Source organism: Chryseobacterium sp. 2TAF14 (assembly GCF_052115105.1).
Taxonomy (GTDB): Bacteria; Bacteroidota; Bacteroidia; order Flavobacteriales; family Weeksellaceae; genus Chryseobacterium.
The window spans coordinates 1-45,194 of sequence record NZ_JBFRGA010000025.1; the positions used below are offsets into that span (position 1 = coordinate 1).

A 45,194-nucleotide genomic window follows, 5' to 3' on the forward strand; every position below is an offset into this window, starting at 1 on the left:
ATTGAACTGGGCATACACAAAATCTTGTGAAGCTTTGTCTGGTTTGTTGTTTAGTGTAGTTTTAATATCGGGCATATTGATGTAGCCCAATTTTCCTTCTGCCTGAAGTACGATATGTCTTAAGGCAACCACACTTACTGCAGCTCTTGCATCAACGCCAAAACCTGCAAGATGGAATCTGTCGCTTCTTTCATTTCCCATCAGTTGAACATTGGATTTTGGCAGTAAAGCTCCAAGTCCTGCCCCGTAACTCACAAAAACATCAATATTTTTTTTGTCTAAAACATTGTGATATTTCTGAGCTCCAATGTTTATATAATTAAGACCATCAGTGTGCTCGAACATTAAAAAGTCGTTTCCACTTAGATCTACTTTGCCATTATTTACCATTCCTGCATATTTCGGATCATCAATGTGACCTTTAAAATTTACAGTCTGGTTTTGATCCATCACATATTTCATATGATCCATTCCTATGGTAATTCCGAAATTATCTTTCGGGAAATAGGTAATTCTATAATTTACCTGCGGAATTGTAATGGTTCCGGGATTAAAGTATGTTCCAAAATCAAACGGTGTTTGTCTGTCATTGGCAACTACTTTATCCAGCTGAAAATCATAACCATCTCCTTTAAAATGAATATCAGATTTGGAATATTTCGCATGATTCCAACCCCAAAATATCATTACCGAACCTTTTTTAAAAGGATTTACCTCTTTTCTTTCTGTAGTATTCTGTCCAAAAAATAAATTAGACACCAGCAATGCTACAGCAATCAACTTCTTCAAAACTTCAACCTCTATTAATTACTTGCTGCAGCCGGAATAGGTTCTGCATAATTTGCCAATCCGTAATTTTGTGTTAAACACAATTCAGGATTTTTAATGTGCCATTCAAATTCATCTCTGAAATGACGGATTGCTGCTGCAACAGGCCAAGCTGCCGCATCACCTAACGGACAAATGGTATTTCCTTCGATTTTTCTCTGAATATCCCAAAGCAAATCGATATCTTCCATTTTACCTTCTCCTTTCTCGATTTTTTTCAAAATCTTGTACATCCATCCCGTTCCTTCACGGCAAGGAGTACATTGTCCGCAACTTTCGTGATTATAGAATCTCGCTAAAGTCATGGTATGTTCTACAACGCATTGGTCTTCATCCAAAACAATGAAACCTCCTGAACCCATCATTGTTCCGGTAGCAAAACCACCATCAGCAAGAGATTCATAATTCATGTATCTTGGTTCACCATTTACGGTTTTCAATAATAAGTTTGCGGGAACAATCGGAACTGAACTTCCACCAGGAATACAAGCTTTTAGCTTTTTCCCGTTTGGAATTCCACCGCAATACTCTTCAGAATAAATAAATTCTTCAACAGTAATGGTCATATCAATTTCGTAAACTCCCGGTTTGTTGATGTTTCCGCAAGCAGAAATTAATTTTGTACCTGTAGATCTTCCAACACCGATTTTTGCGTATTCAGCCCCTGTAATATCGATAATCGGAACGATTGCTGCGATAGATTCAACGTTATTTACAACCGTTGGTCTTTCCCAAAGACCTTTTACAGCAGGGAATGGTGGTTTTAGTCTTGGGTTTCCTCTTTTTCCTTCAAGAGATTCCAGCAAAGCAGTTTCTTCACCACAGATATATGCTCCACCACCTCTTTGAACGTAAATTTCGCAATCGAAACCTGTTCCTAAGATATTTTTTCCTAAAAATCCTGCAGCTTTAGCTTCTTCAATGGCTTCTTCTAAAATATCAGGAATCCATGAATATTCTCCACGGATGTAGATATAAGAAACATTTGAACCTAAACAGTAAGATGAAATCAGCATTCCTTCGATCAATAAATGAGGAAGAAATTCCATCAAGTATCTGTCTTTGAAAGTTCCCGGTTCAGATTCATCTGCATTTACCACCAAGTGTCTTGGAACACCTTCCGGTTTTGCCAGAAAGCTCCACTTCATTCCTGTTGGGAAACCTGCACCACCACGACCACGAAGTCCGGAAGTTTTTACTTCTTCAAGAATTTCATCCGGTGTCATTTTCAAGGCTTTCTCTGCAGCTCCGTAACCTCCCTGTTTGCGGTAGGTTTCGAAGTAGCGTATTCCTTCTACATGTGCGTCTTTAAGTAAAAGTTTTTTACTCATTTTTATTTGCTTATTGCAATCAGCTTTTGCACTTCGACAAGCTCAGTGTGACAGCCTCTTGCATTAATTAGTATTAAACGTTAAGTGAATAATTTAAAATCTAAAAATTTAGAATTTAAAATTTCTATTAGCCCAAATCAACCTGTCCTTCTCTGCAAAGATCAAGGATTTCGTCAACTTTTTCTATCGTTAAATTTTCGTGAAAGAACTTACCTAGCTGCATCATGGGTGCGTATCCGCAAGCTCCAAGACATTCAGCAGGTTTTAAAGTAAACATTCCATCTTCAGTGGTTTGCCCGTCTTTTATATTTAATTTAGTTCTGATATGATCCAGAATTTTTTCGCTTCCACGAACCATACAAGGTCCGGTTCTGCAAACTTCCAAAACATATTTACCCACCGGTTTCATATTAAACATGGTATAAAAAGTAGCAACTTCGTATACTTCGATAGGTTTAATACTCAATAATCCAGCAACATAATCCATCACAGGAACGTCTAACCATCCTCCAAATTCTTTCTGCGCTAAATGTAAAACAGGAAGAAGGGCAGACTTTTGTCTACCTTCCGGGTATCTTGCGATGATTTTGTGTACCTGTTCTAAACTTTCCGGTTTAAAAGCTATTGTTTCGCTCATATTTAAAGATTTTAGATTTTAGATTTTAGATTTTAGATGAAAATCCTAATTCTAAAAATCCTATCAATTTTGTTATTATTTTAATTTGACATCAATCAAATTATATTTTTAAAGATTTTAGATTAATTTAAAATTCATAATCTAAAATTTATAATTTCTTATGCGTCTAATTCCCCCGCAATTACGTTCATACTACACATCGTAACGATCGCATCAGAAATTACAGAACCTGTAATCATTTCAGGATACGCTTGGTAGTAGATGAAGCATGGTCTTCTGAAGTGAAGTCTGTAAGGGCTTCTTCCGCCATCACTCACCAAATAGAAACCTAATTCTCCGTTTCCGCCTTCTACAGCATGGTAAACTTCTCCTTTCGGTACATCGGTTTCTCCCATTACAATTTTGAAATGGTAAATCAAAGCTTCCATTTTTTTGTAAACGTCTGCTTTTTCAGGAAGATAAAATTCAGGAACATCTGCGTGGAAAGGTCCTTCAGGAAGGTTTTCGTATGCCTGTTTGATGATTTTAATTGATTCCCAAACTTCCTGCTGACGCACCATGAAACGGTCGTAAGTATCACCAGAAGTTCCTACAGGAATGATAAAATCAAAATCTTCGTATGAGCAATATGGCTCTGCAACTCTTACGTCATAATCAACTCCACAAGCACGTAAATTCGGACCTGTAAAACCATAGCTCAATGCTCTTTCTGCTGAAATTGCACCTGCACCAATGGTTCTGTCCATAAATATTCTGTTTCTCTCCAATAGATTACAGAATTCCTGGAATCTTGGTGGGAAAGTTTTAAGGAAATCTTTCAGCAACTCATGGAATTTTGGAGTGAAATCTCTTTCGAAACCTCCAATTCTTCCCATATTGGTAGTCATTCTAGCTCCACAGATTTGTTCATACATGTCATAAATACGCTCTCTTTCGATGAACATATAAGTAAGACCTGTAATTGCTCCTGCATCCATTCCGGTTACTCCGTTGCAGATCAGGTGATCTCCGATTCTTGCTAATTCCATTAAGATGACACGCATATAATCTACACGTTTCGGAACTTTTACACCAATCAGCTTTTCAACCGTCATGTGCCATCCGATATTGTTAATTGGTGCAGAACAGTAGTTCATACGGTCTGTAAGCGTGGTGATTTGAGCATAATTTCTTCTTTCAGAAATTTTTTCAAAAGCTCTGTGGATATAACCAACGGTTTGCTCGGCATGAAGAATTCTTTCACCGTCCATTGTAAGAACGTTCTGGAAGATTCCGTGTGTTGCAGGGTGAGTAGGTCCCAAATTCAGGGTGTACAATTGCCCGTCAATCTGTTCTTTACTGTCGTGTTGGTTAAGTATATTAGATAATGAGTTGTCTTTCATAATATATAATTGATAATTGATAGTCGATAATTGATCATTAATCAATCATCATTAATCATTTATATTTTTATCTACCAAACATGCTGTCGTTCTTATCTGTTCTTGTACCATCTTCAAGACGGTATTCTTTCAGCATCGGGTGATAACCAAGATCTTCCATATTCAGGATGGGTCTCAGATCAGGATGTCCTTTAAATTTAATTCCGAAGAAATCAAAAGTTTCTCTTTCCATCCAGTTGGCTCCTGCATAAAGATCCGTAAGAGAATCTACTTCAACATTTTCTCTTGACATAAAAGCTTTTATACGGATTCTGAAATTCGTCATCATATTTTGCAGGTGATAAATAACCCCGATTTCTTTATCAGGAAATTCCGGGTAATGGATTCCACAAACATCGGTAAGGAAATTAATTTCCAATGATGAATCTTTCAGATAATGAATTACTTTTTTGATGTCGTCTTTTTTAATCTCAACATTCAGCATCCCGTAAGATTCTGAGCTCGAAATTACAGATTCCGGAAATTCTCTTGTGATTGCTTCTAATACAAATTCGTTCGTCATTTCCGTTTTATTAATTGCTAATGTTGTAAGAATCTAAAAGCTTCTGGTATTCAGGCATATCTCTTCTTCTGATGCTTTCACTTTCTGCCAAAGCCTGAACCTGCATTACACCTTCAATAATCTGCTCCGGTCTTGGAGGACAACCAGGAACGTAAACGTCTACCGGAATAATTTTATCAATTCCCTGTAAAACCGAGTATGTATCAAAAATACCTCCGCTTGAAGCGCAAGCTCCAACAGCAACTACCCATTTCGGTTCTGCCATTTGAGTATAAACTTCTTTTAAAACAGGACCTAATTTTTTAGAAATAGTTCCACAAACCATCAACATATCTGCCTGTCTTGGTGAGAAAGAGTTTCTTTCCATACCAAATCTGGATGCATCATAAGTCGGGTTTAACGTAGCCATGAACTCGATACCGCAACAAGAAGTAGCAAATGGAAGAGGCCAAAGTGAAAACTTTCTCGCCATCCCGATTACACTGCTCAGTTTCGTTGCGAAAAATCCTTCTCCTTCAAATCCTTCCGGAGCGGGTGCATCTGTTCTTATTATTGGTTTTTGATCTGACATTTTTTTAATTTTAAGATTTTAATTTAGATTACTAATCACCGCAATTGTTAATACTTACTTCATTGAGTTAATCTAAATCTCTTATTTGAAAATATAATTACTTATTTATCCCAGTCTAATGCGCCTCGTTTCCAGACATAGAAAAATGCAAGGAAGAAAATGGCAACGAATGTAAGTACCGCAAAAAAGCCTTCAAGACCAAATTCTCTGAAGTTTACAGCGTAAGGATAAAAAAATACGATTTCGATATCGAATAATACAAACAATACCGCAGTTAAGAAGTACTTAATTGAGAATGGCGTTCTTGCGTTTCCTTCAACAGGCACACCACATTCCCAGCTTTGGTTTTTTACAGAATTTCCTTTTTTCTGCTTTGGTCCCAGGAAATGAGCTCCAAGCAAAGAAATGGCTACAAAACCCACTGCAACACCGGCTTGTATAAGGATCGGAATATAACTTTCAGGTAAATTCATTTTTACATTATTATCTCAAGTTGCAAATTTAGGCAATAAACAATAAAGCATGAAATTAATCATCTTAAAAGTCTGATGAAAATAGAGAAAAGTGATAATTTAGAATCAATAAAAATTAGCTTTTGATTATAATTTTTTTAGTATGTGTTTTCCCATTTTTTGTACTTAATGATAGTAAGTAGTTTCCAGAAACAATACCTGATATTTCTAATCTGACAATGTTGTTTTGATTTGAGAAATCTTTTATAAGCCTTCCTGAATTATCATATAGCCGAATTGAGATAATTTCACTACGCTTTATATTGGTTTGGACAATAATGTTGTTTTTTGCAGGATTTATTACACTTAAATAATCATTGTCAAAATTTTTTTCCTCAGTGCTGAGAATAGGTATACAGCTAGAGTTTGTGGAAGTTAAATTATAAGATGCAGCTGCGCCATAAATATTGTGATTATAGGTTCTTATGGCGTTTCCTAGTTGTTTATTAACCATGTCAACTTCATAAAGTGTCGAAATATATTGAAAAGATGAATTTATACTATTGCTCAAAATATAAGCCTTTGAATGCGTTCCATAATTTATGGAAAAACCGGCATATAAGCTGGGTAAGTTTATGTTCATGAAAGGGCAACTTTGTGCAGGATTGGCCATATTAATTTCAAGTATTCCAGTTGTAGTAAGGAGAAAAAGTCTGTTTTCATAGAAGAAAAGATCTCCTCCTGCAGTATGTGAATTAGGTATTGTTCCTAAATTAGAGAAAACACCTGTGTTGGTGTCATATCTGACCAATATATTACTCCCGGCCAAAGCGTATAAAAAATTCCCGGAATCAGCTGTAAGTGAGTTAGAACCATACGTTACTCCTTGATTTGTAGAAAAATCACCCAGATAAGTACAATTGGAAGTTGTAGTACTTTCTTTGTATAATAGACCAGCTTGTGATATGTAATATATATTGTTAGAGCTGTCAATAGCAATATCTGAATAAGAATTCATATTAGCAGATGGAACGCAGGCGTTTTGAGATACTTCAGTAGAATTACTAATATTAAATTTATATACTTGATTGGTTGAAGGAGAACCTGCGATGGTATTCACATAATATTCCTGACAGTAAATGTGTGTTGAATTAAATAATAAGCTAATAAGGGTTAATTTTAAAATTTCTTTCATACCAATGTGGCTCAAAAATTTCTGATTATTTATTCATAAAATTATGATTAAAATAAATTGGATTATATTATTTTTTCATTTTTTTTAACACAGTAAATGCCATAAATGAAATATAACCGAAAAGCACACTTGCATAAACAATGTTTACAAGTGTATTCATTCTGTCATCGGGTAATGCAAAAAAGATATTATACACTACAAAACCAGCAATAAGAACTGCGAAAATGATAAGGTGTGGTTTCATATTAGAATTTTAAAGAATAGGTTCTCCTTCTTTTATGATTTACGGGATTGTAATCCTGCCAAAGCAACTGCACGCTTTTGTTCTCTTCCAGTTCCGGATTGGTTTCCGCGAAATCGATTCCCATACTGTTGAAGCGTACAAAAATTTCTTTAAAAATAATAGCCGTCACACCACGTCTCTGATATTCCGGATGAATTCCGATCAGGTAAAAATTGGCACGGTCGTTTTTCTTTTGAGCCTGTAAGAAATGCCACCATCCGAAAGGGAAAAGTTTTCCTTTTGATTTTTGCAAAGCTTTGGAATAAGAAGGCATTGTAACGGCAAAAGAAATCAGTTCATTATGTTCGTCCACTACGCAAATTACGTAGTTTTTGGCAATCATCGGGAAGAATTTCTCTTTATACGTTTTAATTTGCTCTTCAGAGATAGGAGTGTAGGTTGAAAGATGTTTATAAGTTTCGTCAAGCAGCTTAAACATGGGTTTTACGTATGGTAAAATCTCTTCTTTGCTTTTGAAGTCTAAAACTCTTAAGTTGTATTTTTCTGCAATCAGTGAGCTGAATTTTTCTACTTTTGGAGGAAGTACTTTCGGGAAATTCATTTCAAATTCTACCCATTCTTTTTCTTTTTCAAGCCCGATATTTTCAATGTGTTTCGGATAATACTCATGGTTGTAAATTCCAATCATGGTCGCAATTTTTTCAAAACCGAAAGTCAGCATTCCTGCTTTATCGAGATTGGTAAAACCCATTGGTCCTTCAATGTTGTCGATCTGATGTTCTTTAGCGTAATTTACAGCTGTGTCAATTAAAGCTTTTGAAACTTCTTCGTCATCAATAAAATCAATCCATCCGAAACGAACTTTTTTTATCCCGAGTTCTTTTTCTTCTTTATGATTGATGATTACTGCAATTCTACCTACAATTTTGCCATCTTTTTTAGCTAAAAACTGCTTTGCTTCAGAATATTGCAGTGCAGGGTTTTCCTGAGGATTCCAAACATTAATTTCATCTTTTATAAATGAGGGTACATAATATGGATTGTTTTTGTATAAATTCATTGGGAATTTTACAAACTGCTTTAAATCTTCGGGAGTTTTTACTTCAAGAATGGAAACTTTCGACATAGTTTTCAGGTAAATTGAACCACAAATATAATTAATAAAACCTGAAACTTTGGCACAATTTTTACATCAGTTAGTAGAATTATTATATTTAAAATAAAGTAAAATGACGGGTTATTATCTTATTATAGGAATTGCGATGCTGGTAAGCTGGTTTGTTTCCTCAAGATTAAAATCTAAATTCGAATACTATTCAAACGTACATCTCAGAAACGGAATGTCTGGTAAAGAAGTTGCCGAAAAAATGCTGAGAGACAACAATATTCACGATGTACAGGTAATTTCGATTCCCGGTCAGTTGACAGATCATTATAATCCTGCAAATAAAACAGTCAATCTTTCGGAAGGAGTTTATATGCAGAGAAATGCAGCAGCAGCAGCTGTTGCGGCTCACGAATGCGGTCATGCTGTTCAGCACGCTGTAGGATATTCTATGTTGCAACTGAGATCAAAACTGGTTCCTGTTGTGAGCATCAGCTCAAATTTAATGCAGTTTGTTATTATGGGAGGTATTGTTGTTATGGCAATGAGCGGTAATAAATTAATACTTTTAATCGGCGTAATTATGTTTGCGCTCACCACCTTGTTTGCATTTATCACATTACCTGTAGAGTATGACGCAAGTAACAGAGCGATGAAATGGCTGAAAGATACAGGAACGGTAACTGCAGAAGAATTTGTCGGGGTAAAAGACAGTCTTACCTGGGCTGCACGAACTTATCTGGTGGCGGCGATCGGCTCTTTGGCTCAGTTATTATATTTTGCATCTCTATTAATGGGAGGCAGAAGGGATTAGATTTAATTTTTTGGATTAAAAAATATATTGCATTTCAGATCGTTTCTGAGATGCTTTTTTTATGCTTCAAAAATTCATTTAATTTTGATATTTTTGATTTGTATGAAAAATATAAACTGGAAGCTTGAGTCTGAACATCAGCAAGTACAACTTTTAGTAAGAGTTGTTGCGCTGTTTTGGTTTGCTACAAAGATCTGGAGTTTTAAAACATGGATTCCGGACCGGCTTTATCCTGTAGTTCCTGTTTTTGATTTCTTTAATTATATTCCGTTTATTTTTCATTATTTACTATTTGCAGCTTCACTGATTATGTTGCTGTTTTTTTCTTTCTATAAAAGAAATCGCAGGTTGATGATCTGCTTTTTAGTCATAGAAATATTAAGTTGTATGCTTGATGCGGTGAGATGGCAACCTTGGGAATATATGTATTTGTGCATTTTTCTTATTTATTTTGTTAATTTCCACAAGCAGAAAAATATAATTGCATTAATGCATCTATTTTTAATATCGATGTATTTGTTTAGCGGACTGCATAAACTCAACAGAGGTTTTTTCTCTTCTTTTTGGATGGACATGGTTCTTGTGCAATATCTTGGATTTTCTTTCAGTACAATTTTAAAATACAAACTTTTTTTCGCTGGGCTCATCATTCCTTTTCTTGAAATAGTATTTGCAGCATTACTGGCTTTCTCTAAAAACAAAAAAAGAATCAGTTATTTTTTAATGCTGATTCATTTAACTATTCTTATCATTATTGGTCCTTTCGGACTCGATTACAATTCTGTTGTCTGGTTTTGGAATATCGCTTTAATATGTATTCTTCTTATTGTTTACAACAAGCCGTTTAAAATTGATATCAAATCATTTTCAGTCAGAAATTTTTATTGGCTGATGTTGTGGTTTGTAATGCCGGTTTTAAGCTTTTTCGGCARATGGTATCAGTATTTTTCATTCAACCTGTATTCCGGGAAAGGAGAGAAAATGTATGTCTGTTTTTCATCAAAAGAAAAAATGCAGCATGAATTTGGCGAAATTACAGGTGATAAAGATTTACAATGCATTAATCTTCAAAAATGGGCAATGAAAGAAATTAAATCTGCGCCAATTCCCGAAAAGGAAATTCACTTAAAAATAAGAGATCAACTAAAAAAGAAATACGGAAAAAATAAGGTGAAAATAATGCTGTATAATCCTGAAAATAAAAATGTTACAGAGCTATAATTATTCGATGATTTTACATCTCACATGTTGAATATTATTTAAAGAATCGACAATATCATCTTGATGCTTGGTTTTTATCCTTGCTAAAATAACTGCTGTTTGTTGAGAATCAAAATTCAGAACCTTTGCATCAAATTTTGAGAGCAAGGTAAAAATAAGATTCTGCTGGTTGAACTGAAACTGGATCTCAATTTCGCTTTCCAGCTCTTTCGTAATGATATTGGCTTCTTCTAAAGTGTTTTTTGCCGATTCTTTATAAGCTTTTACCAATCCTGAAACACCCAGCTTTGTTCCGCCGTAATAACGCACGCTGATTACTAAAACATTGGTGATTTCGTTGGCCAAAAGCTGATTATAAATCGGTAAACCTGCGCTTCCGGAAGGCTCTCCGTCATCATTTGCACGATAATTTTCTCCATTTAAACCCATTCTGAAAGCATAGCAATGATGCGTCGCTTTCGGATGCTCGGTTTTTATTTTATCTAAAGCATTTTTAAGTTCCTTTTCATTATTAACCGGAAAAGCAAAACCGATAAACTTGCTGCCTTTCTCTTTAAGCAGAGTATTTTCGATTGGTTTTTCTATGGTTTTGTATTCGTGCAGCATTTCTTCGGCTTCTTAATTTTTATAAAATTCAATGCTATTGTCTCTAAAATCTTGAATTTCAACAGGCGTTTCACTGAATCTCGGAGCTTTTGTTCCGTTTTCCAAAACCAAATTTTTATTTTTAATAACAATCGTTTCGTCCCACAAACCTGCATCGATAAATTGTTGAAGAACCAGACTTCCGCCTTCCACGATGATCGACTGTATCTGAAGTTCGTGCAGTTTTTTCAGCATATTCTCAATGAAATTTTCCCTTGAAGTTTTGATGAATTTTATATTTCCTTCTTCTCCTTCTTTTACAGAATTGAAAACCAAAGTTTCCGCTTCTTTGTTGTAAATATTAAAATCTCCGGGAACTTTTAAATCAATATCAATCAAAATTCTGATCGGGTTTCTTCCTACAATTTCTCTGGTTGTAAGACTTGGGTTGTCTCTCAAGGCAGTCATGGTTCCAATCAAAATAGAATGCTCATTATTTCTTAGTTGATGTACAAATTGTTTTGTTAAAGAATTACTGATCTGCGTTGGCTTAAAATCTTTATCCATAAAACGGTCGCCGGATTCTGCCCATTTTAAAATAATAAAAGGTCTTTTCTTTTCGTGATATGTGAAAAATCTTTTATTTAAATCAACACATTCCTTTTCCAGAACTCCGGAAACAACTTCAATTCCTGCATCCTGAATGATTTTTTTACCTTTTCCGTTCACTTTGTCATGAGAATCCATCGCACCAATAACTACTTTTTTGAATCCCAATTCTACAATTTTCAAAGCACACGGCGGAGTTTTTCCGAAATGCGCGCAAGGTTCCAGAGAAACGTAGATCGTAGATTCAGAAATGAGATTTCTATCTTCAACGGAATTAATCGCATTGATTTCTGCATGATTTTCGCCGRCTATATGATGATAACCTTCACCGATTATTTTACCGTTGTGTACGATCACACTTCCAACGAGTGGATTTGGATAGGTGTTTCCGATGGCTTTCTGAGCGAGCTCAATGCATCTTCTGATGTAAAATTCTTCTTGCATAAGATAAAAAAAGCGAATACAAATTTCTTTGTTTCGCTCTATATTTTACTTTAATTTTAATTATTCTCCAGAAATAATCGAGTGAAGATTCTGCTTTAAAGTCTCAAGATGAGCTCTCTTGTCATCGATTGTATTGTAAGTTTCTCGTAAAAGAGGGTTTTCTCTTGACGGGTTTTTGAAGAATGAAAGGTTGTTTTCCAGTTTAACAATTTCCGCCTCAAGATCCGAGATCTGGCTCTTTATTTTTCTTGCTTTATCGGTCAATTGGTTTTCAGATAAGCCATCTTCTTTCAGCTCAAGTTCATTAATCTTATTCAGCTTAAGCTTTTCTCTCAGCGTTCTGTTAAACTCAGAATTGATCGACATCTTGTCTCTCGGAACTTTACCGATATTATTCCAGGAAGTTTTTATCGCTTCTATTTTTTCGATGCTGCCTTCGTCATTTGAAATCATTTTCAGCTCTTCAAGAATATCTTTTTTAAGCTTGTAGTTTTCTTTCCAGTTATCTGTAGAAGCACTGCTTTTTTCTCTGTAATTATTGAAGAATGTGTTGCATGCATCACGGAATTCGTCCCAGATTTTATTGGTCATGCTTTTCGGAACGTGCCCGATTTTTTTCCAGTCTTCCTGAAGTTTTTTAAACAAAGTCACTGCAATATCCCAGTCTTCAGAATGCATATTGTCTTTTGCAGTCTGTATAAGCTTCATTTTCTCGTCAAGATTTTGTTGCTGAGAACCTTTCAGAGATTTATAATAATTGTTTTTTGTAGTATTAAAGCCTCTTAAAGTAGATTTAAAATCATTCCAGTTGTTGTTGGATAATTTTCTTGGGACGCTTCCTGTTTTCAAAAATTCTGAACGCAATTCTTCAACTCTTTTGATCGAATTTTGCCAGTAATTATGATTCGGATTGTCTTTTGGCTCAGAAAGTTTCTTGATTTCTGCAATGATTTCATTTTTCTTCTCAAGATTGGCGTTCTGTTCTGTCTCAATAGCTGCAGAAAGTTCGGTTTTTCTTTCGTGAATTTTATTTGAAATCTCTTTAAATTCTTCCCATGTTTTCTCACGGAATTCTTCTGCGACAGGCTCTGCTTCTTCTTTCCAAAGCTTGTGAAGATATTGAAGCTCGTTTAAAGCTTTTTGTACAAGCGGCTCGTTTTCCAGCTCTTTTGCTCTCGCAATAATGTGCTGTCTTTTTTCGAGGTTGTGGCTGTATTCCTGCTCAAGAAATTCTTTATTTAAATCCAGCATCTGGTAAAACTGATTCAGATGGTGGAAGTAATTGTTATTTAAAATTTTAAACTCAGATTTTGCAACCTGACCTGCATTTGACCATTCTTCTTTGATCTCTCTGATCGATTTAAAAAGATTTACACCTGGCTCAGAATTGGTGTAAAGATTTTTAAGCCTTTCGATAATGCTTTGACGCTGATCCAGATTTTTTTTCTGCTCTTCTTCCTGGTTTTTCTGAAAATTATCATGTTTTTCTCTGAAAATATGAATCAAACCTGAAAGTTTAGATTGAGAAGGATGTTCGTAGCTGAAATTTTCGGCTGCATTTCCTGCATCGGTATATTCATGCTTTTTGTCTTCCACCTCATCATGGATCGTATGATTTGCTTTATCTTTTAATGCATTAAATTCTCGGAATCTTTCACCTGCATTATCAGAATTGATGATTTTTTCCATTTCTTTCAGCACATCGGCAAGAGACAGATCGGCAATAGAATCGTGATGAGAAGCATCATGATCTTCTTCGTGATGATTTTCTTCCGTATTCTGATTGTTTTCTACTGTTTCCTGATGTTCTGTAGACGTTTTGTGTTCTTCGTTTTCAGAAAGATTATTTTCTGTTGTCATAGCAAATCTTTTATGATAATGGCGTTAAATTCTTAAAGCGAGCTAATATAAGCCAATTAAGTTACTAATTTATGTTATTTTTTTTTAAACGACCAAATTTCCCAAGCTTTTTCTGCCTGTTGTTCCAGCATATAAAATCCGTTGACGGTTTTTGCCCCGTTTTGTGATGAATTTATGATAAATTTGCTATGCTCAGGATTGTAAATCAGATCGATCACCAAATGCTGATTGGTAAGGGCTTCAAAAGGAAAATCCAGGCAATCTTCCGTGTTGGGAAAAGTTCCTACCGGAGTGCATTGGATGATTATTTTATTTTTTGAAACTGTTTCAGGATCTAAGTTTTCAAAATTAATTTCAGATTTTCTCGAAATCGTCTGATACGGAATCTGATGTTTGTCTAAAACATACTGTACCGCCTTTGCAGCGCCGCCATTTCCTAAAACCAATGCCGATTCATGATGTGATTTTTTGTGTGCAACCAATGTTTTTTCAAAACCAAAAGCGTCTGTATTATAACCGGTTTTTTTTCCATTTTCAATTAAAACACAATTCACAGCGCCTATTTTTTGAGCTTCGTCACTCAGTTCATCAAGATAATTAATAACTTTCTCTTTATAAGGAATCGTTACGTTAAAGCCTAAAAGATTTGGTTTTAAAAAAAGTTCTTTCACTTCATCGATTTCCTGTAGATCAAAAATGTCGTAAGAAAAATCGCTGAGTTTCTTCTTTTTAAATTTATCTTCAAAATATTTTTTTGAAAAAGAGTAGGAGATGTTTTTCCCGATCAGTCCTAATTTGTTGCTGGAATCCATACATCAAAAGTAAAAAAAAGACCGATAAAAACCGGTCTTAATTTTTGAAAATATTTGTTGTCTTACTCTACAATGAATTTTGTAGTGTTGTTGTCTGTTTTCAGGATGTAAACTCCTTTAGCTAACCCGTGAAGATTAATTTTGTTTGAATTCTTGAAAGGATTTGTAATATTCTTGATCAATTTTCCTGAAAGGTCATAGATTTCAGCTTTAGAAACTTTGTTCAGGTTTTCACCTTTTACAAATAATTCGTGGTTTTTAACCGGATTCGGATAAACGCTGAATGCTTTTTCTTTTGAGTTTTCAACTGTTGATAAAGAACCTGCACAAGTCCATGTAAGATCATCGATTGCTACTCGGTTTGAAGAAACAGGGTTGATCAATTTAATTACTACGTTTCCTGAAACGTTAACATTAATTTGGGTAGTTGTAACTGTCTCACTGTATGGAATTGTTCCTACAGTTGTCCCGTTTATTTGTAAATTTAAAGCCGATGTTGAACCTCCGAATTTACGTTGTGTAGTTACGGTAAGTGTTTGAACACCTCCGGAAATAGAACTGCTTGTTAAATCACCATTCTGAATAGTAATTGCTTTTCCAGTAATGGTTTGATCGGTTCTTGCGTCAGTTGCAGTCCATGTAATTCCATTATTAGTCCATGTTCTTGTTGAATAGCTTGATGAAGATGCAGGAATGGTTTCAAAATCTTCAGTTCCACAAGTTCCTGTTCCGCCACCTGATCCAGCAAGTGTGGTTTCTGTAGCGGTGTTGCTTTGAGGAGAAGAATTTCCTGCTGCATCTTTAGCGATAACATTGAAATTATATAATGTTGAAGGATTTAAGGTTTGAACAGTTGTAGAAGTTCCTGTAACTGTGGTTTTAAAAACATTATTTGCATACACGTCATAAGCTGTAACGCCTACGTTGTCAGTAGCTGCAGTCCAGCTTAATGCAACTGTCGTTGAAGTTGGGTTGTTTGCCACTAAGTTTGTTGGAGCAGTAGGAGCTTGCGTATCTGTAGTTGGTGTTCCCCAAACTAAATTTACATAATTTGGATTGTCAATATAAGGATTTCTGTTTCCCTGATACGTGTACGAAGCGTTATTTCTTCCGATTTCTGCAGGAGAAACGGGGTCTAAATTATGCCATGCAATCAGCTGATTCAATTCCCATGTCTGCAAACCGGGATATGCAGATCCTCCCAACATATCTCCTGAGTTAAAGCCTGATAATTGAGATTCATATCGTGTTACAAAATAAAAAATCATCCTTGCGACATCACCTTTGAACTCATCGATTGGTTCAAAAACTGTCCCTGAATAATCTGCTGAAACAGAATTTCCTAGTTTTGAGCCGTTTAAAGAAGTAAAAGAAGCGGTTCCTACTTTACCGAAAGGGAAATTTGATCTCATTCCGTTTACTTTACCATCCGTTGCTCTGATGAAATGGATGTCATTTTTCATTGGCGAAGCTTCGTTAAACAAGCTTTGAGGTACAATATGTTCTCTGTTATAACAATCTCCCTCATTACTGTAATTTCCACATTGATTGGTGTTGTAAGTGAAATTGTAAGGATCTGCAGCAGTAGGTCTTTCAGAATAAATATCTAAAATAGTACCGTCGTTTTCATAATAATAATCTCTGTCGGTCGTTTGATAACCAGTCCAAAGACCATTGTAGCCGTGGTCTTGGTGACCGTTTGAAATAATATTTTTTAATTGGGTTTTCAAAGCCGCACCAGTGCCGGTTGCACTGTTGTAATATCCCGCAGGAGCTTGAGCTAAAGCACTGATACTGATCAGAGTTAGCAAAAATGAATGTAAAATTCGTCTCATTTTTTCTAAATTGGACGGCAAATTTACGAATAAATAAAAATATAAAATATTAATTTTTAGTAATATAGTCTTTGCTGATTTTAGAAAAGAACCACGAAATAGCAATTCCAAAGACTGAAGCGATGGCGGCAACGATTAAATAATTTTCACTAACAATTTTTACAGGGAAAGGTAAATCTTCCACAGCCTTAAATAATTCAGTATAAATTTGGAAAAAACATAAAGCAGTTCCTAAAATAAGCCCTGAAATGATTCCGAGAATAACGATGAGGATTCCCGTATAAAAATAGGTCATTCTGAGATGAGTTAAAGGAAAACCTAAAGAAATAAGAGATTTTGCCTGTTGTTTTTTGTCAAGCTGCAAAATAATGATTGCTCCCGCAAGATTGAATGTGGTGATGAAAATAACCAAAGCGAAAATTAGATAAATAAACAGTTTTTCGGTATTGATCATTTTCCAGAAAGCTGCGTTTTCTTCTTCTTTTGTTTTGATTTCAATGTCTTTTCCTAAAGTTTTCAGCAGGTTTTGCTTTACAGAATCAATGTTTTCCGGATTTTTAAGCTTAATAACGATTTGATAAGCCGAGTTTTTAGGGAGGTTTAATAATTCTTCTGCCAATTCTACAGGAGCGATAATGTAATTGTTGAGCTGCTCGTTTCCGGGAAAAACTCCACAAACGACAATTTCTTTTTTATTATAAATATCTTCTTCCTTATTGATGATTCCCGTTCCGGGTTTAGGCATGAAAAGTGTTGAGAAATCTGTGTTTGAATCTACCGGGATTCCCAATCTGTTCTGAAGCGAATGCTCAATAATCACTTCATTGCTGTATTCAAATGCAGGGTAACTTCCGAAAAAAATAGTTTTGTCAACTGGGTTTACTTTAATATAAGCAGAATCAACTCCCCGAAGATAGGCGATATCACCTTTGCCGTTAAAATTGATGTACGTTTTTTCTTCTATTATTCTTGAGAAGCTTGAAATTTCTTTGTTGCTTTTTAAAACAGAATTTATTTTGTCTAAATTTTTCAGCGTTTTTCCCGATGTGCTTTTTATGGTTAAATCGGCATGAAGATTAGAAATTAAAGCCTTATTAAAATCTTCAAGCCCGGAAAAAACAGAAATGATGACAAACATTGCAGCCACAGCAACACTCATCGCCACGGCAGCAAGCCACGTAATGAAGGTTACGGCAGTGCTTCCTTTTTTAGATAAAAGGTAACGCGATGCAATGTAAAATGCAATGTTTTTCAATATTTCTTATAAAACAGGATTGTCGCCTTCGCCTCTCAGCTCTCTTTCGATTTTCTCTACATCATCGAGCGTGGTATCAAGATAAAAGCTCAATTGTGGAATAATACGCACTTGCTTTGCCATTTTCTGACCAATGAAGTTTCTGTATTGCGCCTTGTTTTCTTCAATTTCTTTCATAATTGAAGAGCGGTGTTCCTGAGGGAAAATACTTAAATAGATTTTAGCGATTCCCAAATCCGGAGTTACTTTCACATCAGAAACCGAAACAAGAATACTTTGCTTGCTTTCCGACGCCTGTTTGCGGAAAAGTTCTGCGAAATCTTCCTGTATAATCTGTGCTACTTTTCTTTGTCTGTTGCTTTCCATAATTTATGCAAATTTAGTACTTTTGTTTGAATTGCTAATTTGAAAATTGATTAGCAGCCAAAAAAATATATTTTACATTTATGAAATTAGAACATATCGGTATTGCAGTGAAATCTTTGGGAGTTTCTGATGAACTTTTTACCAAGCTTTTAGGAAAAGAATCTTATAAAAAAGAGACTGTAGAAAGAGAAGGTGTAGTAACCTCATTTTACGAAACAGGTGAGAGTAAAATTGAACTTTTGGAAGCCAGTAATCCTGAAAGCACAATTTCAAAATTTATTGATAAAAAAGGGGAGGGAATTCATCATTTGGCATTTGGCGTAGAAAATATTCTGAATGAAGTAGAAAGATTAAAAAAAGAAGGATTTCAGTTTATCTCTGAAGAGCCTAAAGAAGGTGCTGATAATAAATTAGTTGTCTTCCTGCATCCGAAATCTACCAATGGCGTTTTGGTAGAACTTTGCCAAGAAAAGCCATAAAAAATTTTGTAGTGAAAGAAATTTTACTATTTTTGCAAACACAAAATTTAACCAAGTTTTGAGGTCCTATAGCTCAGTTGGTTAGAGCACCTGACTCATAATCAGGTGGTCCCTGGTTCGAGCCCAGGTGGGACCACGCAAAGCACTCTTTTTGAGTGCTTTTTTATTTTCTATAATATTTAATTTTAAAGTATAATTATAAATAACAATATCGATTATAGTTAATACTTTTAATTCCATAACTTTATTGTTTCAAAAATCATAACAATGTCTATAACAAACGAACAGGAATTGATCGGAATGCAAAAAGTAAGCGAAGCTGTGGCTTTTACTTTAAAGGAAATGATGAATTATGCCGATGTGGGAATGACGACCAAAGATCTTGATGAGTACGGAGCAAAGATTCTCTCAGATTTTGGTGCGAAGTCGGCGCCTTTTCTTACCTATGGATTTCCGGGTTTTACATGCATCAGTGTAAATAACGAGTTTTGTCACGGGATTCCTAGTTCCGAAAGAGTTTTGAAAGAAGGAGATTTAATTAATATTGATGTCTCTGCAGAGTTCAATGGATTTTGGGCAGATAACGGAGGTTCTTTTGTTATAGGAAAAGACACTAATCAACATCAGAAATTGGTAAATGCATCTAAAGAAATTTTAGAAAAAACAATTTACAATATAAAAGGTGGTGTAAAAATCGCAGACATCGGATTCTTAATGGAAACTGAAGCTAAAAAAAGAGGCTTTAAGGTCATTAAAAATCTTAATTAAATAAATCTTTTTAAATAACAATAAAACCTTTCATTTTTATGGAAGGTTTTTCCTAAATAATTCATACTGAATCTATTTTAATTATATTTTTAAATGGGATGTGTTAAAAGTGAATTATTTTGAATAAAATTAAATTATTGGCGTAAACTTTGATGCTTTTCAAACTTTAAATTATCATTTTAAAAACCAAATCACCAAATCTTATAACATATGAAATTTAAAGTACATTATTTGTTAATGGCATCGGCGATGTTTTTAGCAAGCTGTTCTGATGACATCGAACAGCCTACCGAAGAACCCGGAAACGAGGCAATTTATCCGCCCGTAGAAACCAATCCTGCAAATACAAACTATCCTCCTGCTTTTGCCGGACAAACAAGAGTAAATGGCGTTAAAACACAAACACCTTACAGCAGTACGGTTTTAAGCTCGTCATTAACGGCTCCGTGGGGAATTACAGCTTTGCCGGACGGAAGATTGCTGATCACCCAAAAAGGCGGAACGATGCGGATTGCAACTAATACAGGAGCTTTAAGCAGCCCGATAACGGGAATTCCTGCCGTAAATTCTGCCGGACAAGGAGGTTTGCTGGGACTTTGTATAGACCCTCAATTCTCTACAAACAGAATGATTTACTGGGTTTTCTCTGAAAATGTTGCAGGCGGAACGCAGACTTCCGTTGCAAAAGGAAAGCTTTCACTTTCTGAGACATCCATTGAAAATGCTGTGGTTATTTACAGGGCAAATCCGTCTTCTTCTGCAGGAAATCTGCATTATGGAGGAAGAATTTTATTTGATTCTACCGGAAATCTGATGGTAAGTGTAGGAGAACGTTCTGATCTTTCTACAAGACCATTTGCACAGTTGGTTACGGCTGCGATCGGTAAAATTTTAAGAATAACAAAAGACGGAGCTCCGGCTCCCGGAAATCCTACTTTTAGTCAGGCAGGAGCTTTGCCGGAATTGTATAGCATCGGTCACAGAAATCCGCAGGGACTTGCAATTCACCCTGTAACAGGAGAATTATGGCAAAGCGAGCACGGTCCTCGCGGCGGCGACGAAATTAATCGTGTTTTGCCGGCAAAAAATTACGGTTGGCCTACAATCACTTACGGAATAGAGTATAGCGGAGCGGTTATCGGCAGCGGAATTCAGCAGCAAAACGGAATGGAACAGCCTGTTTATTACTGGGATCCTGTGATATCACCAAGCGGAATGACGTTTTATAAAGGAAATAATATTCCGGAATGGCAAAATAGCCTGTTTATAGGCTCTCTTAGCGGAATGCATATCGTAAGGCTCGTTATTAAAGATAACAAAGTAATGGGAGAAGAGCGTTTGCTGGTCAATGAAGGGCAACGTTTCAGAGATATTACGCAGGGAATGGATAATGCATTGTATGCGGTAACCGATGCAGGAAGGCTTTATAAAATTCAAAGACAATAGATTTAATTTTTTTTAGTACATAAAACATCAGCAGAAATGTTGGTGTTTCTTTTTTTATAATTTTTGATCGATTACGAAGTCTTTAATTTATTTTTTTAGGATTTTAATAATTAAAATGGCAAAACGTTTCTTAAATTAATGCGTAACTTTAGTAAAAATAAACTTATGCAGATAGAAACACGTACCTTGAAAGTAGATGATTATGAAGAGCTGGTAGATACCATGCGAAGGGCATATCCATTAATGTCAGAATATGTCTGGTCTAAAAAAAGTATTGCCAAGCTGAATAAAATTTTTGAAGCCGGGCAAATCTGCATCACTGTAGACGGAAAAATTGCAGCTGTTGCTTTGTCTATTATTGTTAATTATGATGAGTTTGATGATGATCATACGTATAGCGATATCACAGGGAATTATTCCTTTAATACTCATATTTCAACAGGAAATGTCTTATACGGAATTGAAATTTTTGTAGATCCGGAATATCGTAAACTAAGATTGGGAAGAAGATTATATGATGCCAGAAAAGAGCTTTGCGAATTATTAAACCTGAAATCCATCATTTTAGGCGGAAGAATTCCGCATTATCATAAGTACAGCAGTGAGATTTCGCCCAGAGAATACATCAGACGAGTAAGAGACAAGGAAATTTATGACCCTGTGCTTTCTTTCCAGCTTTCCAACAATTTTTTGCCGATAAGGGTGCTTAAAAAATACCTTCCGGAAGACGAAGCTTCTCATGAAAACGCCGTTTTACTTCAATGGAATAATATTTATTACAGCAAAAAACCAAACACAATGCAGGACAGCGTTATCCGTTTGGGATTGGTGCAGTGGCAGATGAGGCAGTTTAAAGACATTCATGCTTTTTATGAGCAGGTAGAATTTTTTGTGAATGTAATGGGAGATTACAAATCGGATTTTGTACTTTTCCCGGAATTGTTCAACACTCCTTTACTGGCACCGTTCAACAATCTTTCAGAACGCGACAGTATGATCGAGCTGGCAAAAATTACAGAAGAAATTAAAGCGAAAATTTCAGAACTTGCGATCAGCTATAATGTGAATATTATTTCTGGAAGCATGCCGATTTTTGAAAATAACGATTTATACAACGTAAGCTATCTTCTTCACCGTGACGGAAGAATTGATGAATACAGAAAAATTCATATCACACCCAATGAAAGAAAGTATTACGGAATGAAAGGCGGAAACGAAATAAAAGTTTTTGATACCGACTGCGGAAAAATAGGTCTCGTCATTTGCTATGATGTAGAATTTCCTGAATTACCAAGAATTTTGGCAGATCAGGGAATGAAAATTTTGTTTGTTCCTTTTCTTACCGATACTCAGAATGCATACATGAGAGTGCGTCACTGCGCTGCAGCAAGAGCCATTGAAAACGAATGTTATGTAGCGATCGCAGGCTGCGTCGGAAATTTGCCGGGTGTGAACAATATGGATATCCAGTTTGGGCAGGCTGCAGTTTTCACGCCTTCAGATTTTGYTTTTCCGTCGAATGCGATAAAAGGTGAGGCCACTCCGAATACAGAAATGACGCTGATCGTAGATGTAGATTTAAATTTATTAAAAGATCTTCACTACAACGGTTCGGTTCAGATTTTAAAAGACAGGCGAACAGATTTGTATGAAACGTATTTAAAATAATTTGTATTAAAATATAGAAGCACTTCATCTGGGAAGTGCTTTTTTGTTTTTAAAACTAAAATTATCTTTTTATCATTTAAGCAGCCTTTGAATTATAATTCTTTCCGCAAACCAGGCAATAAAGATCTTCACGCCAAATCCTGTTGATTTTATAATTTAAAACCGTGTTAATTTCCTGAACAATATTTATATTTTGTGCTGTTTTAGATCTTTCAGTTTTAAATTTTGATGAGGTATCTTTATTAATTTTTGCAGTTATATTTYCCTGGATTTTATTTTGAGAAAAAGTATCTTGTTTCACATTATTTTCAGCCTTCAACTCTGTGTTTTGAGCAAAAATAAAGTAACCGGAAAACACAAAAAGAAAATATAAAAATGGTTTCATTGCTTATGATTTACAATTATTAAAAGTAAGAAAAATATATTTACTTTTCTCGTATTTGTGATTATTTAATTATGGTTTTGTGCCATAAATTCCTGTTGCACAACCGTAAAAATAATTTTCCGAATTTACATTAAGCCCGTTTTTCTCAAATATTTCCTGCGCACGGCTGCAGTTTTTGAAGTTTTCAGTATAAATCCAAAGCATTTTGTAAAATTTCTTTTGCCAGAATTCCCAGTTGCGCTTCATTAAACGTTTTTAAGCGGTCAATAACATTTAAATTTTCATTCGATTTTCCCAATTTACTGAGAAACTGCTTTCTCCATCGAATCGAAAAACCAAACGAAGTAATGTAGTTCATCCTTTCGTAGGAACCCGACATTTGGTTGAAAAGCTGTTTTACAAATTTTGGTTCGTAGATGTTATTCATTTTCGGAGAAATTATGGCAATTTATAAATAATACGCTCAATATCAAAAATCGGATGATCTTAAATTGCCACTTTCTGCTTCATTGCGGTTAATCTTCTCTTTTCTGCAAAATTCTTCCCTGTGCATCAAAAACCACTTTCCATTCCTGAGAATAATTTTTCAGTTCGGTTTTGTAGATTACTTTTCCGCCTTCTGAAATTTTCTTGATGTCATCGGTTCTGTAACCTTTAAATGATTTGTTGATAGATGTTAAAACAGCTTTTGGAAGATTATTTTTAGAGATTTCTTCTTCATGTCTTACCAATTTTCCGTCTTTAGAATACAAAACTTTGTGGTCGTCGCCCAAAAATCCGGTTTCAAATTCCACTTCATAAAGATTTCCTTTGATTTCCCATTCGATGTCAGAAGCTTTTGAAAAAGTTTTTTGAAAATGATTTAAAATCACAGACGGAACCTCGCTCTGATGAATATCCTGCGCCGAAATCTGGTTGAAACTTAAACCTAAAATACTGATTGCTACAATTAAATTTTTCATATCGTTAAATTTTATACCGCTAATTTCCGATACGATTCTGGAAACATTTGGGAAACATTTTAAAAAGTAATAACTATTAAGATTGTTGAGGCTTTAAGTAAAATAAATTTCTTAAGATTAAATTTTCTCTCGCAGATTAAACTGATTTAGCAGATTTTATTGAGGCATGATTTGCAAAATCTGCGAGAGTCTTAGATCCTGTTTAAAATTTATTTAATCTTTTTTATAAACTATCTCTTAATTCTCTAAACGAAATAAACTTTGTTTATTCTTATCTTTAACATTAAGAATTTTAGATAGTTAAGCTGAATATGATTAAGGCAACAATGAATTGTTTTTTATTAAGTTTTTTAAGCTAAAAAGTCTTAATTTCTTAATGTTAAAAATATACTCAATATTTAAACAGGTTCTCTTAAATTTTTATAGAAAATGCACAAAAGGTAAAAGAACCGATCAGTTACACGATTGAAAACTGTGTGAATGAATTCGATTTAGCGAAAGCAAAAAAAACAAATGTCGGTTATCAATATTGGTTTGGCGATAAAAATTTCACTGAAGAAAACACTTTGAAAATGAGTATTGTAGAACCCGGAAAATCTACTCACGCTCCACATCGTCATCCCGAAGAAGAATTTTTTTATATTTTGGAAGGAAAAGCTGCTTTTTATCTTGATGGTAAAACGAAAGTTGTTGGTGCAAACACAAGTTTGTATTGTCCGCCCAATTCCGAACATGGAATCAGCAATGCAGGAACAACAGATTTGAAATATTTGGTGATTAAAAAAGATTTGCGTTAACATTAATATTTAGCTAAAAGTTTCTCGCAGATTGAACAGATTTAGCATATTTTATTGATTGCAAAATCTGCGCAAATATTGAATTTTTATCAAAGATAAAATCCTTGTCTCTTAAAGTTTGAAGCTGTAAAAAAACATTTGCGTCTTTGTGCTTAACTAAAAATGAAATAAATCAAGGCTCATACACCAATCTGAAAAAAGAAGAATTACTTTCATCCTGGTGTGAAACAGGAATTCCCGTAACAATTCCTACGGCAAAATGGGAATCAAGCTTAATTTTCACCTGCGGACGAAGCGTAACCGACATTTTTCCGTGACTGATTTCCTTGTTGACTTCCATCCCGATAAAATGACCTGAATCTGGCAGAGAATACATCACCGAACTGTTGATTTCCCAATCAACCGGAGTTCCGTTCTCTCCCAATTCATGTTGGATTTTTGGATAGGTGTAAACCAAAGTGTGAATATTTGAACCCCATTTTTTCGCCGCCACAAAAAACGGACTGTACACCAAACCTGTAATAAATTTTCCCTTGCCGTAATTCTTAAAATCTGTAAATTCAACGACTTGTGTGTAACCTAAAGCCATCGAAGCCTGGGATTTTTCCGAAACAAAAAAAGTGTATTGTGCAGAAAATCGGATCCCGTCTAATCGATTTCCCGGAATTTGTTTTTCGGAAGAACCACTTTTCGGACTAAAAAAAGAAAAGTCAGTTTCCACTTCAAGACCTAATCTGTTAATGGGTGCAAATTCATATTCGGCTAAAAATCCGTTTTCCCTATAATTTTTTCCTCCTGAAAAATCTGCTCCCAGATTGAATTCTTTTTCGCCTTTTCTTGCTCCGAGATCTCTCACCAAATCCTGAAAAATAGGTTCAGCATGAGAAACTTTTACAGGTTTCGGCTGAGTTTGTGCCGATGCTGAAAAAAAGCCTAAAATATTGATGATTACAGTCAGTAAAATTCGTTTTGTTGTTTTCATACTACAAATCAACAATGCAAATCGGGAAAAATTTGGGAAGAAATCTGGAAAGAAACGGGAATTTTTTTCAAAGATAAAAGATAAAAGATAAGTTGGTAAATTTCATAAAGCATTTTTGCTCCGGAGGAGCAAAACCTTTGTAGAAAAGATAGTTATAGCGAAAAAAAGCGCTCCGTAGGAGTGCTACCTTTATTATTTTAACTGAAATATAAAGATGAAATGTTCGCTTAAAATCAATTTATTGATTATTATTTGCTCCTTAAATTTTAAGAGCCTGTTTAATTTATAATTTATTTTTACCATTAAGGAATTAAAACCTTTTAGCTTAAAAAACTTAATAAAAAACAATTTATTGATTCCTTAATCAGAATAAACTTAACTCACTAAAATTCTTAATGTTAAATTTAAGAATAAACAGAGTTTATTTTAATTTAGAAAATTAAGAAAAAGCTATAAAAAATTTATTGAATAAAATTTAAACAGGCTCTAAGAAGAAAATAAATCTTTGCGATAAAAAATATACAGCACTTAAAAATTCACCGAAAATTCATGCATTCCGTTTTTAAAATCATACGAAACCGAAAAATCATATAATTCTGCAATCGCTTTTACAATTGCTAGTCCCAATCCGCTTCCGGACTGATGCTCCTCAGATTTCTGAAATCTTGTGAAAATCTTATCCTTAACCAAAGATTGCGCACTTCCGGTATTTTTTATGGTTAAAGATTTGTCAGAAATCTCAACTTCCACTTGTCCGTTTTTAATATTATGAAAAATTGCATTCCGCAAAAGATTAGAAACAATGATATTAACTAAAGCCGAATCAGCATTCACAGAAAGTTGAGCATTGTTGAAGTAGGAGATTTTAACAGCTTTAAATTCTGCGATGTCCTGAAGATCAGAAATATTTTTAGCGACAATTTCATTTACAGAAATTTCTTTATTATCAAAAAACTGTTTGTTCTCAATTTTTGTAAGCAAAAGAAGAGATTTGTTAAGACGAACCAGCCTCTCAATAATTTCCATGATCTCGGCAATTTTTTCAGCCTGATTTTCGGTAAAATTTTCTTTTTCAATCAGCAATTCCAACTTACTGATAGCAATTGCCAAAGGTGTCTGAAGTTCGTGGGAAGCATTTCCGATAAATTCTTTCTGCTGCTCGTAGCTTTGCTCACTGTACTGTAGAAGTGTAGTTACAGCATCCTGCAAATCGCTGAATTCTTTGGTTTTGGTTTCCACTTTAGGAAAAGTTTTACTTATTCCCAAAYGATAATTTTTCAGCTCATGCAAAAGTTCGTAAAAAGGTTTCCAAAGTCTCTGTAATACGAGATTATTTAAAACTAAAATACTAAAAATCAACAAAACATATAATCCTGCGGCATCCCAAAGTAGTTCTTTTACAAGATCGTCTTCTTCAACCATGTTGTTGAAAATTTTCAACTCATAAAAATTTCCGTTCTGCTCAAAAACTGTGGTTAAAACCCGTACTGGTTCAAGTTCAGGAGCTTCATCATCAGCATCTTGCGCATAAATTTCGGTATCTTCGTAAGTGTCTTTAAAATTAAGCGCTTCTTTTTTACTGATCGGATTTACTGAGAAAAATCCTTCATCAAAGGTTTTCTGCTGTAGAATCGTCGGGTCTTTTTCAGCTTTAAAAACAATCTGCCGTTTGTAATTTTCCAGTTCTTCATCTACGCTGTCTTTAATTTCATCGAGCATGTTAAAATAAAAAATCACTGACCAAAAACTTACGATCAGTAAAAGGTAGCCCATCAGATGAAGAATAGATTTGTTGAGCAGCTTCATTTTTCAATTAATTTATAGCCGATTCCGTAGACTGCCTCGATCTCAATTTCGGCATTCGATTGCTGTAGTTTTTTCCTTAAATTTTTGATCTGATAATATATAAAATCAAAATTATCTGCCTGATCGATGTGATCGCCCCAAACATGTTCTGCCAAAGCTGTTTTTGTAACCAATCGTTTTTTATTGAGTAAGAAAAAGTGAAGAATATCAAACTCTTTCCGGTTCAGCGTAATATTTTCTCCGTCAACGGTAAAAGTTCTTTCCGTAAGATCCAGTTCAATATTGGCAAGTTCAATGCTGTTTTTTCCTTCCTGGTTTTTTCTGCGCAGAACAGCTTTTATTCTGGCGTTCAGTTCGGCATTATGAAAAGGTTTTGTTAAATAATCATCAGCTCCGAGTTCCAGTCCGGTCAATTTATCATCCAAAGAATCTTTTGCAGAAATAATGATGACATTTTCAGATTTTCCCATGTCTTTAAGCTGTTGAAGAAGTTGCAGACCATTTCCGCCGGGAAGCATGATATCCAGCAAAATACAGTCATAAGAATAAAGGGCAATTTTTTCACTGGCAGATTGATAGTTTTCTGCGGTCTCAATGAGAAACTGCTCCTGAATCAAAGAATCGTAAATCGATTTTAAAAGTTCTTTTTCGTCTTCTACAACAAGGATTTTCATACAACAAAAGTAGAAAATGATTCTGGAAAGAGTTGGGAATTTTGTTTTTAAACTATTCTAACAGTTTTCCTATATGAAAAATTTCAGAGTAAAGAGAAGAGATTCCAAAAACTAAATAGCTTTTATCATCAAATTCAGAATTAATTTCAAAAGTAATCTTTCTATTACCTTCCTTATCCTCTTCATTATTCAAAATTGCTCCATATTTCTTAAAATCCTTTAGGTAAAATGCTGGAACTGTATTTATGATAATTGTACTATCTACTTTTTTACCGTTAAAATAGATATCACCATGTAAATTTGGAGATAAAGTAATATTTGAAATAGTGTCTTTTTTGTATCCTATATAGATTTCAAATTCAGATGATGTAACATGTTTCCAAGCTCCATTGATTTCTCCTGAAATAGAAAAACGTTTTTTCTCTTTATTAATTTTGATTTTATACGGACTTATTTTTAATGCTCCTTTTTCCTCTGCTTCAGGGAAATCAATTTCTTGTCCATTTCTAGGATTTTTCATTGTCATTTTAACACTATTCTTTCGGTAATCTCTGTAACACGGAATTTTTTTATATGCTGTAGCAAACCATCCAAATTCATAGATGTTTTCATCAACTTTTGTATCAAGCAACTCTTGAAATGTTATAATCTGCTCTTGTGATTTTATATAATTGGGAACATTTATTATCAAAATAAGAAATGCTAAAGTCTTTAATTTCATTTTAGGTATTTTTTTAGTAATTATAGCAAGATAAGTTGATTTTTTATTACTTTATTTTTAACAAGAATGTTCCAATTTCTTCAAATTTTTGCGTTCCAATCAAAACTTTTTTCCCGTCACTTAAAATAACCTGAAGACCTTTATTTCCTTTTACATTATAAGCTTTTCCTATTCCGAAAAGACCTCGACGCATTCCCCAACCTCCATATTCTATTAAAGGCGAATATTTTCTTACATAAACTTTTTTAATATTTCTCCACGGATAATATCTGAATGTAATCTGAAACGGAAAAAATCGTACAGAAATTCCCTGTTCGTTAATTTTGGTTTCCAATCTGATTACAAGAAATAATGCGATCAACAGGATTGGAATAAAGAATGATAAGGTTAATTCAAATGTTGAAAAATATTGCCGGTTTTCAGCAAAATTATAAATAGTAAAAATCATCACTGAGAAAAGCAGTAACCAAAGCCACCATTGAGAAAATTTTTGACTTTCAGTAAATTCAGGTTTATTAATCATCGTTTTTTTAAGAAAATCTAATCTACAAAAATTGCTGTAAATAAAAATTGATTTTTCTATTTTAAGAAAGTTTTAAGGAGAATAATGATTTGTATTTTGTGATTTATTTTTACTTTTGATAAAATAACATATAAGGCGGAAGATTTAAGAATTAAGGATGCTGAAAATAATTACCTTACAATTCAATGGATTGACAATGATGGTGATGGAACAAATGATGAGCTTCTTTTTCAGGCAAAAATTGATGCTAAAAAGACAAATTCTTATACCATCATCGCAGACTCAAATATGCCAGTTCCTGAAAGCAAACTGACAACGTATTCAAGACTGGCTCCTGAAAGAGTAGACGATTATACTTGGGAAAACGATAAAATTGCGTTCAGAGTTTACGGTCCGAAAGGTCAGGCTGAAGCTTTAGCAGGAGTAAAAGGAAGCACACTTTCAAGCGGTGTTGATATTTGGTTGAAAAGAACTGAAAAATCTGTTATCAACGAATGGTACAAAGGTTATCTGACCGATCCGATGTATTATCACAAAGACACAAGAGGTGAAGGCTATGATCCTTATCACGTTGGAGACAGCCGTGGAACGGGAGGAATCGGAATCTGGAAAGATGAAAAACTGCAGGTTTCTAAAAATTTTATAAGTTCTAAAACAATTACAGAAGGTCCGTTGCGAACGGTTTTTGAACTAAATTATGCTCCGTGGAGCGAGTTTGGTGTGAAAGAAACCAAAAGAATCTCTCTTGATTTAGGCTCCAATTTTTCTAAGTTTGAATCAACTTTTGAAACAGAAAAGCCTGTCCCGAACTACACCGTCGGAATTACTTTACATAAAAACGAAGGCGAAAGCAAACTGAATGATAAGGCCGGATATTATCTTCACTGGGAAAAAATTGATGATGCTTTTGTTGGTGAAGGAATTGTAGTAGATCCTAAAATTGTACAAAAATCTATAGCTTTTAAATCTGAATCTCCGGATCAAAGCAATTTGCTGGTGGTAACAAAGCCTCAGAAAAAGCTGACGTATTATGCTGGTTTTGCGTGGCAGAAAAGCGGACAGATTCAAACACAGAAAGATTGGGAAAATATCTTGCAGAAGCAGGCGAAAATTGTTGCCAATCCTTTATTAATTACCGTTAAATAAGTTTTAATAATGATTAAATCTAAACTTTCAGTTGCCATATTCTGTCTGATATTTTCAGGAATTTCGGCGCAGGTAAAAGATACTTTAGCAGAAAAAATGATGGTTTACCAACTGCCGAACGGAGGTTGGGGAAAACATACAAGTGATAAGCAAAACGTAGATTACACCAAAAAAATAGATCCGAAACTTTTAAAAATAATCAAAGCGACAGGTAACGATTTTGCAACGATTGACAATAATGCAACTTCACGAGAAATCAATGGATTGATTAAAGCCTATCAAACGACTAAAAATCCAGCTTATCTGAAATCAGCAGAAAAAGGAATTGAATATTTGCTGTCGATGCAGTATGAAAACGGCGGGTTTCCTCAATATTTTCCAAACTCAGCGATTTACAGGAAGCAGGTAACGTATAACGACAATGCCATGATTAATGCATTGACGGTTTTGTACAACGTTGCCGAAGGAAAAGAAGGGTTTGATGCAGTAGATTCAAAATTAAAAGAAAAATCAAAAATTGCTGTTCAGAAAGGGCTTCAATGTATTTTGAAAACACAGGTTCTCCAAAACGGGAAATTGTCAATCTGGGCAGACCAATATGACGAAAATACCTTGAAACCTGAAAAAGCAAGAGCTTTTGAACCGATTTCGCTGGCTACTGGAGAATCCATCGGGATTTTAAGATTTCTGATGATGCAGCCTTTAACGCCTGAAATTGAAAAATCAATCAGAGCTGCTGTGAAATGGTTTGATGAAAGCCAAATCAAAGGCTACACTTACGCTGTTTCAAGAGAAAACGGAAAAGCTATCCGAACATTAAGTAAGAAAGATGGTTCGTCAGTTTGGGCAAGATTTTATGACATTCCGACCAATAAACCAATTTTTGGTGACCGTGACGGAAGTGTAAAATTCAATTATGAAGACGTTTCCGAAGAGCGCAGAATGGGCTACAGTTGGTACAATGAAGGCGGGACGAAGTTAATAGAAAGTGATTTCCCGAAGTGGCTGAAAAAAAATAAAATTTCTCAATAAAATAAAAATCCTGATGTTTTTTAATCAGGATTTTTTATTGTCATTGCGAGGAGCGTAGCGACGAAGCAATCTCATTTAACTCTTATAATTCCCACAGATTACACAGATTTACACAGATTTTTTAGATAATTACTAACAAAAGTTTCGTGCATTCGTGGCTAATAAGTTAATCGATTTTCAATAATAAAAATATTATGCGCAATAATCCGTGATAATTCGTGCAACCTGTGGGAAAAATCATTTCACTTCAAAAGTATAAACTCCCCCTTTTTTAGTATCAAAATCAAAAACCTGAGTTTCCGGAACAGCAAAACCTTTCATTTCAGCTTTCTCCGATTTTAAAGGTGTTTTAATTTTATTAACCTGATAATATTCATTTGAATTTTCACCTTTTGCTGAGGTTAAAACTGTTTTAGATTTTAAATTTAAATCTTTCGCCACTCTGATTCTCGCATTTCCGCCTAAAGCAGATTTAACCACTAATTTTGTAAGTTTAGAATTTTTCCAGTCCATATCGATCTCAAAACCGCCTCTTGCTTTCAATCCTTTCACAGAGCCATTTGGCAAAGCATCAGGAAGTGCAGGTAAAAGGTAAAGACAGCCGTCATAACTTTGCAGCAACATTTCTGCAATTCCCGAAGTACAGCCAAAATTTCCATCAATCTGAAACGGCGGATGCGCATCCAGAAGATTCGGGTACGTTCCTCCCGACTGACCTTTGGTTTCCATCGGAGCAGGCGTTAATTGGTCTGAAATTAATTTAAAAGCACGGTTTCCATCCAATAATCTTGCCCACCAGTTTACTTTCCAGCCCATCGACCAGCCTGTAGATTTGTCGCCTCTGTAAATCATAGAGTTTTTTGCAGCTTCCGTTAAATCAGGATTTCTGAACGGTGAAATCTGGCCCGAAGGAAACAATCCGTACAAATGCGAAATATGCCTGTGTTTATCGTTAGTTCGATCCATATCTTTCAGCCATTCCTGTAATTGGGCGTGTTGCCCGATCTGCATTGGAGGAAGTTTTAATAAAGCCGTTTTTATTTCGTCAGAAAGATTTTTATCTTCGTTTAAAATTTTTGAAGCATTTATAAAATTATTAAAAACATCAAAAACCAGCTGATTATCCATCGTCGTTCCGGCGGTAATTCCTACACTTTTCTGATAGGTGTTTTCCGGCGACATTGAAGGCGAAACGACCAGATATTTTCCTGAGGAATCTTTTTGAAGAACATCCAGATAAAACAAGGCGCAACCTTTTAAAGCTTCATAGTTTTTCTTTAAAAATTCTTTATCTCCATTGTACAAATAATGGTTCCAAACGTGTTGGGTTAACCACGCTCCACCCATTGGCCACATTCCGTAAAAACCGCCGTCAACAACTCCTGTAATTCGCCACAAATCGGTGTTATGATGCATATTCCAGCCTCTTGCTTTATACATTTCTTTGGCAGATTCCTGTCCGGTTACAGACAAATCCTGAATCATATCAAACAAAGGCTCATGCATTTCGCTGAGGTTGGTGTTTTCCGCAGGCCAATAATTCATTTCGGTATTAATGTTGACCGTATATTTACTGTCCCAGGAAGGATTTAACTGATAATTCCAGATTCCCTGAAGGTTTGCAGGCTGTGTTCCCTGTTGTGAAGAAGAAATCAAAAGATAACGCCCAAACTGGAAATACAAAGCCACCAAATCGGGGTCGCTTGAAGTTCCAAATTCTTTGATTCTTACATCAGTTGTTTTATTTGCCTGTTCGGTTGTTCCAAAATCCAGATTGACACGTTTAAAATATTTCTGATATTTTTCGACATGCGCTTTCAGTTCATCATTATATTTTTTGCTTAAAGCTTTATTTAAATATTCAGAAACTCTCGCATCGGGATTTCCTGAAAGGTCGTTGTATTTTTTAAAATTGGTCGCAATGGAAACATAAATTACGACTTCATCTGCTCCGGAAATGTCAAGTTTATCTTTTGATGAGGTTAATTTTCCGCCTTTTAAAACAGGAATTGCAATGGTTTTAAATTTAATTTTCCCGATTTTATTATCTGCAGAGCCGCTCGTTCCGTTAATAACCAATTGATTCTTCTCAGTAAAAATAGAATGGATTTTTTGTGGTGTGGAAGCATTAACTGAAAAATTCAAACTTCCTTTTTTGTTTGAAGATAATTTAATCATAATCACATTATCTGCAAAAGATGAGAAAATTTCACGCTTGAAAGTCACACCTTTTACTTCGTAAGAAACTGTGCTTACCGCTTTTTCAATATCTAAATTCCGATTGTAATTCTTAAAATTTTCGTGACCTTTAAAATCTAAAAACAAATCACCCATCGTCTGATAAGGCATTCCGTAGTTCAAATCTTTCGGAGCCTGTCTCGGATAGGTTCTGTTGGATAGATTTTGCGCTTCCTCAAATTTATTTTCATTTAAAAGTCTTCTGATTTTCTGAATGCTGTCAAATGTATTTTTCGGGATATTATTTCCCGGTTCACCTGCCCAAATCGTTTCTTCATTCAGCTGAAGATGTTCCTGAGAAGGTCCGCCAAAAACCATGGCTCCCAATCTTCCGTTTCCGATAGGAAGCGCTTCGTTCCAGTTTTCTGCGGGTTTATTGTAGATTAATTTTAAATTCTGCTGAGCGTATGCCGAAACAGAAATAACCGTTCCGCAGGTCAGTAAAAAGATTTTATGTTGAAAAGTTTTTAGCATTTTTACTTTTATTGAATTGGTTTATTTGATAATTTTTTTTAACGCAAAGATTTTTCTTTGATATTTATTATTTTAAGGAGCAAAGGATAATCAATAAATTGATTTTAAGCTGATGTATATTTCAATTTTAATTAAGAAGAAAATAATTTATCTAAAATAATTTTAAGCTTCATCAGCGACCTGTCGCAATCTTTGCTCCTTAAATTCAAAGTATTTAAAATAAATCTTTGCGTTTAAAATTGCTCATTACCCATTACTTATTACCCATATTCCCAAGCCAGTCTGCACAAATTTTTTTCCAGTTATCCGTCAGTTCCGTTTTGTTGGAAATTCCGATACTGTGTTCACCTTTAGGAAAAATAAACAGTGCACCTTTTACTTTATTTTTAATCATCGATTCGTAATACAAAACACTGTTGATGACAGGAACAGCATTGTCGTTTTGCGCATGAAATAAAATCGTTGGCGGCGTTTTTTCTGTCACCCGATTCTGCATAGAATATTCTTTGATTTTTTGTGTTGGAGCATTTTCTCCCAATAAATTATCACGGCTTCCTTTGTGCGCAAACTCGCCCAAATCAATGACCGGAGAAACTAAAATCGCAAAATTCGGTATTGTAGAAACTGTTTGCCAGTCGCCTTTTAATTCTGTATAATCTGTAGAAATATTACTTACCATTGCCGCTAAATGCCCTCCTGCAGAAGTTCCCAGAACTCCGATTTGGTCTGGAGAAATTCCATATTGAGCCGCATTTTTTCTGATTAATTTTATCGCAGCCTGAATATCCTGTAACGGACCGAGTTCTCTTTGCTTTAAATCCGGAGAAGTAGGTAAACGATAATTTAAAACAAAAGCTGAAATTCCCAATGTGTTGAGCCATTTTGCATAAGAATATCCGCCCAAATCGTAGGTTAAATGTCTGTAACCGCCGCCAGGAATTACAATTACTGCCATCGATTTTCGCTCTTCTTTAGCAGGAAGAAATGCAAACAATTCAGCTTCCTGAATCTGAGTAATTCGCCCTTCTTTTTCTTCAATGATATTTAATTTTAAACCTTTAGAATTGGGCATTTCTCCCTTTTGCCAAACGGAAAATTTCTGTTGAGCTGAAATTTGAATTCCGAAAAAAATGATGAAAATTAAAATGAACTTTTTCATTTGATTTAACAATTTGGTTGCTGTTGTTTTGATTAATCGCAAAGGCGCAATTTTTTTATTTTGATACTGTTTTTAAGGCACAAAACACTTCGACAGGCTCAGCGTGACAACATATATTTAAAGCATTTTAAAATCACCCATTACCAATTACTTATTACTAATAGTTTCAAGCCAGTCTGCACAAAGATTTTTCCAGTTTTCGCTCAGTGCATTTTTATCGGTAACAAAAAAACGGTGACCGCCTTTAGGGAAAATAAATAATGAACCTTTTACTTTATTTTTTGTCATCGCCTTGTAATATAAAATGCTGTTCATCGGCGGAACTGCGGTGTCATCCTGATTATGAAACAAAATTGTAGGCGGTGTTTTTTCAGTCACCCGATTTTGCATGGAATATTCTGCGATTTTTTCTGCTGAAGCATTTTCTCCAAGCAAACTGTCACGACTTCCTTTGTGGGCAAATTCACCAAAATCAATCACCGGACAAAATAAAACTGCAAAATCCGGAATCGTAGAAATGTTTTCCCAATCACCTTTTAATCCTGTATAATCTGTGGTAATGTTGCTTACGCTTGTTGCTAAATGTCCGCCCGCAGAAGTTCCGACAACACCGACCAGATTTGGAGAAATCTTCCATTGCTGAGCATTTTTCCTGATGTATTTAATAGAAGCCTGAATATCCTGCAACGGAGCAATTTCCCTTTGAATTAAATCGGTTGAAGTCGGTAATCTGTAATTTAAAACGAATGCAGAAATTCCCTGCGTGTTCATCCATTTAGCAATCTGAAAAGCGCCTTCATCATAAGTTAATTTTGAATATCCACCGCCGGGAATAATGATGACCGACATTTGCTTTCTTTCTTTTATTGGCGGAAGAAAAGCGAAAAGTTCAGGCTCTTTCAGTGTTGCAAGAATTTTCTTTTTCTTGGTTTTTGAAGCTAATATTTTTGAATTAGGCATTTCACCTTTTGGCCAGAACATGAGTTTTTCCTGTGCTGAAAATTGACTGAAAAAGAAAATGATGAGTAAAAAAAATACTTTTTTCATTGGTATTAATTATAAACCTTCAAGGTTTGATTTCGCAAATTTTAATCTTTCAAAAAATCTTCTCTGAAAGGCGTAAAAGCATCAATCAGTTTTCCCGATTCCAGACATTTTACCCCATGGAAAATATTGGGCTGAGCAAAAAATCCGTCACCTTGCTGCAAAATTTTAATTTCTCTATCAACCGTTACTTCAAATTTTCCTTCCGCAACGTACGTAATTTGTGAATGAAAATGCTGATGCAAAGCTCCAATGGCATCTTTTTCAAACTTGACGATGACCATCATCACCTGAGAATTGTACCCTACAAATTGTCTGGAAACACCGTCTCCTAAATTTTCCCACTCGGAATTGCCGTCGAAAAATGCTTCTTTTTTGAAATTCATTTTATATTTTTTTTTACTAATTTTTTGTGCGTATTGTCATTCTGAATGAAACGAAGTGTAGTGAAGAATCTCCTTTAATTATTTAGAATCATATCTATTTTGTTGAGATTCTTCCTTCGTCAGAATGACAAACTGACTTTTGATTTTTTTTCGCAGATTTTACAGATTGTGTAGATTTTTCAACTATTAATCTGTGAAAACTGTGTCATCTGTGGATAAATTATTTAATATATTTTTCTAAACCTGTTTTCAGGGTTTTCAAAGATTTTGTAGCTAATTTTGCCACAGTTTCTGCACCTAATTTTGATAAATGCGTATTATCTGCTTTGTCTTTTTCGTAATAAGCATTTTCGCCAGCTTTAAAGTGAAGATGCAACAATTTTGATTTTTCAGGACCTGCGGAAATTTCCATTTGCTCTGTAAGCAACTGCATATCTACAAAAGCGACTTTCATGTCGTCGGCAACCATTCTTACAACCAAGGGATATTCTTTGTGGGTGTCAATCAAAACACCATGTTCATTAAAATTTCTTCGGGTAATAGAAGTCATTAAAATGGGTGTTGCACCTTTTGCTCGGGTTTCATTTACATATCTTTCCAGATTAGCTCTGTACTGAGTATAAGGATTTGTAAATTTTGTAGAATCTTTAAACTTCTGGTCATTATGACCAAACTGAATGATGACAAAATCACCTTTTTTCAATTGTTTTTCAACTTTATCCCATCTTCCTTCTGTTCTGAAACTTTTTGAGCTTCTTCCGTTCATTGCATGGTTCTGAATTTCAATTCCATTGGTCATAAACTGTCCTAAAACCTGTCCCMATCCGTGTTCAGGATTTTTGTCGGGATTGTCTTTGTTTGACATTGTAGAATCGCCAATCAGAAATAAGGTTGGTTTTTTCTGAGCTAAAACCATTGTTGAAATTACAACGCTTAGAATTAAAAGTATTTTTTTCATTTTTAAAATTGTTTTAATTAATGTTCTTTTGTCTTAAAACAAAAGAACCAAAAGTTCAAGACTTGGAAACTTCCGCTAAAAATTAATTCTGTTCTCTAAAAATTCTAAACTTGCGCGAATTTGATATTAGTCATTTGATTTAAAACTTCCGTCGCGCTTCAAACAATAGAATTTTTTTAACGTTCACAGATTTAATTTTCTTTACGCTCCATTTTCCTATGTCATTTATTGCAGTAGCAATTAATTACTCATTACCAATTACTTATTACTCATGATTGGGTTCCAGTCTCCAAAAATATTTTTGATGGTATATTTTTTCATTTCTTTTTTTGTCAACTGATGTGACCACGCTACACGGTTTTCAGTTTTTCCCCCTTCGCCTTTGCTTCCAAATTCTGCGTAATATGCGGTTTTATCTTTGTCGGGAAACATTTTATCACCTTTCCAGGGATTCCAGCCTTCGGGGACGATGTGATTTCCCATTTCGGTATTGATGAAAACTGTTTTTGCATACGGCCGCCAAGGTCTTCCTAAAAATACTTTGTTGATGCCTTCTTTTGCAATTAATTTACAATCAAAAAAAATATATCCAAACTCTTTACTTTGTTCTGTAGAAGCTGCTGTAATGTAAGAATTGGCTAAACTTTTAATCGTACAGTTTTTAAAAACAACCGTTGCCGAACCAAATAAAAAGTCAGTTGTTCCTTCAATATAAGAGTTTTCGTAAAATTGCCTGCTGTGATTTCCACCTGTGTAAACGGTATCCTGACAACCTAAAATTTTAGAATTTTTTATGCTGAAACGGTCACCTTCCACATGAAGCGCAACCGCTTGTCCCTGATTGCATGAGCTGTTTTGAATGGTTAAGTCTAAAATTTTAACGTCATCTGACATGACCAAAAGTGTGTACGAATTGAAAGTCGTCATTTTCTCATTAAGCGCATCCATTTTACCTGAATAATCATCGTTGGTAATGATTGTATTTTCCTTGCTTTCGCCTTGTAAAGTGATTTTATGTTTTGAAGAAGGAATCACGATTTTCTCGTGGTATGTTCCTGCTTTTATTTTTACTAAAGCTTCTCCCGGTCCGAAATCTCTGATTGATGTTATGGCTTTCTGAATGGAAGTAAATTGTCCGCTACCATCTTGTGCAACGGTTACGGTAATGTATGGATTTTGTGCCAATATGAAATTGGTTGCAGAAATAAGAAATATTAAAAATAGTTTTTTCATAAATAATTTTTATGATTGATTCTGAAATTTTACCACGCAAAGTTCAATTAAAATCTTTAAAAATTTAAGTGAGCAAAGATTGCGAGCAAGTCGCTTAAGCTTGAAATATTACAAGAGCTTCATCAAATCAATTTATTGATTCATCTTTGCACACTTAAATTATTTAATTATAGAAATAAATCTTTGCGTTTTAATTTTGCCTAAACTTAAACCTAAACCTTACTTCAGCGTTTTATCCAAAAAATCCAAAGTCAAATTCAAAGTTTCTGTAAACCATGGTTCAGCAGACCAAAATGAATGCGGCGTATCTTTTATTTCGTGAAATTCTGTGAAAGTTCCATAGCTTTTCAGTTTTTTCATCATATCGTCCCGTCCTGCATGAAAACGAGGCTGAGAAGAGTTGATGAATAGAGTAGGAGGTGTTTTTTTATCAACAAATTCCAACGGAGAAGCTTCGGTCCAGTTTTTTAAATTCGTATTTCTGTCTCCGTCTAACCAAAAAGCGGCGTAAGTGCTTTCTTCGGCTTCAGGATGAATAAACGATACGATTCCGTCTACATTCACGATTGCTTTGATTTTTCCTTTAGATTTTACACCGATCAAAGTTGCGATTTGTGCCCCTGCAGATTCTCCTAAAACTGCAATTTTTTTTGTGTTTAAAAAATACTTTTTTTTGTTTTTCTTTAAAAATTTGATAGCATTTTCTACATCATCAATTGCGGCAGGATATTTTGCCACTTCACTTAAACGGTAACCAACCGCAATCGCTACATAACCTTTTGAAGCCAGTTCCTGAGCCATGTATTTTTCATTTTCCTTGCTTCCGGAAATCCAGCCGCCACCGTGAACCATTGCGATTACAGGATACTTTTTGGATTGGTCTTTTGGATAATAAATATCTGCTTTTAGTGATAATCCGTTCACGTTGGCATATTCCACATCTTTATCGATCCCGATGTTTGCCGGAACAGGTCTGTTCAACGGAGTGATAAACGGATGTTTCTTTTTCAGTTTTTCATAGGTTGCTTCGTTTGTGTAAGGAGTAGCATTCGGCTTTGTCTGACCGAATGCTTTTGCTCCTACAAAAAAAACAAAAAGAAAATATAGTTTGTAAAAACTCATTTTTTAATTTTTTATTAACCGCAAAAGTCACAAAAGATTTTTGCAATTTTAAAGTTTAAAACTTTGAAAATATTTAGTTCAAAAAAGTATGCGTTTTATTTTAGCCGCAATTTTTTTGACACATTAGTAACCTTTAAGTTTAAATGTTTGAAAATATTTAGATCACATCAGTTGAAAAATTAAAATTTTTCCTGTGCCTGCAAATCTTTAATTTAATGTTATCAATCTTGATAGGATTGCATCCTATCCTTTAGAAAACCGTCCCTTTGGGACTTTAACTTTCAAACTTAAAAGTTCTTTTGAGTTCGAATCTCTAATCTCGAAACCCGGATCACGAATCTCAAAACATCAAATCTCAAATTACTTCACTGCATTTTTTTGCAATCTCTTTTGAAATGCTTAATTGCTCACCTTTTATATCTTTTGGAAGTTTTATGGCTGTTGTTTTTGCTCCCAAAACTTTGATGGTTGGTTTTTGCTTTGATTCAAGTTTCAGTGTTGAAAGGTCTATATTTTTACTGTTTAAAATCGTCGTTCCTGTTCCTTCTTTGTAATTTAATTTTACATTTTTAAGCTGAATTCCGTCTGCATCTACGATGGTTAACCCTTTTTTAGTATCAAACTGAGAATCTTCAATCACAATATTTTTAAGATTCATTTCAGCTAAACCGAAAAGTGTGATCGCTTCATCAGAATTGGTTGCCGTGATATTTTTAAAGTAAATATTTCTGAAAACCGGAGTTTCTTCAGTTACAGGATATACTTTTTCCGGAGCTTTGTTTTCTTCCGCTTTTTGTCCGTCTTCCAAAACCGGAGAAGCTCCTTCGTAGAACATATTGAAACCAATCGTCTGCGTAGGAATGTTGATCATATCGATATTTTTGATGTAAATATTCTCCACAACACCACCTCTTCCACGGGTTGTTTTGAAACGAAGACCGATATCTGTTCCAATGAAAGTACAGTCAGAAACATGCATATTTCTTGCTCCACCAGACATTTCGCTTCCGATGACGAAACCTCCGTGACCGTGATAAACAACGTTATTTTTAATGATTACATTTTCCGTCGGCATTCCTCTTTTTCTTCCGTCTTCATTTTTTCCAGATTTAATACAGATGGCATCATCTCCAACATCAAACGTATTGTCGTAAATCAAAACGTTTTTACAAGATTCCAAATCTACACCGTCACCGTTTTGAGAATACCATGGATTTCTAACCGTAAGATTTCTTAGAATTAAATTGGAAGTCATTAATGGATGAAGATTCCAAGCCGGAGAATTCTGGAAAGTTGGTCCGTCCAAAAGGACCTGGTCGCAACCCACAATACTTACCATTACCGGACGAAGGAAATCTTTCACAGATTCCAGTTCGGATTTGTCGATTTTATCAGGAACATTAAAGCTTGAGCTGCCCTCAAATCCTTTTTTATAACTTTCTGATGGATACCATGTTTTTCCGTCTTTAGAAACAATTCCGCCAGATGCCACGAATTTTTTCCATTCCACTTCAGATAGTTTTGATTTTTTAACGGCTCTCCATGCATCACCACTTCCATCGATCACCCCTTTTCCTGTAATGGCAATATTTTTAGCATTTCTTGCAGAAATAGGAGATTGACAGCGAATCGTATTTAAACCTTCAAAACTTACGTCTACCAAAGGATAATCGCTTTTGTCTGTACTGAAAATAATCATAGAACCTTCTTCTACATGAAGATTGATATTGCTTTGTAAAACGATGGGTCCGGTAAGCCACATTCCTCTTGGAACCACCAATTTACCACCACCTTTCTTTACCAAAGCATCGATTGCCTTTCTGAAAGCTTCTGTATTTTTGGTTTTTCCGTCTGCAATCCCGCCGAAATCTTTGATGGAAACTGTATTTGCTGCGAAAGAAGTTTCAACAACTTTCGGCATATTAAATTCAATTCCTTTGTAAATATCTGTATTCTGAGCGTAGAACTGTCCTGAAAATAGCATTGCTGCAACAAGACCTACGATTTTAAATGACTTCTTCATATAATTGTATCCTATTTTTCTTATTTAAATTTTATCAGGCTTTGCTGCCATCAAAGTTGTTGTGTGATTGGTAAGCTGACAACAGCAAAGAACTGAATAAAAAGAAACGATGTAAAATTTTTTGTTGTTTTAATCTCCCACAGATTTCACAGATTTTCACAGATTTTTTGAAACTGAATTCATTGTGCAATCATCTGCGAAAGTTTATGCTATCTGTGTGAATGTTTTAATTTTTAGTTATTCTGAAATATTCAAAATCTGCAYAACCACCACGTTTTGCTTCCGGTGTACTTACGCTGTATAAACCGACTTTAGCACCAATCCATTTTCCTGATTTTGCCTGAAATGGTTCGCCAACTTTGATAAAGTTTTTTCCGTTTTCGCTATAACTGAATGTACAAATTCCGTTTGGTTCGTTTACATTTACTTTAAAATAAGCTTCGTTTGATTTTAATTTTGATTCAAATAAAACTTTTTCGGCACCACCTTTTTCAATTTTCTCAGCTTTTCTCAACTGAACATAATATCCATCAGGCTTATTGGTGATGACAAGCGATGCGTGATCCATTCCCATAACCAAAAGTCCGGCAACTTTCCCTTCTTTGGCTTCTTCAGGAATTAATTTCACTTTTGTTGAAGCTGCGAAAGTTGGAGCAGGAAATTTTTGAGTTAAAAGATTCGGAACATTCCAAAGGTTTTTGTCTCCATCAGGAGTTTTCATTGAGAATAATCTTAAAAACTTTTGCCCCGGAAGTTTTGAAGACCAAACGATGTTTTCGTTAGCGCTCCATTGCCATTGCAATCCTAATTTTTCACCATCAAATTCATCAGTTTCCGGCGGAGTAACGATCGGATAATTTTTCCCGACATTCGGTTTTTTATACGTTAAAACAGGTTCGCCGATTCCATTTTTATCATTATCGATTCCCATTACAGGCCAGTCTTTTTCCCATTTCATCGGTTGAAGATGCACGATTCTTCCACCTGCATCAACATCCTGAAAATGGTAGAACCAGTCTTCACCTGAAGGCGTATCTACCCAAGCTCCTTGATGTGGACCGTTTATTTTTGTTTTTCCCTGCTCAAGAACAATTTTTTCTTCGTAAGGACCGTAAATATTTTTTGATCTTAAAACCAATTGCCATCCTGTAGCAACGCCTCCTGCAGGAGCAAAAACATAATAATAACCGTTTCTTTTGTACATTTTTGGTCCTTCAACGGTTGGATGAGCATCGTGTCCGTCAAAAATATGAACGCCTTTATCTAAAACTTTTGTTCCTTCAGCATTCATTTTATTAATGGTAAGCAAACTTTTTACTCCGGCTCGACTTCCTGCCCAACCGTGAACTAAATAAGCGTTTCCGTCTTCGTCCCAGAACGGACAAGAATCGATCAGACCTTTTCCTTCCATTACCAAAACCGGCTCTTCCCATTTTCCAAGCGGATCTTTGGTTTTCACCATGTAAATTCCAAAATCGGGATCGCCCCAATAAATGTAAAATTCCCCTTTATGAAAACGGATTGCAGGAGCCCAAACTCCATCTCCTCTTTTGGGGGTACTGAAATTTTTTGCAGGTAAAACATCAATGAGAGCGTGATTTACCAATTTCCAATTAACCATATCTTTTGAGTGAAGAATCGGTAAACCGGGAGCTTCGTTAAAGCTTGAAGCCGTCATATAATAATCATCACCAACACGAATGGCATCTGGATCTGAGTAATCTGCATATAAAATCGGGTTTTTATAATTTTTTCCCTGATCAGAAATCCAGACTTCTGAAACGTAAGGCTTTTCCTGTGCATTCAAAAAACTTGATGCAATGGAAAATGTGGTGATTGAAAGTATATTTAAAATTTTGTTTGTCATAAAATCAGATTTTTGATCTGGTAAAATTTAAAACGCAAAGTGCGCTAAGATTTTTTAAAACTTATTAGATATTTTTCGTTCGCAATGGCGCTCTGCTCAGCAAAGGTTTTATATTTTAAATCAACTTTAAATTTTAACCATTAAGATTTATTAAGCAGTTTAGTATTATTAAGATGAGCTCCGCTTTAAGCAAATAGCTTGATAAAATCTTAGATTTTAACCTTAAAAAATCTTAACCCTTTAACTATCTTAATGTTTCAAATTCCTATTTTTCAAATTCTAAGCTTGCCAAAATGAAAGGTCCTGTTCCTTTTCCGTCGTTTGAACGGATCTGCTCATTTACGTAATATTCATAAGAACCATCTCTGTAAGGTTTTCCTCCAAGACCGGCAACAGCACAACATTTATTTAAATTAACAACACCATTTTCGTCTACTGTAATCAAATTTTTGATGATTCCGTCGTAACCTTTTTTAGCTGCAGCTTTATAAGATTTTGGTAAGTATCCTTTATTCACCGATTTAATCATCGTATACACAAACATTGCTGAAGCCGTTGCTTCTTCATAATTTCCGTTTGCCAATGGCTTATCTAAAACCTGATACCAAAGTCCGGATTTTTTGTCCTGATATTTAATAACAGCGTCAGAATATGATTTAATATAAGAAATCAGTCTAACTCTTCCCGGATGATTTTCCGGCAAATAATCTAAAACATCTACCATTGCCATTCCGTACCAACCCATTGCTCTTCCCCAGAAATTCGGAGAAAGTCCGGTTTCTTTATCTGCCCAAGCCTGCTCTTTGCTTTCATCCCAAGCGTGATACAGCAAACCTGTTTTTTTGTCTAAAAGATTTTTCTGAACCGAATCAAACTGGAAAACGATATCATCATATGCTTTCTGAGCATCTGCACCTTTTACAAAATCTTTTGTATAATGCGTGTAGAAAGGCATTCCCATGTACAAACCGTCTAACCAAACCTGATAAGGATAGATTTTTTTATGCCAGAAAGAGCCTTCATTTGTTCTCGGTTGCCCGTCGATTTGTAAACGTAAAGTCTGAAGCGCTTTAAGGTATTTTTCTTTTTTCTCTTTTTCGTAAAGATAAAGCAATACGTTTCCACTATTCAACATATCAATGTTGTATTTATCTAAATCGTAAGTAAGAATTTTACCATCTTCTGTAATGAGC

44 protein-coding genes, 1 tRNA gene and 1 pseudogene are annotated in these 45,194 nt (G+C 34.9%); 10 read left to right on the top strand and 36 right to left on the bottom strand.

Going from position 1 to position 45,194, the window contains the following annotated elements; translation table 11 throughout:
• The 10 genes from AB4Y90_RS04640 to AB4Y90_RS04685 form a co-directional block, all read right to left on the bottom strand.
• Positions 1–789, bottom strand: a 789-nt coding sequence (locus AB4Y90_RS04640; protein WP_441556272.1) for a hypothetical protein, incomplete at its 3' end; no start/stop codon positions are given.
• A gap of 14 nt (positions 790–803) precedes the next feature.
• Positions 804–2,159 carry an NADH-quinone oxidoreductase subunit NuoF gene (nuoF, locus tag AB4Y90_RS04645; RefSeq protein ID WP_441556274.1) on the bottom strand — a complete coding sequence of 452 codons (1,356 nt, stop codon included), beginning with the start codon at positions 2,157–2,159 and terminating at the stop codon, positions 804–806.
• A gap of 127 nt (positions 2,160–2,286) precedes the next feature.
• The gene (locus tag AB4Y90_RS04650) at positions 2,287–2,796 is read right to left on the bottom strand and encodes an NADH-quinone oxidoreductase subunit NuoE family protein (RefSeq protein WP_441556275.1); all 510 of its coding nucleotides are present in this window, start codon (positions 2,794–2,796) and stop codon (positions 2,287–2,289) included.
• 158 nt (positions 2,797–2,954) lie between these two features.
• On the bottom strand, positions 2,955–4,178 hold the full coding sequence (gene nuoD / locus AB4Y90_RS04655; RefSeq protein WP_441556276.1) for an NADH dehydrogenase (quinone) subunit D: 1,224 nt from the start codon (positions 4,176–4,178) through the stop codon (positions 2,955–2,957).
• 67 nt (positions 4,179–4,245) lie between these two features.
• Positions 4,246–4,740 (bottom strand): NADH-quinone oxidoreductase subunit C, encoded by a 495-nt coding sequence (locus AB4Y90_RS04660; RefSeq protein ID WP_441556277.1) that lies wholly within the window; start codon positions 4,738–4,740, stop codon positions 4,246–4,248.
• A gap of 10 nt (positions 4,741–4,750) precedes the next feature.
• Entirely contained in the window at positions 4,751–5,311 is a 561-nt protein-coding gene (locus tag AB4Y90_RS04665) for an NADH-quinone oxidoreductase subunit B (protein ID WP_007844976.1), read from the bottom strand.
• Positions 5,312–5,412: 101 nt separating this feature from the next.
• Positions 5,413–5,784: an NADH-quinone oxidoreductase subunit A gene (locus AB4Y90_RS04670; RefSeq protein WP_047482647.1), complete on the bottom strand. Its 372-nt coding sequence runs from the start codon at positions 5,782–5,784 to the stop codon at positions 5,413–5,415.
• A 115-nt stretch (positions 5,785–5,899) separates the two neighbouring features.
• Complete coding sequence (locus AB4Y90_RS04675) at positions 5,900–6,958, bottom strand: T9SS type A sorting domain-containing protein (RefSeq protein WP_441556278.1); 1,059 nt, start codon at positions 6,956–6,958, stop codon at positions 5,900–5,902.
• Between the two features lie 67 nt (positions 6,959–7,025).
• Positions 7,026–7,202, bottom strand: a complete 177-nt coding sequence (locus AB4Y90_RS04680; protein ID WP_441556279.1) for a hypothetical protein — start codon at positions 7,200–7,202, stop codon at positions 7,026–7,028.
• A gap of 1 nt (position 7,203) precedes the next feature.
• On the bottom strand, positions 7,204–8,328 hold the full coding sequence (locus tag AB4Y90_RS04685) for a GNAT family N-acetyltransferase (RefSeq protein WP_441556280.1): 1,125 nt from the start codon (positions 8,326–8,328) through the stop codon (positions 7,204–7,206).
• Positions 8,329–8,431: 103 nt separating this feature from the next.
• Between AB4Y90_RS04685 and AB4Y90_RS04690 the strand changes: the two genes are divergently transcribed.
• Together AB4Y90_RS04690 and AB4Y90_RS04695 are read left to right on the top strand one after the other, a co-directional pair.
• The gene (locus AB4Y90_RS04690; protein WP_441556282.1) at positions 8,432–9,121 is read left to right on the top strand and encodes a zinc metallopeptidase; all 690 of its coding nucleotides are present in this window, start codon (positions 8,432–8,434) and stop codon (positions 9,119–9,121) included.
• Between the two features lie 102 nt (positions 9,122–9,223).
• Positions 9,224–10,342, top strand: a complete 1,119-nt coding sequence (locus tag AB4Y90_RS04695; RefSeq protein ID WP_441556284.1) for a hypothetical protein — start codon at positions 9,224–9,226, stop codon at positions 10,340–10,342.
• Here AB4Y90_RS04695 and AB4Y90_RS04700 read toward each other — a convergent pair whose 3' ends face one another.
• From AB4Y90_RS04700 to rbfA, 7 genes are all read right to left on the bottom strand, one after another.
• Positions 10,343–10,948, bottom strand: a complete 606-nt coding sequence (locus AB4Y90_RS04700; protein WP_441556285.1) for an IMPACT family protein — start codon at positions 10,946–10,948, stop codon at positions 10,343–10,345.
• A gap of 12 nt (positions 10,949–10,960) precedes the next feature.
• Positions 10,961–11,980, bottom strand: a complete 1,020-nt coding sequence (gene ribD, locus AB4Y90_RS04705; RefSeq protein WP_441556287.1) for a bifunctional diaminohydroxyphosphoribosylaminopyrimidine deaminase/5-amino-6-(5-phosphoribosylamino)uracil reductase RibD — start codon at positions 11,978–11,980, stop codon at positions 10,961–10,963.
• 60 nt (positions 11,981–12,040) lie between these two features.
• Positions 12,041–13,840: a DUF349 domain-containing protein gene (locus tag AB4Y90_RS04710; protein ID WP_441556289.1), complete on the bottom strand. Its 1,800-nt coding sequence runs from the start codon at positions 13,838–13,840 to the stop codon at positions 12,041–12,043.
• A 74-nt stretch (positions 13,841–13,914) separates the two neighbouring features.
• Entirely contained in the window at positions 13,915–14,652 is a 738-nt protein-coding gene (locus AB4Y90_RS04715; protein WP_441556290.1) for a shikimate dehydrogenase family protein, read from the bottom strand.
• Positions 14,653–14,714: 62 nt separating this feature from the next.
• Positions 14,715–16,487 (bottom strand): endonuclease, encoded by a 1,773-nt coding sequence (locus AB4Y90_RS04720; RefSeq protein ID WP_441556291.1) that lies wholly within the window; start codon positions 16,485–16,487, stop codon positions 14,715–14,717.
• A gap of 49 nt (positions 16,488–16,536) precedes the next feature.
• Positions 16,537–17,742, bottom strand: coding sequence for an ABC transporter permease (locus AB4Y90_RS04725; protein ID WP_441556292.1), 1,206 nt, complete (start codon positions 17,740–17,742; stop codon positions 16,537–16,539).
• Positions 17,743–17,748: 6 nt separating this feature from the next.
• Positions 17,749–18,108 (bottom strand): 30S ribosome-binding factor RbfA, encoded by a 360-nt coding sequence (gene rbfA / locus AB4Y90_RS04730; RefSeq protein ID WP_265429175.1) that lies wholly within the window; start codon positions 18,106–18,108, stop codon positions 17,749–17,751.
• An 80-nt stretch (positions 18,109–18,188) separates the two neighbouring features.
• On the opposite strand from rbfA, the gene mce reads away from it, so the two are divergent.
• From mce to AB4Y90_RS04755, 5 genes and pseudogenes are all read left to right on the top strand, one after another.
• Positions 18,189–18,587 (top strand): methylmalonyl-CoA epimerase, encoded by a 399-nt coding sequence (gene mce, locus AB4Y90_RS04735; RefSeq protein WP_441556293.1) that lies wholly within the window; start codon positions 18,189–18,191, stop codon positions 18,585–18,587.
• 62 nt (positions 18,588–18,649) lie between these two features.
• Positions 18,650–18,723, top strand: a tRNA-Ile gene (locus AB4Y90_RS04740).
• A gap of 131 nt (positions 18,724–18,854) precedes the next feature.
• Positions 18,855–19,349: pseudogene (locus tag AB4Y90_RS04745) on the top strand (M24 family metallopeptidase); the annotation flags it as partial.
• A gap of 216 nt (positions 19,350–19,565) precedes the next feature.
• Entirely contained in the window at positions 19,566–20,801 is a 1,236-nt protein-coding gene (locus AB4Y90_RS04750; protein ID WP_441556294.1) for a PQQ-dependent sugar dehydrogenase, read from the top strand.
• A 165-nt stretch (positions 20,802–20,966) separates the two neighbouring features.
• Positions 20,967–22,469, top strand: a complete 1,503-nt coding sequence (locus AB4Y90_RS04755; protein ID WP_441556296.1) for a GNAT family N-acetyltransferase — start codon at positions 20,967–20,969, stop codon at positions 22,467–22,469.
• Between the two features lie 76 nt (positions 22,470–22,545).
• Here AB4Y90_RS04755 and AB4Y90_RS04760 read toward each other — a convergent pair whose 3' ends face one another.
• From AB4Y90_RS04760 to AB4Y90_RS04775, 4 genes are all read right to left on the bottom strand, one after another.
• Positions 22,546–22,854, bottom strand: coding sequence for a hypothetical protein (locus AB4Y90_RS04760; protein ID WP_441556297.1), 309 nt, complete (start codon positions 22,852–22,854; stop codon positions 22,546–22,548).
• 69 nt (positions 22,855–22,923) lie between these two features.
• On the bottom strand, positions 22,924–23,058 hold the full coding sequence (locus AB4Y90_RS04765) for a hypothetical protein (RefSeq protein WP_441556298.1): 135 nt from the start codon (positions 23,056–23,058) through the stop codon (positions 22,924–22,926).
• Positions 23,039–23,281 carry a class I SAM-dependent methyltransferase gene (locus tag AB4Y90_RS04770; RefSeq protein WP_441556299.1) on the bottom strand — a complete coding sequence of 81 codons (243 nt, stop codon included), beginning with the start codon at positions 23,279–23,281 and terminating at the stop codon, positions 23,039–23,041. Before AB4Y90_RS04770 ends, AB4Y90_RS04765 begins: the two co-directional genes overlap by 20 nt.
• 88 nt (positions 23,282–23,369) lie before the next feature.
• Positions 23,370–23,816 carry a PepSY-like domain-containing protein gene (locus tag AB4Y90_RS04775; protein WP_441556300.1) on the bottom strand — a complete coding sequence of 149 codons (447 nt, stop codon included), beginning with the start codon at positions 23,814–23,816 and terminating at the stop codon, positions 23,370–23,372.
• A gap of 476 nt (positions 23,817–24,292) precedes the next feature.
• Between AB4Y90_RS04775 and AB4Y90_RS04780 the strand changes: the two genes are divergently transcribed.
• Complete coding sequence (locus tag AB4Y90_RS04780) at positions 24,293–24,613, top strand: cupin domain-containing protein (RefSeq protein ID WP_441556301.1); 321 nt, start codon at positions 24,293–24,295, stop codon at positions 24,611–24,613.
• Between the two features lie 172 nt (positions 24,614–24,785).
• Here AB4Y90_RS04780 and AB4Y90_RS04785 read toward each other — a convergent pair whose 3' ends face one another.
• The 5 genes from AB4Y90_RS04785 to AB4Y90_RS04805 form a co-directional block, all read right to left on the bottom strand.
• Positions 24,786–25,595 (bottom strand): HAEPLYID family protein, encoded by an 810-nt coding sequence (locus AB4Y90_RS04785; protein ID WP_441556302.1) that lies wholly within the window; start codon positions 25,593–25,595, stop codon positions 24,786–24,788.
• Positions 25,596–26,123: 528 nt separating this feature from the next.
• On the bottom strand, positions 26,124–27,401 hold the full coding sequence (locus tag AB4Y90_RS04790) for a sensor histidine kinase (RefSeq protein WP_441556304.1): 1,278 nt from the start codon (positions 27,399–27,401) through the stop codon (positions 26,124–26,126).
• Positions 27,398–28,075 carry a response regulator transcription factor gene (locus AB4Y90_RS04795; protein ID WP_441556306.1) on the bottom strand — a complete coding sequence of 226 codons (678 nt, stop codon included), beginning with the start codon at positions 28,073–28,075 and terminating at the stop codon, positions 27,398–27,400. The genes AB4Y90_RS04790 and AB4Y90_RS04795 overlap by 4 nt, the downstream gene beginning before the upstream one ends.
• Before the next feature lie 52 nt (positions 28,076–28,127).
• Positions 28,128–28,796, bottom strand: a complete 669-nt coding sequence (locus tag AB4Y90_RS04800) for a hypothetical protein (RefSeq protein ID WP_441556307.1) — start codon at positions 28,794–28,796, stop codon at positions 28,128–28,130.
• Positions 28,797–28,842: 46 nt separating this feature from the next.
• A complete protein-coding gene (locus AB4Y90_RS04805; protein ID WP_441556309.1) occupies positions 28,843–29,319 on the bottom strand; it encodes a hypothetical protein in 477 nt (158 codons plus the stop codon).
• 123 nt (positions 29,320–29,442) lie between these two features.
• Here AB4Y90_RS04805 and AB4Y90_RS04810 point away from each other — a divergent pair, with 123 nt between their 5' ends.
• Both AB4Y90_RS04810 and pelA read left to right on the top strand, forming a co-directional pair.
• A complete protein-coding gene (locus tag AB4Y90_RS04810; protein ID WP_441556330.1) occupies positions 29,443–30,465 on the top strand; it encodes a DUF4861 family protein in 1,023 nt (340 codons plus the stop codon).
• A 9-nt stretch (positions 30,466–30,474) separates the two neighbouring features.
• Positions 30,475–31,497: a pectate lyase gene (pelA, locus tag AB4Y90_RS04815; protein ID WP_441556311.1), complete on the top strand. Its 1,023-nt coding sequence runs from the start codon at positions 30,475–30,477 to the stop codon at positions 31,495–31,497.
• Between the two features lie 237 nt (positions 31,498–31,734).
• On the opposite strand, the gene AB4Y90_RS04820 is transcribed toward pelA, so the two are convergent.
• From AB4Y90_RS04820 to AB4Y90_RS04865, 10 genes are all read right to left on the bottom strand, one after another.
• The gene (locus AB4Y90_RS04820) at positions 31,735–34,209 is read right to left on the bottom strand and encodes a glycoside hydrolase family 95 protein (protein ID WP_441556313.1); all 2,475 of its coding nucleotides are present in this window, start codon (positions 34,207–34,209) and stop codon (positions 31,735–31,737) included.
• A 253-nt stretch (positions 34,210–34,462) separates the two neighbouring features.
• A complete protein-coding gene (locus AB4Y90_RS04825) occupies positions 34,463–35,368 on the bottom strand; it encodes an alpha/beta hydrolase (protein WP_441556315.1) in 906 nt (301 codons plus the stop codon).
• Positions 35,369–35,515: 147 nt separating this feature from the next.
• Positions 35,516–36,415: an alpha/beta hydrolase gene (locus AB4Y90_RS04830; protein ID WP_441556316.1), complete on the bottom strand. Its 900-nt coding sequence runs from the start codon at positions 36,413–36,415 to the stop codon at positions 35,516–35,518.
• A gap of 41 nt (positions 36,416–36,456) precedes the next feature.
• Positions 36,457–36,798, bottom strand: a complete 342-nt coding sequence (locus AB4Y90_RS04835) for a cupin domain-containing protein (protein ID WP_441556318.1) — start codon at positions 36,796–36,798, stop codon at positions 36,457–36,459.
• 220 nt (positions 36,799–37,018) lie between these two features.
• Positions 37,019–37,756: a rhamnogalacturonan acetylesterase gene (locus AB4Y90_RS04840; RefSeq protein ID WP_441556320.1), complete on the bottom strand. Its 738-nt coding sequence runs from the start codon at positions 37,754–37,756 to the stop codon at positions 37,019–37,021.
• Between the two features lie 258 nt (positions 37,757–38,014).
• On the bottom strand, positions 38,015–38,989 hold the full coding sequence (locus AB4Y90_RS04845; protein WP_441556321.1) for a pectinesterase family protein: 975 nt from the start codon (positions 38,987–38,989) through the stop codon (positions 38,015–38,017).
• A gap of 219 nt (positions 38,990–39,208) precedes the next feature.
• A complete protein-coding gene (locus tag AB4Y90_RS04850; RefSeq protein ID WP_441556323.1) occupies positions 39,209–40,111 on the bottom strand; it encodes an alpha/beta hydrolase in 903 nt (300 codons plus the stop codon).
• Positions 40,112–40,466: 355 nt separating this feature from the next.
• The gene (locus AB4Y90_RS04855) at positions 40,467–42,134 is read right to left on the bottom strand and encodes a glycoside hydrolase family 28 protein (RefSeq protein ID WP_441556325.1); all 1,668 of its coding nucleotides are present in this window, start codon (positions 42,132–42,134) and stop codon (positions 40,467–40,469) included.
• A gap of 226 nt (positions 42,135–42,360) precedes the next feature.
• Positions 42,361–44,001 (bottom strand): glycoside hydrolase family 43 protein, encoded by a 1,641-nt coding sequence (locus tag AB4Y90_RS04860; protein ID WP_441556327.1) that lies wholly within the window; start codon positions 43,999–44,001, stop codon positions 42,361–42,363.
• Positions 44,002–44,266: 265 nt separating this feature from the next.
• Positions 44,267–45,194: glycoside hydrolase family 88/105 protein (locus AB4Y90_RS04865; RefSeq protein WP_441556328.1), on the bottom strand; the 928-nt coding region annotated here is incomplete at its 5' end.

Excerpts from the sequence above, each read along its gene's own strand:
- AB4Y90_RS04775 (WP_441556300.1), bottom strand. The coding sequence starts at position 23,816 with ATGAAAAATTTAATTGTAGCAATCAGTATTTTAGGTTTAAGTTTCAAC.
- rbfA (WP_265429175.1), bottom strand. The coding sequence starts at position 18,108 with ATGGAAAGCAACAGACAAAGAAAAGTAGCACAGATTATACAGGAAGAT.
- AB4Y90_RS04805 (WP_441556309.1), bottom strand. The coding sequence starts at position 29,319 with ATGATTAATAAACCTGAATTTACTGAAAGTCAAAAATTTTCTCAATGG.
- pelA (WP_441556311.1), top strand. The coding sequence starts at position 30,475 with ATGATTAAATCTAAACTTTCAGTTGCCATATTCTGTCTGATATTTTCA.
- AB4Y90_RS04835 (WP_441556318.1), bottom strand. The coding sequence starts at position 36,798 with ATGAATTTCAAAAAAGAAGCATTTTTCGACGGCAATTCCGAGTGGGAA.
- AB4Y90_RS04650 (WP_441556275.1), bottom strand. The coding sequence starts at position 2,796 with ATGAGCGAAACAATAGCTTTTAAACCGGAAAGTTTAGAACAGGTACAC.
- AB4Y90_RS04700 (WP_441556285.1), bottom strand. The coding sequence starts at position 10,948 with ATGCTGCACGAATACAAAACCATAGAAAAACCAATCGAAAATACTCTG.
- mce (WP_441556293.1), top strand. The coding sequence starts at position 18,189 with ATGAAATTAGAACATATCGGTATTGCAGTGAAATCTTTGGGAGTTTCT.
- AB4Y90_RS04750 (WP_441556294.1), top strand. The coding sequence starts at position 19,566 with ATGAAATTTAAAGTACATTATTTGTTAATGGCATCGGCGATGTTTTTA.
- AB4Y90_RS04675 (WP_441556278.1), bottom strand. The coding sequence starts at position 6,958 with ATGAAAGAAATTTTAAAATTAACCCTTATTAGCTTATTATTTAATTCA.
- AB4Y90_RS04800 (WP_441556307.1), bottom strand. The coding sequence starts at position 28,796 with ATGAAATTAAAGACTTTAGCATTTCTTATTTTGATAATAAATGTTCCC.
- AB4Y90_RS04710 (WP_441556289.1), bottom strand. The coding sequence starts at position 13,840 with ATGACAACAGAAAATAATCTTTCTGAAAACGAAGAACACAAAACGTCT.
- AB4Y90_RS04680 (WP_441556279.1), bottom strand. The coding sequence starts at position 7,202 with ATGAAACCACACCTTATCATTTTCGCAGTTCTTATTGCTGGTTTTGTA.
- AB4Y90_RS04765 (WP_441556298.1), bottom strand. The coding sequence starts at position 23,058 with ATGCTTTGGATTTATACTGAAAACTTCAAAAACTGCAGCCGTGCGCAG.
- AB4Y90_RS04795 (WP_441556306.1), bottom strand. The coding sequence starts at position 28,075 with ATGAAAATCCTTGTTGTAGAAGACGAAAAAGAACTTTTAAAATCGATT.
- AB4Y90_RS04845 (WP_441556321.1), bottom strand. The coding sequence starts at position 38,989 with ATGAAAAAACTATTTTTAATATTTCTTATTTCTGCAACCAATTTCATA.
- AB4Y90_RS04685 (WP_441556280.1), bottom strand. The coding sequence starts at position 8,328 with ATGTCGAAAGTTTCCATTCTTGAAGTAAAAACTCCCGAAGATTTAAAG.
- nuoD (WP_441556276.1), bottom strand. The coding sequence starts at position 4,178 with ATGAAAGACAACTCATTATCTAATATACTTAACCAACACGACAGTAAA.
- AB4Y90_RS04660 (WP_441556277.1), bottom strand. The coding sequence starts at position 4,740 with ATGACGAACGAATTTGTATTAGAAGCAATCACAAGAGAATTTCCGGAA.
- AB4Y90_RS04825 (WP_441556315.1), bottom strand. The coding sequence starts at position 35,368 with ATGAAAAAGTTCATTTTAATTTTCATCATTTTTTTCGGAATTCAAATT.
- AB4Y90_RS04820 (WP_441556313.1), bottom strand. The coding sequence starts at position 34,209 with ATGCTAAAAACTTTTCAACATAAAATCTTTTTACTGACCTGCGGAACG.
- AB4Y90_RS04720 (WP_441556291.1), bottom strand. The coding sequence starts at position 16,487 with ATGAGACGAATTTTACATTCATTTTTGCTAACTCTGATCAGTATCAGT.
- AB4Y90_RS04770 (WP_441556299.1), bottom strand. The coding sequence starts at position 23,281 with ATGAATAACATCTACGAACCAAAATTTGTAAAACAGCTTTTCAACCAA.
- nuoF (WP_441556274.1), bottom strand. The coding sequence starts at position 2,159 with ATGAGTAAAAAACTTTTACTTAAAGACGCACATGTAGAAGGAATACGC.
- AB4Y90_RS04785 (WP_441556302.1), bottom strand. The coding sequence starts at position 25,595 with ATGAAAACAACAAAACGAATTTTACTGACTGTAATCATCAATATTTTA.
- AB4Y90_RS04855 (WP_441556325.1), bottom strand. The coding sequence starts at position 42,134 with ATGAAGAAGTCATTTAAAATCGTAGGTCTTGTTGCAGCAATGCTATTT.
- AB4Y90_RS04850 (WP_441556323.1), bottom strand. The coding sequence starts at position 40,111 with ATGAGTTTTTACAAACTATATTTTCTTTTTGTTTTTTTTGTAGGAGCA.
- AB4Y90_RS04665 (WP_007844976.1), bottom strand. The coding sequence starts at position 5,311 with ATGTCAGATCAAAAACCAATAATAAGAACAGATGCACCCGCTCCGGAA.
- AB4Y90_RS04670 (WP_047482647.1), bottom strand. The coding sequence starts at position 5,784 with ATGAATTTACCTGAAAGTTATATTCCGATCCTTATACAAGCCGGTGTT.
- AB4Y90_RS04715 (WP_441556290.1), bottom strand. The coding sequence starts at position 14,652 with ATGGATTCCAGCAACAAATTAGGACTGATCGGGAAAAACATCTCCTAC.
- AB4Y90_RS04690 (WP_441556282.1), top strand. The coding sequence starts at position 8,432 with ATGACGGGTTATTATCTTATTATAGGAATTGCGATGCTGGTAAGCTGG.
- AB4Y90_RS04830 (WP_441556316.1), bottom strand. The coding sequence starts at position 36,415 with ATGAAAAAAGTATTTTTTTTACTCATCATTTTCTTTTTCAGTCAATTT.